At 61.6% G+C, this 48,454-nt stretch carries 35 protein-coding genes; 26 read left to right on the forward strand and 9 right to left on the reverse strand.

Annotated elements, in window-relative coordinates; all coding sequences use genetic code 11:
- Positions 1 to 44 precede the first annotated feature (44 nt).
- Positions 45 to 707, reverse strand: coding sequence for an OmpA family protein (locus F3J15_RS25065; protein WP_089475527.1), 663 nt, complete (start codon positions 705 to 707; stop codon positions 45 to 47).
- A gap of 124 nt (positions 708 to 831) precedes the next feature.
- Positions 832 to 8,940, reverse strand: a complete 8,109-nt coding sequence (locus tag F3J15_RS25070) for an ESPR-type extended signal peptide-containing protein (protein ID WP_166894731.1) — start codon at positions 8,938 to 8,940, stop codon at positions 832 to 834.
- Positions 8,941 to 9,437: 497 nt separating this feature from the next.
- Here F3J15_RS25070 and F3J15_RS25075 point away from each other — a divergent pair, with 497 nt between their 5' ends.
- Positions 9,438 to 9,809 carry a hypothetical protein gene (locus F3J15_RS25075; protein ID WP_166894684.1) on the forward strand — a complete coding sequence of 124 codons (372 nt, stop codon included), beginning with the start codon at positions 9,438 to 9,440 and terminating at the stop codon, positions 9,807 to 9,809.
- Between the two features lie 368 nt (positions 9,810 to 10,177).
- On the opposite strand, the gene F3J15_RS25080 is transcribed toward F3J15_RS25075, so the two are convergent.
- The 7 genes from F3J15_RS25080 to F3J15_RS38235 all read right to left on the reverse strand — a co-directional run bounded on the left by F3J15_RS25080 (position 10,178) and on the right by F3J15_RS38235 (position 19,864).
- On the reverse strand, positions 10,178 to 11,080 hold the full coding sequence (locus tag F3J15_RS25080) for a ferritin-like domain-containing protein (protein ID WP_166894686.1): 903 nt from the start codon (positions 11,078 to 11,080) through the stop codon (positions 10,178 to 10,180).
- A gap of 311 nt (positions 11,081 to 11,391) precedes the next feature.
- Positions 11,392 to 12,576, reverse strand: a complete 1,185-nt coding sequence (locus tag F3J15_RS25085; RefSeq protein ID WP_124664734.1) for an acetyl-CoA C-acyltransferase — start codon at positions 12,574 to 12,576, stop codon at positions 11,392 to 11,394.
- A 66-nt stretch (positions 12,577 to 12,642) separates the two neighbouring features.
- Positions 12,643 to 14,466 (reverse strand): acyl-CoA dehydrogenase, encoded by a 1,824-nt coding sequence (locus tag F3J15_RS25090; protein ID WP_166894688.1) that lies wholly within the window; start codon positions 14,464 to 14,466, stop codon positions 12,643 to 12,645.
- A 117-nt stretch (positions 14,467 to 14,583) separates the two neighbouring features.
- On the reverse strand, positions 14,584 to 15,120 hold the full coding sequence (locus F3J15_RS25095) for a MaoC family dehydratase (protein WP_124508373.1): 537 nt from the start codon (positions 15,118 to 15,120) through the stop codon (positions 14,584 to 14,586).
- Positions 15,113 to 16,045: an SDR family NAD(P)-dependent oxidoreductase gene (locus tag F3J15_RS25100; protein ID WP_166894690.1), complete on the reverse strand. Its 933-nt coding sequence runs from the start codon at positions 16,043 to 16,045 to the stop codon at positions 15,113 to 15,115. Before F3J15_RS25100 ends, F3J15_RS25095 begins: the two co-directional genes overlap by 8 nt.
- Before the next feature lie 243 nt (positions 16,046 to 16,288).
- Entirely contained in the window at positions 16,289 to 17,563 is a 1,275-nt protein-coding gene (locus F3J15_RS25105) for a TetR family transcriptional regulator (RefSeq protein ID WP_166894692.1), read from the reverse strand.
- Positions 17,564 to 18,430: 867 nt separating this feature from the next.
- Positions 18,431 to 19,864: a TetR/AcrR family transcriptional regulator gene (locus tag F3J15_RS38235; protein WP_345891565.1), complete on the reverse strand. Its 1,434-nt coding sequence runs from the start codon at positions 19,862 to 19,864 to the stop codon at positions 18,431 to 18,433.
- 499 nt (positions 19,865 to 20,363) lie between these two features.
- Here F3J15_RS38235 and F3J15_RS25115 point away from each other — a divergent pair, with 499 nt between their 5' ends.
- The 25 genes from F3J15_RS25115 to F3J15_RS25235 all read left to right on the forward strand — a co-directional run.
- The gene (locus tag F3J15_RS25115; RefSeq protein WP_107311637.1) at positions 20,364 to 20,777 is read left to right on the forward strand and encodes a RidA family protein; all 414 of its coding nucleotides are present in this window, start codon (positions 20,364 to 20,366) and stop codon (positions 20,775 to 20,777) included.
- A gap of 107 nt (positions 20,778 to 20,884) precedes the next feature.
- The gene (locus F3J15_RS25120; protein WP_185626097.1) at positions 20,885 to 22,252 is read left to right on the forward strand and encodes a DUF1329 domain-containing protein; all 1,368 of its coding nucleotides are present in this window, start codon (positions 20,885 to 20,887) and stop codon (positions 22,250 to 22,252) included.
- 74 nt (positions 22,253 to 22,326) lie between these two features.
- A complete protein-coding gene (locus F3J15_RS25125; protein ID WP_166894696.1) occupies positions 22,327 to 24,171 on the forward strand; it encodes a DUF1302 family protein in 1,845 nt (614 codons plus the stop codon).
- 63 nt (positions 24,172 to 24,234) lie between these two features.
- On the forward strand, positions 24,235 to 26,595 hold the full coding sequence (locus tag F3J15_RS25130) for an efflux RND transporter permease subunit (protein WP_166894697.1): 2,361 nt from the start codon (positions 24,235 to 24,237) through the stop codon (positions 26,593 to 26,595).
- 31 nt (positions 26,596 to 26,626) lie between these two features.
- Positions 26,627 to 26,911, forward strand: coding sequence for a hypothetical protein (locus F3J15_RS25135; RefSeq protein WP_166894699.1), 285 nt, complete (start codon positions 26,627 to 26,629; stop codon positions 26,909 to 26,911).
- Positions 26,912 to 26,942: 31 nt separating this feature from the next.
- Positions 26,943 to 27,908 carry a YCF48-related protein gene (locus F3J15_RS25140; RefSeq protein ID WP_166894701.1) on the forward strand — a complete coding sequence of 322 codons (966 nt, stop codon included), beginning with the start codon at positions 26,943 to 26,945 and terminating at the stop codon, positions 27,906 to 27,908.
- Between the two features lie 272 nt (positions 27,909 to 28,180).
- Positions 28,181 to 29,314, forward strand: a complete 1,134-nt coding sequence (locus F3J15_RS25145; protein ID WP_124483914.1) for a DUF5938 domain-containing protein — start codon at positions 28,181 to 28,183, stop codon at positions 29,312 to 29,314.
- Positions 29,315 to 29,411: 97 nt separating this feature from the next.
- On the forward strand, positions 29,412 to 30,965 hold the full coding sequence (locus F3J15_RS25150) for an AMP-binding protein (protein WP_166894703.1): 1,554 nt from the start codon (positions 29,412 to 29,414) through the stop codon (positions 30,963 to 30,965).
- A 24-nt stretch (positions 30,966 to 30,989) separates the two neighbouring features.
- Positions 30,990 to 32,231: a thiolase family protein gene (locus tag F3J15_RS25155; protein WP_166894705.1), complete on the forward strand. Its 1,242-nt coding sequence runs from the start codon at positions 30,990 to 30,992 to the stop codon at positions 32,229 to 32,231.
- A gap of 110 nt (positions 32,232 to 32,341) precedes the next feature.
- Positions 32,342 to 33,703 (forward strand): FAD-binding oxidoreductase, encoded by a 1,362-nt coding sequence (locus F3J15_RS25160; protein ID WP_240159031.1) that lies wholly within the window; start codon positions 32,342 to 32,344, stop codon positions 33,701 to 33,703.
- An 82-nt stretch (positions 33,704 to 33,785) separates the two neighbouring features.
- A complete protein-coding gene (locus tag F3J15_RS25165; RefSeq protein ID WP_166894709.1) occupies positions 33,786 to 34,448 on the forward strand; it encodes a hypothetical protein in 663 nt (220 codons plus the stop codon).
- A gap of 124 nt (positions 34,449 to 34,572) precedes the next feature.
- Positions 34,573 to 35,439, forward strand: a complete 867-nt coding sequence (locus tag F3J15_RS25170; RefSeq protein ID WP_124483903.1) for a phytanoyl-CoA dioxygenase family protein — start codon at positions 34,573 to 34,575, stop codon at positions 35,437 to 35,439.
- 130 nt (positions 35,440 to 35,569) lie between these two features.
- Positions 35,570 to 37,060, forward strand: coding sequence for an FAD-binding oxidoreductase (locus F3J15_RS25175; protein WP_166894711.1), 1,491 nt, complete (start codon positions 35,570 to 35,572; stop codon positions 37,058 to 37,060).
- 41 nt (positions 37,061 to 37,101) lie between these two features.
- The gene (locus F3J15_RS25180) at positions 37,102 to 38,391 is read left to right on the forward strand and encodes an acyl-CoA dehydrogenase family protein (protein ID WP_166894713.1); all 1,290 of its coding nucleotides are present in this window, start codon (positions 37,102 to 37,104) and stop codon (positions 38,389 to 38,391) included.
- Between the two features lie 145 nt (positions 38,392 to 38,536).
- Positions 38,537 to 38,941: a hypothetical protein gene (locus F3J15_RS25185; RefSeq protein WP_240159027.1), complete on the forward strand. Its 405-nt coding sequence runs from the start codon at positions 38,537 to 38,539 to the stop codon at positions 38,939 to 38,941.
- Positions 38,907 to 40,391, forward strand: coding sequence for an FAD-dependent oxidoreductase (locus F3J15_RS25190; protein ID WP_166894715.1), 1,485 nt, complete (start codon positions 38,907 to 38,909; stop codon positions 40,389 to 40,391). Before F3J15_RS25185 ends, F3J15_RS25190 begins: the two co-directional genes overlap by 35 nt.
- A gap of 10 nt (positions 40,392 to 40,401) precedes the next feature.
- Complete coding sequence (locus tag F3J15_RS25195) at positions 40,402 to 41,058, forward strand: c-type cytochrome (RefSeq protein WP_124483893.1); 657 nt, start codon at positions 40,402 to 40,404, stop codon at positions 41,056 to 41,058.
- Positions 41,059 to 41,148: 90 nt separating this feature from the next.
- Complete coding sequence (gene fabG / locus F3J15_RS25200) at positions 41,149 to 41,889, forward strand: 3-oxoacyl-ACP reductase FabG (RefSeq protein WP_166894717.1); 741 nt, start codon at positions 41,149 to 41,151, stop codon at positions 41,887 to 41,889.
- Positions 41,890 to 42,105: 216 nt separating this feature from the next.
- Positions 42,106 to 42,855: an electron transfer flavoprotein subunit beta/FixA family protein gene (locus tag F3J15_RS25205; protein ID WP_166894733.1), complete on the forward strand. Its 750-nt coding sequence runs from the start codon at positions 42,106 to 42,108 to the stop codon at positions 42,853 to 42,855.
- Between the two features lie 17 nt (positions 42,856 to 42,872).
- On the forward strand, positions 42,873 to 43,844 hold the full coding sequence (locus tag F3J15_RS25210) for an FAD-binding protein (RefSeq protein ID WP_166894719.1): 972 nt from the start codon (positions 42,873 to 42,875) through the stop codon (positions 43,842 to 43,844).
- A 551-nt stretch (positions 43,845 to 44,395) separates the two neighbouring features.
- Entirely contained in the window at positions 44,396 to 45,427 is a 1,032-nt protein-coding gene (locus F3J15_RS25215) for a phosphotransferase (protein ID WP_166894721.1), read from the forward strand.
- A gap of 50 nt (positions 45,428 to 45,477) precedes the next feature.
- On the forward strand, positions 45,478 to 46,242 hold the full coding sequence (locus tag F3J15_RS25220; protein ID WP_166894723.1) for an SDR family oxidoreductase: 765 nt from the start codon (positions 45,478 to 45,480) through the stop codon (positions 46,240 to 46,242).
- 200 nt (positions 46,243 to 46,442) lie between these two features.
- Positions 46,443 to 47,687: an acyl-CoA dehydrogenase family protein gene (locus F3J15_RS25225; protein WP_166894725.1), complete on the forward strand. Its 1,245-nt coding sequence runs from the start codon at positions 46,443 to 46,445 to the stop codon at positions 47,685 to 47,687.
- A gap of 211 nt (positions 47,688 to 47,898) precedes the next feature.
- Positions 47,899 to 48,210, forward strand: a complete 312-nt coding sequence (locus F3J15_RS25230) for a high-potential iron-sulfur protein (RefSeq protein WP_166894727.1) — start codon at positions 47,899 to 47,901, stop codon at positions 48,208 to 48,210.
- A gap of 120 nt (positions 48,211 to 48,330) precedes the next feature.
- Positions 48,331 to 48,454, forward strand: a 124-nt coding sequence (locus F3J15_RS25235) for a hypothetical protein (protein ID WP_166894729.1), incomplete at its 3' end; no start/stop codon positions are given.

Below are 48,454 nucleotides of genomic sequence, written 5' to 3' on the forward strand. Positions count from 1 at the left end.
TGGCGGCCGGCCGGACCGGGGCGCCGCGCGCGGCGGCGGCCCGCTCAGTGCTGCAGGCGGATTTCGACGCGGCGGTTGCTGGCGCGGCCTTCCGGCGTCGCGTTGGACGCGACCGGATCCGCCTTGCCGCGACCGGTGACCGTCAGCGAGTCGGTCTTCAGGCCGTGCGCCTTCAGGTACGCCGCGACGGATTCGGCGCGGCGCTTCGACAGCGCGAGGTTGTAGTCGTCGCTGCCCACCGAATCCGTAAAGCCGGTGACGCTCACCTGCGAGTACGTGTGGTCGGCGCGCTCGCTCAGCAACCGGTCGAGCGATTCGCGCGCGGTCGGGGCGAGCGTCGCGTGGTCGGTCGCGAACAGCGCGTCGCCCGACAGGTTCACCTGTTCGACGACGGCAGCCGCCGGCGCGGCGGCCGACGCCGCTTCGGCCGGCGCCGCGCCGCACTGGAACACGAGCGTCGCAGGATCGGATTTGTCGCGCAGCGCGCGGGCCGAGTCGACGGCGCGCACCGGCTCTTCGCCGCAAATCTTGCGGGCGGCCTTCATGCAGGTCTGCGGGCCTGACAGCAGGCCGTGGCAGTCCACCTGGAAGGTCCGCACGCCGTCGCGCGGCTGCAGTTCGGAGGCGCTGAAGGTCGGGCCGGATGCGGTCGAGCACGCGGCGAGGGCCGTTGCGGAAAGTGCGAGCGCAAGAGCGAGTTTGTTCACGGTTACATCCTCAATGCTTGGGTTGACTGAAGCCCGCCACGGGTGGCGCGGCGGGCTCGTCCGGCAGTCGGGGCCGCCGCGGGCCGTCCGGCTGGCGAGCCGGGTGGCCTGGCGGCGCGACGCGTTACTTCCACTGGTACAGCATGCCGGCGCCGATCACCTTCTGGCCGCCGCTGAAGCCGCCGTTGATCGACGCCTTCAGGTTCTCCGTGATGCGAGCCTGCATGTTGACCGCCATCGCCTTCTGGCCGAGGAAGGTCGACGTACCCACGCCCATCCCGAAGTTGGCATCGCGATCGAGCTGCGGGATCGATGCCATCGCGCCGACGGCCGCGATACCCTGCTTCGCCATCTGGTCGGTCTGCTGCAGTTGCGAACCCAGCGAGTTGATCTGCGCCTGCTGGCCCGACAGTGCCGTCGACAGCGTCGTCTGCACCTGCGTCAGCTGGTTCACGTTCACCGCGTCGGTGCCTTGCGTACCCGGCGCGACGTTCGTGATCTGGCGCTGCTGCTGGTCGCTGCCGACCGACACCACGTTCGAGCGGCCGCCGTCGTTGGAGCCCGCGCCGATCGCCACCGAGTTCGAACCGGCGGTGACGGTCGGGACGTCGGTGCCCTTGCCGTTCATGTCGGCCGCGATGCCGTTGTTGTTCACCGAACGCGTCGTGTTGTTGTTGATCGTCGTCGACAGCGAGTTCAACGTGTTGTTGATGTTGTTCACGCCGGTCGACAGCGAGGCCACGTTGCTGTTCGTCGTGCTCAGGCCGGTGGACAGCGAGCCGATGCCGGTCGAGGTCGACGTCGACAGCGAGTTGACGTTGCTGTTCGTCGTGCTCAGGCCCGTCGACAGCGAGTTGATCGCGGTCGAGGTCGAGGTCGACAGCGACGCCACGTTGCTGTTCGTCGCGCTCAGGCCGGTCGACAGCGAGTTGATGCCCGTCGACAGCGACGCGACGTTCGACGCGGTCGACGTCGACAGCGTGTTGATCGCGTTGTTGGTCGCGTTGAGCTGGCTGCCGTTGATCGCGTCCGTGCTGCTGGCCGAGATCCGGCCTGCGGCGACGTTCGTGATCTGGCGTTCCTGGCCCGGTGCGCCGACGCTCACCACGCCGACCGGCGAGCCGCCTGCGAAGGGGTACGTGACGCCGCCGATCGTGGCGCTCGACGTCGGGTTCGCGGCGCTCGTGACCGAGTTCGCGCCGAGTGCGATCGAGTTGGCGACGTTGGCCTGTGCGTTCGTGCCGAAGGCGAGTGCGTCGGCGGCGGTTGCCTTCGCTGCCGAGCCGTACGCTTGTGCGCCGGTGGCGCTTGCCGTGGCCTGGTTGCCGAGCGCGATCGTGTTGTCCGCGGTGGCCTGGTTCGAGCTGCCGAGTGCGAGCGCGCTCGCGCCGTTGGCCGTGTTCGCGTTGCCGAGCGCCACTGCGCCGTTGCCGGTCGCCGTGTCGTTCGCGCCCATCGCCACCGCGCCGGTACCCGTTGCGATGCTCGGGTCGCCGATCGCGACCGCGCCGTCGCCGGTTGCCGTGTTGCCGGAGCCGATCGATACGGCCTTGCCGCCCGTTGCCGATGCGTTCTGGCCGATGGCGACCGCGCCCGCCGTCTGCGCGTTCGAGCCGTCGCCGACCGCGACGCTGCTGGTGCCGGCCGCGCTGGCGTTCACGCCGGCTGCGAGGGCGTTGGTGCCCGTTGCGCCCGTGTTGTCGTAGTTGGCTTGCTGCACGCCGTTGTCGTTGACGCTGTAGTAGTGCGTCTTCGCGGCATTGATCGCGGTCGAGGTCGAGGTCGACAGCGAGGTGATCGAGCTGTTCGCCGAGGACAGGCCCGTCGAGGTTGAAGTCGACAGCGACGTCATCGAACTATTCGTCGAGCTGAGGCCCGTGGACAGCGAACCGATCGAGCTGTTGGCTGACGAGAGGCCGGTCGAGGTGGAAGTCGACAGCGAGGTGATCGAGCTGTTCGCCGACGAAAGGCCCGTCGAAGTCGACGTCGACAGCGACGTCACCGAACTATTCGTCGAGCTGAGGCCGGTCGACAGCGAGCCGATCGAGCTGGTGGCTGACGAGAGGCCGGTCGAGGTGGAGGTCGACAGCGAGGTGACCGAGCTGTTCGTCGAGCTCAGGCCGGTCGACAACGAGCCGATCGAGCTGGTAGCCGACGAAAGACCGGTCGACGTGGAAGTTGACAGCGAGGTGACCGAGCTATTCGTCGACGACAGGCCCGTCGAGGTCGAGGTCGACAGCGAATCGATCGAGCTGTTGGCCGACGAGAGGCCCGTCGACGTGGAAGTCGACAGCGACGTGATCGAGCTGTTGGCCGAGGACAGACCGGTCGACGTGGAAGTCGACAGCGACGTGATCGAGCTATTCGCCGAAGACAGGCCGGTCGACGTGGAAGTCGACAGCGAGGTGACCGAGCTGTTCGTCGACGACAGGCCCGTCGAGGTCGAGGTCGACAGCGAATCGATCGAGCTGTTGGCCGACGAGAGGCCCGTCGACGTGGAAGTCGACAGCGACGTGATCGAGCTGTTGGCCGAGGACAGACCGGTCGACGTGGAAGTCGACAGCGACGTGATCGAGCTGTTGGCCGAGGACAGACCGGTCGACGTGGAAGTCGACAACGACGTGATCGAGCTGTTGGCCGAGGACAGACCGGTCGAGGTCGAGGTTGAGAGCGAATCGATCGAGCTGTTGGCCGACGAGAGGCCGGTCGAAGTCGAGGTCGACAGCGAGGTGATCGAGCTATTCGCCGAGGACAGGCCGGTCGAGGTCGAAGTCGACAGTGAGGTTACCGAACTATTCGTCGAGCTGAGGCCCGTGGAAAGCGAACCGATCGAGCTGTTAGCCGAAGACAGACCGGTCGACGTCGACGTGGACAGCGACGTGATGGAGCTGTTAGCCGACGACAAACCGGTCGAGGTCGAAGTCGACAACGACGTCACCGAACTATTCGTCGAGCTGAGGCCCGTGGAAAGCGAACCGATCGAGCTGTTAGCCGAAGACAGACCGGTCGAGGTCGAAGTCGACAACGACGTCACCGAACTGTTCGTCGAGCTGAGGCCCGTGGAAAGCGAACCGATCGAGCTGTTAGCCGAAGACAAGCCGGTCGAAGTCGAGGTGGACAACGAGGTGATCGAGCTGTTTGCCGACGAGATACCGGTCGACGTCGAGGTCGACAGCGAGGTGATCGAGCTGTTAGCCGAAGACAGACCGGTCGAGGTCGAAGTCGACAGCGAGGTTACCGAACTATTCGTCGAGCTGAGGCCCGTGGAAAGCGAACCGATCGAGCTGTTTGCCGACGACAGGCCGGTCGAAGTCGAGGTGGACAACGAGGTGATCGAGCTATTCGCCGACGAAAGGCCCGTCGAAGTCGAAGTCGACAGCGAGGTCACCGAACTATTCGTCGAGCTGAGGCCCGTGGAAAGCGAACCGATCGAGCTGTTGGCCGAAGACAGGCCGGTCGAAGTCGAGGTGGACAACGACGTGATCGAGCTATTCGCCGAGGAAAGGCCGGTCGACGTCGACGTGGACAGCGACGTGATCGAGCTGTTAGCCGACGACAAGCCGGTCGAGGTCGAAGTCGACAACGACGTCACCGAACTGTTCGTCGAGCTGAGGCCCGTGGAAAGCGAACCGATCGAGCTGTTAGCCGAAGACAGGCCGGTCGAGGTGGAAGTCGACAGTGAGGTGATCGAGCTGTTGGCCGACGAGAGGCCGGTCGAAGTCGAGGTGGACAACGAGGTGATCGAGCTGTTTGCCGACGAGAGGCCGGTCGAAGTCGAGGTCGACAGCGACGTGATGGAGCTGTTAGCCGACGACAAGCCGGTCGAGGTCGAAGTCGACAGCGAGGTTACCGAACTATTCGTCGAGCTGAGGCCCGTGGAAAGCGAACCGATCGAGCTGTTAGCCGAAGACAGGCCGGTCGAGGTGGAAGTCGACAGTGAGGTGATCGAGCTGTTGGCCGACGAGAGGCCGGTCGAGGTCGAAGTCGACAGCGACGTCACCGAACTATTCGTCGAGCTGAGGCCCGTGGACAGCGAACCGATCGAACTGTTAGCCGAAGACAAGCCGGTCGAAGTCGAGGTGGACAACGAGGTGATCGAGCTGTTTGCCGACGAGATACCGGTCGAGGTCGAAGTCGACAACGACGTCACCGAACTATTCGTCGAGCTGAGGCCCGTGGAAAGCGAACCGATCGAGCTGTTAGCCGAGGATAGGCCCGTCGACGTGGAAGTCGAGAGCGAGGTGATCGAGCTGTTGGCCGACGACAGGCCGGTCGACGTGGAAGTCGACAGCGACGTGATCGAGCTATTCGCCGAAGACAGGCCGGTCGACGTGGAGGTCGACAACGACGTGATCGAGCTGTTAGCCGAGGACAGGCCCGTCGACGTGGAAGTCGACAGCGAGGTGATCGAGCTGTTGGCCGACGACAGACCGGTCGAGGTCGAGGTCGACAACGACGTGATCGAGCTGTTTGCCGACGACAGACCCGTCGACGTGGAAGTCGACAGCGAGGTTACCGAACTATTCGTCGAGCTGAGGCCCGTGGAAAGCGAACCGATCGAGCTGTTGGCCGAAGACAGACCGGTCGAAGTCGAGGTGGACAACGAGGTGATCGAGCTGTTTGCCGACGAGAGACCGGTCGAAGTCGAGGTCGACAGCGACGTGATGGAGCTGTTAGCCGACGACAAGCCGGTCGAGGTCGAAGTCGACAGCGACGTCATCGAACTATTCGTCGAGCTGAGGCCCGTGGAAAGCGAACCGATCGAGCTGTTAGCCGAAGACAGACCGGTCGACGTCGAGGTGGACAACGAGGTGATCGAGCTATTCGCCGACGACAGACCCGTCGAGGTCGACGTGGACAGCGACGTGATGGAGCTGTTAGCCGACGACAGGCCGGTCGACGTCGAAGTCGACAGCGAGGTGATCGAGCTGTTGGCCGACGAGAGGCCGGTCGACGTCGACGTGGACAGCGACGTGATGGAGCTGTTAGCCGAGGACAGGCCAGTCGACGTGGAAGTCGAGAGCGACGTGATCGAGCTGTTAGCCGACGAGAGGCCAGTCGAGGTCGAGGTCGACAGCGAGGTGATCGAGCTATTCGCCGACGAGAGACCCGTCGAGGTCGAAGTCGACAGCGAGGTGATCGAGCTGGTAGCCGACGACAGACCCGTCGACGTGGAGGTCGACAGCGACGTGATCGAGCTGTTAGCCGAGGACAGACCGGTCGACGTGGAAGTCGACAGCGAAGTCACTGAACTGTTGGTCGTGCTCAAGCCCGTCGACAGCGACGAAATGGCGCTGGTCGCGGTGTTGACCTGTTGGGCGACCGAATAGAGTTGGCTGCCGTTGATCGCGTCGGTACTGGTCGGCGTTACCTGGCCAGCGGCGACGTTGGTGATTTGGCGCTCGTTGTTGAGGCTGCCGACGCTAACGGTGCCGACCGGCGTGGTGCCTGCGAATCCGCCGAACGTGACGCCGCCGACGGTCGCGCTGCTCGTGGCAGTGGCCGTGCCGGTCTGCGAATTTGCGCCGAGCGCCACGGAGTTGCTGTTGCCGGCGGAGGCGCCGTTGCCGATGGCAATGGCATTCTTGGCGCTGGCGACGGCGCCGGTGCCGATGGCGACAGCGTCGGTGCCGGTCGCGGTGCTGTCGGCGCCGGTCGAGTTCGCGTGGAAGTACTTGATGCCCTGGCTGTTGATGTTGTTGATCGCCGAGCCGACGCTGTTGGCGGTCGACGTCGTGCCATTCGCGTTATAGGTCGTGTACGCCGGCGCGGAAACGGTCCCGGTCGTCGGGTCGTACGTGGACCCGCCGCCGAGTGCCGACGCCGTGCTGGTACCAAGGTTGTTGGTCTTGGTCGTAATCGTGCTCAGGCCGGTCGACGTGGAGGTCGACAGCGATGTGACCGAGCTATTGGTCGAGCTCAGGCCGGTCGACAACGATCCGATCGAGCTGGTAGCCGACGACAGGCCGGTCGACGTAGAAGTCGACAGCGAGGTGACCGAGCTGTTGGTCGAGCTCAGGCCGGTCGACAACGATCCGATCGAGCTGGTAGCCGACGACAGACCGATCGACGTGGAAGTCGACAGCGAGGTGACCGAGCTGTTGGTGGAGCTCAGGCCTGTCGACAGCGAGCCGATCGAGCTGGTAGCCGACGACAGACCGGTCGACGTGGAAGTCGACAGCGAGGTGACCGAGCTGTTGGTCGAGCTCAGGCCGGTCGACAGCGATCCGATCGAGCTGGTAGCCGACGACAGACCCGTCGACGTCGACGTGGACAGCGAGGTGACCGAGCTGTTGGTGGAGCTCAGGCCTGTCGACAGCGAGCCGATCGAGCTGGTAGCCGACGACAGACCGGTCGACGTGGAAGTCGACAGCGAGGTGACCGAACTGTTGGTCGAGCTCAGGCCGGTCGACAGCGATCCGATCGAGCTGGTAGCCGACGACAGACCCGTCGACGTCGACGTGGACAGCGACGTGACCGAGCTATTGGTCGACGAAAGGCCCGTCGACAACGAGCCGATCGAGCTGGTGGCCGACGACAGACCGGTCGACAGCGAGCCGATCGAGCTGGTGGCCGACGAAAGACCCGTCGACGTGGAAGTCGACAGCGACGTGACCGAGCTGTTCGTCGACGAGAGACCGGTCGAGAGTGAGCCGATCGAGCTGGTAGCCGACGAAAGACCCGTCGACGTGGAAGTCGACAGCGACGTGATCGAGCTGTTCGCCGACGACAAACCGGTCGAAGCCGAAGTCGACAGGCTCGTGATGCTCGACGTCGTCGTGCTCGCGACCGAGTAGAGCTGGCTGCCGTTGATCGCGTCGGTGCTGGTCGCCGTGACGAGGCCGGCTGCGACGTTCTGGATGCGGCGCTCGTTGCCCGCCTGCCCGACGCTAACCACGCCGCCTGCCGCGCCCGCGCCCGCGAAGTTGCCGAACGTCTGGCCGCCGATCGTGGCGTTGCTGACGGTGGTGGTGCCGCCGGACGTCGTTGTTGCCGCGCTGGTCGTCAGGGAGTTGTAGCCGAGGGCGACCGATTTGGCGACGCTTGCCGTCGAATTCGAACCGATTGCCGTCCCGTAGGTACCGGACGCCACGGCTGCGGCGCCTACGGCGACCGCACCGGCGGCGCCGCTGGCCGTCGAGCCGTTGCCGAGTGCGAGCGCGTCCGTGCCGCTCGCGATCGAGGTGGCGGCGAAGCTGCCGGAGTTGCCGAGCGAGATCGCGCCGGTGCCGGTTGCTGTCGATGAATTGCCGACGGCGATCGAGCCGTTGGTGCCAGTTGCCACCGCCGAACTGCCGAGCGCCACGGAGCTATTGGTTGCCGTGCTGGTGTTACCGAGTGCAACCGAGCCCGTACCGCTTGCCGAGTTGCCGTTACCGATGGCAACCGCGCCGTCGCCACTGACCGTCTGCGAACGACCGATCGCCACGGCACCGCCGGTCGCGGAACCGCTGTTGGCCGTCGTGCCGGACGAGCCGATTGCGACGTTCTGGCCCGTCGCGCCGGAGATGACGCCGTCACCTTGTGCGATGCCATACGCCCCATTGACGGTCGCGCCGCGGCCGAGTGCGATACCGGACGTGGCGGTCGATGCGACGGACGACTGTCCGCCGATCGCGATGCCGTCCGAGGCGGCCGACTGCGCCCCCTTCGTTGCGTTGCTGCCGATTGCGATCGAGCCCGCGCCCGACGCGAGCGTCGAGTTTGCCTGCGAGAGCGGCGTCGTGCCGTTGCCGCCCGCGCCGCCGATCGCGACCGAGTTCAGCGCGCTCGCCGTCGAGCCGAAGCCGAGTGCGGTTGCACCGGCGCCGCTGGCGGTGGTTTCGAGGCCGGCCGCGACGCCCCACAAGCCGGCCGACGACTGCATCCCGGTGGCGACGGCGCCGTTGCCGGTCGCCTGTGCGAATGAGCCATATACCGTGACACCGGTCCAGCCGTTGCCGTTGGAGTTACACCCGGCCACGACCGAATACGTACCGGAGCCGTCGCCGGCCTGGTTTTGCGTGCCGCCCGGGTTCACGCGGCCGACCGCGCCGTTGCTGCCCGTAAAGCAGGTCTGCTGTGTGTTGAGCGTATTGGCCTCGGCGAGCCCCGGCAGGCTGATCGCCAGCGCTGCGACAGCAGCGACCACGACAGCCGACTTGTTCGGCTTGCCCCGTGCCGAATCGTGTTCCGATGCCGCGACCCAGGCGCCAAGTGCTTCGTTCCAGATCGAGCGGTATGTGCGGTTCATGTCCTGCTACCTCCAAATATGCACGCCACACACCGGTCTCTTTTGTTAGAGGAATACTCCGTGCGCTCGCGCGAATCTCAAAATTGATGGGCGGAGTTTATTGGAGGAGGATTTTTTGGATTGATAAAAAGTGACAAATAGAGTGTTTTGAAAGTTAAAGGATGGTTAATAAGTCGTGTTTTGATGTATCCGCTCAGAATGTATTTGAAAGTTGCAAGAATGTTTGGTGCAGGGTTTGAAACTTCCGCGCGCCTCGTGATTTTTATTATAAAAATCATGGAGTTGCGTTGGTTTTGTGCGATGGATACACAACGGCGATGCTCAATCGTAAGACGAATGAAATAGCAAACGTTTGCGAGAGGAGTATTTCTTTCATTGATGTAATGTTTGTTGAGATGCCGACGGATAATATGATTGATATCTTGTTAATTTGTTAATTAAAGATTTGATGGCTGATTTTATATTGATTTTATCGGTTATCTTTAAATCGATTTAATTTGAAATATCGAGCATCGGACTATGCTGATCTGCGCATCTGGTCCGCTGCGATGGCCCGCGAGACGGGCGTTTCGGGCCGGTTGGCTCGTCGAATTTGTAAAAAAGTGCTACAACGAGGTGGACCGGACCGCCATCATTCATCTTTCGAATTTGTCCTATTGACTATTTCGGTGATGGTGACAATCGAACGGGTTTGGCGACGGGGGCGAATCGGTCAGGCAGGCGTGATCTGCGTCGACGGTGCGCCTGGCGGCGACAGGTTGCTAAAGAGGCTGTCCGGCATCGGTGGCGACGTCCCCGAATCGTCAAATCCCGGGTGTGACAATTTGTCCGCGCGCGCCGAAGCACTGAAGAAAAAAGGGCGGGAGTGAATGTGTCCGGTGCGCCACATCCGGCACGTCGATGCAGGTCGGTGAGGCTCACACCGCACGCGAAGGGTCGGCCTCGAGCGAGCGGCGGGCAGGATAGCCCTAGTGATGCGGCTCGTCATGGAAGTGCAACGAACGCGTAGCGAAGTTCGAACGTGACCCGGGTGCGGGCCGCCGAACGGGACGGATGCGTCGAACGTCGTGTATCGCTTGCGGTGCGGCCGGATGCTGGCGATGCCGTCGCAGACACGCGGATCCCGGTGGAATTCAGCGGCCCGAGGTTTCGAGCGTCGAGGAAGGCGTTGCCCGGTTGCCCGATCGGACAACCGAGGCAACCGGGGGCAACCGGACTTCTACCCGGCGCGGCAGCCTTACTTCTTGAGAAACCGCAGCGCGAACCGCGCCATGAGCGGCACGAACATCGGGCGCAGCAGGCGCTTGTCGTAGCCGGCCATCCGCCGGTCGTTCTCCGCGAGACACAATTCGATCAGCTCGCGCGGGTTGAGCGCGTCGCCGATATCGGCGGTGCCGGTTGCCGGGAAGTTCGCGTCACGTGCGACGCCGTCGGAATCGATGCCGCGCGCGATGCCGATGCGCTCCCGGATCAAATGCACCCACACGGCCGCGACCCGCGCGAAGAACCACGGCCGGCGCCACCACGGGAGCGAGCGCCAGTACCACGCGTACCAGTTCACGAAGAACAGGATATGGCGGCCTTCTTCCTGGATCACGGGCTCGAAGGTGTCGACGAGTTCGGGCGGGAAATAGCCGGAGCGCTGGGCGGAACGGAACAGGCCGAACGCGAAGAAGCTGTCGATGCATTCGCTGAAGCCCGTGACGATCCACCACCACTCGGGATCTTTCGGCGCCGGGTAGGCGGGCTCGGGGGCGAGCCGGATGCCGTATGCCGCGACGAGCTTCGACAGTACGACCTTGTGGCGCGCTTCCTCGCCGCCGTCCATCTCGAGCGCGCGGCGCAGCAGCGGATCGCCGATCGTCGCCGCATAGGTGGCCACGCGGATCGATGCGCGGCCTTCGGTCTGCACCGCGATGTCCCAGATCGGCAGCGACGTGAGCCGCTTGAGCTCGGCGGGTGTGAGCGCCGGCCAGTCGATCACTGCCGGCTTGTACGGATTGTGTGTGTCGAGCAGCATGCGGCAGAACATCTGCATATGCGCATCGGAACCGATCCGGACCGGACCTTGCCTGTCGAAGGTCCAGTTGCGCATTGCGTGATCTGCTGCTGCATGCGCTTCCTGCAGCGTGTCACTCATGGCTGTTGTTATGCGATTACGGGTCGAAAGATTCTTGCATAGCTTCCGTAAACGCGTATTTTCGAGCGGCCATGTGCACGTGTCGTTGGTCGTTTAAACCGAGCGGATTGACATCTAAGGCGAGCGAGGGAGAGGTCGGCCCGAGGGGGAACTGGAGGCCTCCCCAAACACACACCTGGATCATGGGATGAACCCAATAGCGGCCCCAAGAAGGACGCGCTTAACATTGCTCAATACACGTCCGATAGTTCGCTGCACGCGTGGGCAGGTTGGCAAAACCCAAAAGGCCACGCGTGCTACGAATAGACGCGTCAGGCCACTTCGAACAATCCGGCAGCCCCCATGCCGCCGCCGACACACATCGACACGACTACATAACGCGCGCCGCGTCGTTTGCCTTCAATCAGCGCGTGGCCGACCAGCCGGGCCCCCGTCATGCCGTACGGGTGCCCAATCGCTATGCTGCCGCCGTTCACGTTGTACAGCATCGGATCGATGCCGAGCTTGTCGCGGCAGTACAGCACTTGGCAAGCGAACGCTTCGTTGAGCTCCCACAGGCCGATATCCTGCACCGTCAGTCCGTGCAGCTTCAGCAGCTTGGGAATCGCGTACACGGGACCGATGCCCATTTCTTCCGGCGCGTTACCGACAACGGTCATTCCTCGATAAACGCCTAGCGGTTCGAGGCCGAGCTGTTGCGCCGTTTTGCCGTTCATCAACACGCAGGCACTGGCGCCGTCTGACAGTTGGCTGGCATTGCCGGCAGTGACGACGCCGCCCTGCATAACGGGCGCCAGCTCGCCGAGCGAGGCGAGCGTCGTACCGGGACGATTGCCTTCGTCGCGTGCGAGCGTGATCTCCTTGAGCGACGTCTGCCCGGTGACCTTGTCGATGACCGACATCTGCGTAGTGATCGGCACGATCTCGTCCGCAAAGCGGCCTTCTGCCTGGGCCTCGGCGGTGCGCTGTTGCGACTCGAGCGCGTACTGGTCCTGTGCGTCTCGCGAGATACCGTACTTGCGCGCGACGAACTCGGCGGTTTCCAGCATCGGCATATAGGCCGCCGGCTGCGCGGACACCACGTTGGGGTCCCGCTCTGCGCTCACCCACTCGAAGTAGCGGGCCTGCACTGCCGAGATGTTTTCCTGCCCGCCCGCGACGACAACCTGCATGCCGTCGCAGACGATCTGCTTGGCAGCGGTGGCAATTGCCATCAGGCCGGACGCGCATTGCCGGTCGAGTGTCTGCGCCCCCACCGAAGCGGGAAGCCCGGCTGCCAACACGCCATGCCGGGCGAGATTACCGCCGGCCGTGCCGGCGTTGAGCACGGAGCCGATCACGGCATCCTCGATACGGTCGGGCTCGATGCCGGCACGCAATACCGCGTGCCGGATCGCGTGCCCCAGCAGCGTGGGCGAGCGCGTGGCGTTGAATGCGCCGCGATAAGCTTTGCCGATCGGCGTGCGGGCGGTGGAAACGATGACTGCGTCGATCATGATGCGTCCTTGGTCGAATGGAAAACGGCGAACCTGGCCATGCGGATAACAGTGCGGCGGCGCCGCTCAGAGCCATTCCACGGGCGTGTTCAGCGGGGTCGTCTCGACGGGGTCCAGCACCGCGAGCCATGCGGAAACTTTGGGCATCTCCCAACCGAAAAAATAATCGCAGGCGGCGAGCTTGCCGCGATGGAAGTCGCTTGCTTGCACATCGGACGCCAGCGCGTTTACGGCAACCGCCTGGTCGAGCCACAGCCAGCCGACTACGACGTGGCCGAATGCTTCGAGGTAGGGCGCAGCATTGGCGAGCTGCAGTTCGCTGTTGTCGATGGCGTGCAGCGCGCCCGTCACCATGCGGATTCGAGACCACGCAGCTTCGAGCGTGAGGGCGTGCCGCTGCAGTGACCTACTCGCCTGCGCCCGCGTTACGGTATGCGCAATCCTCTCGCCAAGCAGTGCCATGGCCGCCCCACCGTTTTGGCGGGTCTTTCGGCCAAGCAGGTCGAGTGCCTGGATGCCGAAGGTGCCTTCGTGAATCGGGTTCAGCCGATTGTCCCGATAGAACTGCTCGACGTTGTATTCACGCGTGTAACCGTATCCACCATGCACTTGGATCGCCAGATCATTGGCCGCGAGCCCCCATTGGGAAGACCAGCTTTTCACGATCGGCGTGAGCAGGTCGAGTAGGTCTTGCGCATTCGCGCAGGCGCGGGTGTCGTCCAGTGAATGAAGATCGTCGCTGAGGCGAGCCGCGTACAGGCACAACGCCAGTGCTCCCGATGCATACGCCTTCTGGGCAAGCAGCATGCGACGCACATCGGCGTGACGAACGATCGGCACTTGGGCTGTCGTGGGATCGCGCTCGATGCGTGGGCGCCCCTGCAGCCGCGTCTTCGCATAGTCACGCGCATGCAGATAGCCGGTATAGCCGAGCGCGGCTGCGCCGAGGCCGACGGAGATGCGCGCCTCATTCATCATGTGGAACATGTAGGCGAGCCCCTTGCCGGGTTCGCCCACGAGTTCGCCAAGCGCACCGGCTTCACCTTCTGGATGGAAACGGCCTTCGCCGAAATTCAGCACGCAGTTGACGGTGCCGCGATAGCCCATCTTGTGATTGATGCCCGCCAAGGCAATATCGTTGCGCTCCCCGGCTGCCCCGTCGCTGCCGACGAGCCTGCGAGGGACAGTGAACAGTGAGATGCCCTGCACGCCAGCGGGCAACTGGCCGTTCTCGTCCGGGATCTTTGCAAGCACCAGGTGGACGATATTCTCGGTAATCTCGTGATCGCCTCCCGAGATCCACATCTTGTTGCCGAACATTCGGTAGCGGCCGTCACCGGTTGGCACTGCGCGGGTTCGGATGTCCGCGAGACTCGAGCCGGCTTGCGGTTCCGACAGGCACATTGTGCCGAAGCAGCGACCTTCCGACATCGCTTCGACGTAATGGGACACCAGTTCGTGCTCGCCGTGTGCAATCAGGAGGTTCGCGTTGGCAATGGTTAAAAATGCGTAGCCGGCCGTGCCAGGATTCGCTGCTAGCAGGTACGCCATGCCTGCCCGCTCGACGGTAGCGGGCAGGCTCATGCCGTTCCATTCCGCGGGAAACGACGCGCTGATCAGGCCGGCATCGGCAAACGCACGCAATGCGATACCGACTTCCGGGTTGACGGTCACGCGCTCTCCATCGAACGTGGGTTCTTGACTGTCGTTCTTCTTGTTGTGGGGCGCGAATAAGTCAGCTGCAAGGAGTTCGTAGACGTCGAGCACCGACGCATAGTCGAACCGGTCCTGGCTGGCAAAGCGCGGGCGGACGGTGAGCGATTCGACCTGCAACCAGTCAAACAGAATGAAGTCCAGGTCGTGGCGACAGAGGATGAGCTCGCTGGTCATGGCATTGATCTGTGAATGTGCCCGGTTCTTGATCGAAGCCTCGACCATCACCGTATAAGTAAAAAGGAATGCTTAATAAAATGAAGATAAAGCAGGACGTCTGGATGTCCATTGCTGTCAGGTGTTGACGAGCATCACCCACTCGGCTACCAGCGCGGGCTTGGGCTGGTGCTCGATTTCCACCGTGACGCCCACGGTCAACTGATAGCTGCCCGGGCTTCGCTCTACGACTTCTTTCAATTTGAATCGTCCACGCACACGCTCGCCGCTGCGGACGGGCGTCAGGAAGCGCAGACTGTTCAGGCCGTAATTGATGCTTGTGCGTTGGCCTTCGAGTACGGGAACGACGTCGTACGCCATTGCCGAGAGCAGCGAAAGGGTGAGGAACCCATGAGCGATGGTGCTGCCGAACGGACCCGTGCGTGCTATTTCTTCGTTGACATGGATGGGCTGCCAGTCATGCGTGACATCGGCAAAGGCGTTGATCGAGGCCTGGTCGACGCATAACGATTTGGAAACGCCCAACTCCTCGCCGACGAGGGCCGACAATTGCGCCGGCGATAGCGATGCACGACCGTGATGCTGCGCATCAGGCGCGTGGCGCTCCTGGTCGATGCCGGTTACGTCGGCAATCGGACGGATCGTGTCACGCATGCTCATGCTCGCTGGTTTTCGGTTCAACAAAGCCGGCCTTGCGCAGCTCGATATTGATCTGTGCTGCACCTGACGCAGGAACGGATTCACCGCTGCCGGCGGCTACCTCGTCGAGCCGCTGAGCGAGCGTGTGCGGCACATTTTCGCCGGTCCCAAGGTAGATCCCCGGCGTGAGCGTAATGTGTGCAGCCTCGAAGCTGCCTGCGCCCGCGCAAAGCACCATGCGGGTAGGCGCATCGTCGCTGGCGAGCACGGCTACGGCCGGGCTGACGGCACGGGGTGAGAGGGCATTGAAAGCGTCGGCAGAAACGAGACCTTCCAGCATTCGAGTGCCAGCAGAAGGCGCGAGACAGTTGACGCGGATGTTATGTCGTTCCCCCTCGATCGCCAGCGTTTGCATCAGGCCGACCAAGGCCATTTTCGCCGCACCATAGTTGGACTGCCCGAAATTGCCGTACAGGCCCGACGACGACGTCGTCATCACAATGCGGCCGTATTTCTGCTCTCGCATGACGTCCCACACGGCCTTCGTGCAATTCACCGAGCCCATCAGATGGACTTCGACGACTGCGCGAAAGTCGTCGAGCGTCATCTTGCTGAAGGTCTTGTCACGCAGGATGCCTGCGTTGTTCACGAGAATATCGACGCGGCCCCAGCGCGACAGCGTCTGGTCAATCATCTGCTGTACTTGGTCGACATCAGTAACCGAAGCGCCATTCGCGATCGCCTCGCCACCGGCAGCCACGATCTCGTCGACAACGTTCTGGGCGGCGGTACCGGATCCGCCGCGGCCATTCAGATCGCTGCCGAGATCGTTCACAACGACTTTCGCGCCCAATCGCGCGAGCAGCAGGGCATGTTCTCGTCCGAGGCCCGCTCCGGCCCCCGTGACAATGGCAACTCGGTTGGTCAGATTGATCGTCATGGCTTGCTTTCCTTGAAATGAACTCCCGGATGGCCTGTAGATGCGCCAATGCTGGTTGCGGGCGCGACCGGTTGCTACGCTTTCTGAAGACTATCGCCGACGAGGTCGAGTCGGCGGATCATGTCCAGTGAAAGTCGAAACAATCTAGTTGTACAGATACCGTGAACCAGCCAAATAGGCGGATAGGCGCGTATTTCGGCGGTGTAATGAGTTCATGCTAGGTGGTCGGCTAGCTCGCGTCAATCATTTTTTGAATGTTTGTACAGATTTATGCGGGGAAGGTGGTTTTGGGTGGTTCATTGCTTCAAGGGCGCCCAGAAACTCGAGTCGCAGGTCGCTCAACGCCGCGATCTCGGCGCCGGTCGCCAGCAGGCGGACCTGCATGCCCGTGAAGAGACCGCACATGAGCAGCCCAACTGCCGCGGGTGCCGTGCTGTCGAAGCCGGCAAGGAGCCGATGCCAGGCTCGGCTTCGGTCGCTGAACCATCGGCCCACCATTGGTCTTAGCGCTGGCTGTCTCGCTGCCTCCACTTCAATCGCGAGGGTGGCGAGGTTGAAGTCGCTGAACTGTGTGACTTCGCGGACCAATACGGCGGTGGTCAGATCAACGATCTGGTCTACCGTTGCGACCGTGAGGTCGATCCCGGTCACGCTTTCGCGATAACGCGCCTTCGCTGCTTCATAGAGTTGTTCGCGCGCTGCGTCGATCAGTGTGCCGACCGGCTTGAAATAGTAGGATGGCAGAGCCGGGGTGACGCCGGCCTCGGCGGCAACCGCATGTCCTGTCACTGCGCCGGCACCGCGGGCCGCCATCAGCCGAATGGCGGCATCGAGCAATTGCTTGCGGGTTTCGAGCCCTTTGCCGCGCTTGGATATGCGCTCCAAAGCGGGCGCCGGGACATCAGACAGAGGCTCTGGCATGACACAGTCCAGGCCGCTGGTAAAGCAGGCCGCGGCCTCGTCAGGTGTGAGGCCGAGCGCCGTGACGATGAACAGTAGGCCAATGGTCCGGTCGATCGCAGCCTGGACGTGGAGTGGTTCGGAGCTTGCGCCGAGGAGCGACGCAATATCTGTCCAGACCTCGCGCAGGCGCGCGTACCAGTTTTTTGCGAGCGCACGGGTATCGGAGTTTCGTGCGGCGATGAGCATGATCTCGCACCAGGCGATTGTGCGCAGCCGGTCCCGTCCGGCGGCATTGCGCAATAAGCGGACGAGGAATTGCTCAAACGTGGGGCGATCCGACGTGCGGGCCGCCTGACGGGACGCAAAATTGCGAAATCGTGCCGCGTAGTCTTCGAGGATGACGGAAGACGCATGAGCGATGAGATCGAATTTCGACGCATAGTGGTAAGTCGTGGCCGCCAGGGAAACCTCCGCGCACTTCGCGACGTCGCGATGCGTCAGGCCGGCTTCACCGATTTCACCCAGCAGGTGTATGGTTGCCTGCGCAATCCGGTTTTGAGTCGCTTGCGATCGTTGCTGCTTGGGTTGCCGCGCGGGCGCCGCTTTCGGGAGCATGTCGAGAGATTTCCAATTTCATCAGCGCTATTTTGCCTACACCCATAGTGTGACACGGTGCGACGGCGTGCTGTCTGGCGGAACCTCCGTGTCGAAGCGGTGGCGCACGTCGAGGGAGCCGATGTGGGGGCAAGCTGTGCCGCGATCTGGGTTATGAACTCAGGCGGCAGGTGGTGAATGGGTGCTACAGCTGATGCGACTGTCCTTGAGTGGTTGCGAATGGCGGTTCACTGTATCGCCGGAATCCGGCTTGTCACGCCAGCCCGATTGCCAATCAGGCCAGTAGGCGAACGCGCTCGATCTCATCATCGGCAGCGTGCCATTGTCTCCGAGCTCGCGCGCGGCGAAGCGGGGAGGTCGGCTTGTCGAGCCGTCGCGGGATCCCGTACCGTCTGATCGCGTCGATTGAGGCAGGGCGCTGGCAGCCTTTGCCATCGGCCCAGTCTGCCGCGCGGCTGATCGCACCGGCTCGCGTCGGTATCGGTCCCGACATCGGTTGATGGTGAACCTTTACGGGGCCAGGATAGGAGATGAGCGGGCATTCGTGGTCGGTGGGACGTCAGGCGCCTTGGATGCCCGTTGAGCGATGCGGATTGCCCAGAATCGGCCAGAGAGCGACGTTCGCCGTCTTTGAGACTGTGTTGTCCAGACGGCCGCGTCGCTCCGAAGGTAGTGTCCTCCGGCAGTTTTCGCTTGCCTGCTTGCCTGCCTTTGCCGACCTTGAGGCGAGCTGGGTTCTACATCAGCAATAGGCGGATTGCGGGCAGCGCCTGCATCGTGCAGCCGGATGTCAGCTTAGCCGGAGCCTGGAATCCATGACAGTGACCAAGTCGACCGTATCGATTCGGAAGTCTCTCGCTGCCCCAACTAGGCCGTCGATCTCCGCTGGCCACTCTCTGTCGCTCTCTTGGTGCCAACGTTGCCTTGCGCGACGCGTATCGTGACGGCTTTCATCAACTCGAAAATGCGATTCGCCTCTAACGGTTGCTTCTTTGAACCGAAAAACAAAATTGGTGCTCCCTCTGTCTGAGCTGCGATGAGCGTCGCGCGCGCGTGGCATTCGCGGGCGGTGGCAGAAGCGTCAAGCTCGCGTACTAAATCCACATAGAGTGCCCGATAGGCCGAGTAGAGCGTTTTCGTCAGTTCCAGCGTAATGTCCGAGTGCTGGGCCAGCGCAAGTATTTCGAACAAGAATCGGCACACTCTTGAATCGCGAGCCTCTTCAAAAGCATCAACCGTGATCTCGCACAGTCGCTCCAACGCAGGCTTGTCGCTTGGCTTGCCCATTTCCGCATACCGGTCCTGATAAACGTTCATGAGCGCGCTCGTGGTCGATCGCAGCAGATCATCATGTGTTGGAAAGTAGTTCCGGAGCGCGGATTCCGGGATGCCCAGTTCCCTGGCTACTCCCGCGAGGGTAAAGTTCCCGTATCCTTCCGTCGCCAATAGGTTCGCGGCCGTGGAGACGATTTCGTTGATCTTTACCTTTCGTCGCTTCCCTTGAACTGTTGGTCGGTAATAAGGCGAATCCTGGCCGGTCTGTCGCGCGCTCAACTCGAACAGGTCCTGGCCATCCTTGTCAGAATTGAAGATGGCGCCGTGCGCACTGTTCGTGCCGTGAGTCTCGAGATTGGGCAAACCGCGAAGCGTTACGTCGTTCTCGAGCACTTCTGGCGAAAGGTCAACGATCATTTTTACCGACTGCTTTGTCACGCGAACGCAGTCGGCATAGTCCTTATCCGAATCTTCGCCGTTGTAGGCGAATATCATGATCCCTGCCATCTGCACGACAATCACAGATGCACGGGCAAGACACTCTTCGTGAGTCAAAGTCGGGTGGATCTCGGATAACAACTTCGCGAAGGTGCTTCGATGCTCGGCATACATGTCATCAACGAGCTCGGCAGCGTAGGGGTCTTGCTGGGCGAATGCCCATATTTCAAACAAGAACTTCGGTAGATCGGTTTCGTTGATATCGAAAAAAATGCGTTCTACCAGCGCTGAGCAACGCCGCTGAGCACTCATGCCCGGCTGGTTTGCGATGGTGGTGTAGTCGTTAATCTTCTGAGACACGTATGCCATCAGCGCCGCGCTCAGCAACTCCCCTTTCGTTCGAAAGTAGTATTGAAGGTTTCCTAACGTGATCCCTACGCGCGCAGCTACGCTGCGTGCAGCAAACGCGGCATAGCCATCCTCGCGAAACGTTTGCTGCGCCGCAAGAATGATCTGTGCAAGGCGCCGTTCCCGATTTCCCTGCGCAGTCGATCCCGTCGCTGATCTTGCCTCGGCAAGGTCACTCACGGCTGCTCGCCTTACCGCCTTTTGTTGCACGTTGACTCCCCCTCAAGAAAAGAGATTCACTTCGATCTATCGCAAGTTATAGGTCGCAACCTAGTAAGAGGATACACCATCGTGTAGCCAGGCAAGCGGTGCGCTGCTGCAGTCATATCGCGATTGGAAGCCCGTGCCGGCTCAACCTCGCAGTCCGCAGGCGGGCCGCCGCCTCGTGTCTATACCCCTTGAAATCAAGGATCTTTCCGGGCGACCCGACACTCAAGTCAGTGTTTTCCCTATTTTTGTTTACCTTGTTGTTAGGTCAGTGGCGCGCTACTCTTAGGTTGTGGGCGCGTTAATTTTAGGTCGCATGCGCGTATATGATCGGTCGAATGCGCAGTGCCTTGAGTATCGAAGGGTGCGGGCTGCGAGGCGGAAGGCAAAAGAGAGCCTCGACGTGCACCGCGCCGATCCATTCCGCGCACCATAGGGCCCATCAACTCGTTTAATCGAAGGTATATGCACCATGGCATCTGGTACTCAACGGCAATCGATCGTTCCTCCCGAGTTTCTGGCTTGGCACGATACCTACCACTTCACGCCGGCGACCCGTGTGGGCGACACGATCTGGGTGTCTGGCCAAGTTGGAGTCGACGCACAGATGAAAGTTGGCGAGGACGTGCAGGCACAGACCCGAATCGCATTCGAGTCCCTGAAGACGATTCTTGCGGCGGCCGGGGCGACCCTGTCCGACGTCGTCGAACTGACGACGTTCCACACGAATCTGCAAGCCGACATTGAGCTGTTCTCAGCCGTCAAAGACGAATATTTTCCGAACCGCTTTCCCGCATGGACGGCGGTCGGCGTGACGCAACTCGGTCTTCCCGAGCTTTGCGTTGAAATTCGGGCAATGGCAGTTGCGGGATCCGGCGAGATGTGAATCATCAGGAAGCAGGTAAGCCGGATCGTCAGTGATCGTATTGTAAGGAATGCTGATCGTTAGACAGTGGCGTGATCGGCGAATGAATGTGGAATCGGAAGGAGGCGATGATGAAGAAGCATCAAATTGGAGCTGCGTCTGCTATTGCAGCCGTCTTGTTACTTTCGGCAGGCGGCGCTGTCGCAGCGGAAGACCTCACCTCGGAAGGTGCTGAACACGCTGCGAGCAAGGACGGTGCGGTGGCGGCCTACGTCGGCAAGCAATCGCCCGATGCTGGCTGGGAGTGGGGCAAGGTTCGCGGCGATTTCTGGAAGCACAAGAACGAGAAGCTGCTGTACTCGATCGACGCGTCGAACATCGACCAGTACGCAGACAAGCTGACACCTGGGCAGATCGCGCTGGTCAAACAGAAGAAAGGCTACCGGATGGACGTGTATCCGTCGCATCGCGAATGCCAAGTGCCGGACTTTGTCGCGCAGAACTCGAAGGCCAACTTCGCGGCGGCAAAGCTCGATTCGACGGGCGAGCAGTTGCAGACTGCGAATCTTCCGGGGGTCGCATTTCCGCAACCGAAGAACGGCGCCGAAGCAATTCTGAACTATCTCATGCGGTACCGGGGCGAAGCCATTGAATGGCCGTCGGTGGTGACGACGGTTTCCCCGCGTCCGGGGGGCAGCGAATGGATCGATGCAATCAGCACGGCAATTCAATATTTCCCGCCGAGCAAGTCGGGCAAACACACGCCTCAGGACGTCGACCAGTTCAGCAGCGGCACCTTCTTCCAGATGCAATCGCCGCCGGCGCTGGCCGGGCAGGCCTTTGTTCAGCGCCAATTCTTCAACAAGGATCCGGAAACTTTCTACTACTTCCCCGGACAGAGGCGCGTGCGCCGCATGCCGGCCTATACGCACGATGCGCCGGTCATCGGTTTCGAAAACCAGTACCTGATCGACGAAGCCAATATGTTCTTTGGCTCCCTCGATCGGTTCAACTGGAAGCTCGTCGGCAAGAAGGAAATGATCGTGCCGTACAACGTCTTCGGCATGTACAAATTCAATGAGAAGTTGCACGACGTGATCAGGCCTGATGGTGTCGCCGCCGCTAACCGGCGCTATGAGATGCACCGCGTCTGGGTTGTGGAGGCGACGCTCAAGACCACAGCGCGCCACGTTGCATCGAAGAAGGTCTTCTATCTGGATGAGGATAGCTGGTTGGCGCTCGCCGGCGAGGACTACGACGCCCAAGGCAAGCTGTGGAGAGTGCGCGAGAGTTACCCGATCCCGGTGTGGGAGCTGGGCGGTACCTGCGATAACGAGCCATTCGCGCAATATGACTTGATCAATGGGCGTTATGTAACCGATTCATCGTCGATCGGTCAAGGCAAAGACCTCCGCTGGTATCAGCAAGCCAATGATCCACGCTTCAAGGCGGACTTCTTTACAGCAGAAACGCTGCGGTCGGTCAGCGAACGCTGACACGCGACGAGAAGATAGAAACTGAGCCGTCGTGCATGAATGCGTCGCCGGCATCCGGTTTGGAGGTGGGGGATATGAAAGCGAAAAATATAGTTAGTCGTACTGCCGTTTCTATTTCCATGCTGGGTGTCGCGACATCGACCGCTTATGCGTACGATTTCACGATGGGTGATGGCGCCGTGCAGGGGTCGTTGGTCAGCAATATCACGGCAGGAGCCGGCATTCGGACCAAGAGCCCGAGTTGCTCGCTCACCGGCGACCCGAACGCGAACGGTTGCGGTGCGGCGGCCAATGCCAACCAATGGGGCTTCGGCGACAACGGTGACCTGAACTACCGCAAGGGGCAGCCGTTCAGCACCTACATCAGCGCGACCAGCGAGCTGCTGCTGAAGATGCCGAGCGCGGGGCTGAAGTTCATGGTGCGCGGTACCGGCATGTACGACTTCATGGCGAAGAACACCGAGCGAACGCCGTTGTCGAGCACCGCGGCGGCGCAGGTGGTGTACAACGCGCAACTGCTCGACCTGTGGGGCGAGAAGGATTTCACGATCAACGGGCGGCCCGCGCATGTGCGGATCGGGAACCAGGTGATCAACTGGGGCGAGAGCATATTCGCGCAGAACGGTATCAATGCGACCAACTCGCTCGATATCCAGAAGCTGCTGATTCCGGGCACGCAACTCAAGCAAGGTCTGCTCCCTGCGCCGATGGTGAGCTTCGCCGCGGATCTCTCGCACGGGATCAGTACCGAGGGTTACTACCAGTTTCAGTGGAACGGCAACCGCTATCCGCCCGTTGGAACATTCTGGTCGACCACGAACGGCTTTGGCCGTGGTGCGGAACCGTTCACGCTCAACACGACCAACCTGAACGTGGCCGGGCCGAGCGCGGGCACGATCGCGAACGCGATCGGCGGGCCGGGCGCGGCAGGCAATCAGGATACGCTCAACGCGATCAAGAACGGTCTCGTCAACGGCGCGTTCGCGGGGCCGCCGTTCAACGACATCGGTTTTCCGACCACGACAAACCTACCGGCGAAATACCGGCCGCAATTCGGTGTGAAATTCGGCTTTGCGCCCGCTTCCCTCGGTGCGAACTTCGCGCTGTATTACGTCAACTATATCGACAAGGCGCCGGTGCTGACGTCGACGGCGAATGGGGTTGCGCAATGGTCGTATCTCGGCAACCGCCAGCTCTTCGGCGCCAGTACCAACTTCGCGCTCGGCGACTGGGCGATCGGCGCCGAGCTGTCGTATCGCCCGCGAGACGCGGTGGCGCTGTCGAGCTGCTTCGGCGCCGGAGGTCCGCTCGACATGAATACGAACGGCGTGTCGGGCATCGACTGCCAGCAGTGGGCCGACAAGAAGAAATTCCAGCTCGACATCAACGGCCTGCTTGCGCTCACGCGCAGCGGGTATCCGTTCCTGAAGCTGCTCGGCGCGGATTCGGCCACGTTGACGTGGGAACTGACGTGGATCCATTACCCGGGCCTGAATGCCAACGGCGTCACGCGCACGATCAACGGACAGACGGTCACGCAGGTACCTGCCGCCGGCTATCTGGCGTGGCTGAACAACAACTCGGGGCTCGGCTATCCGATCGTGGCAGCGCAGGGCACGGCGAGTTCGGTCGGCGCGACGATCGATTTCAACTGGACCTATGACGGCACGCTGATCCACGGCTGGCAGGTGACGCCCGGGGTGACCTTCTCCACCGGACTCTACGGCTATACACCGACGTTCACCGGCAACTACCTGCAGGGCGCGAAGTCGGTGAACGTCTATGTGTTGTTCAACCAGAATCCGACCGTCTGGCAGGCGGGCATCAACTTTTCGGCATTCTTCGGCGGGCACAACACGGTGGGGCAGCCATACGCGGATCGCAATTTCGTCGGGATGTTCGTCACCCGGAATTTCTGACGCATGAACCGGTGAGAGACGGCGCGCTTCGGGCGCCGCCGGAATACTTGAAGGGGTAACGTTGTGCTCAATCGTCTTGTCAGCAGGCTGGAAAAGGCCTTCTTCGCCCATCGCGCGATCGTGCTTATGGTGATCGGCCTGTTTACCGTCGGGATGGCGGTATTCGCCGTGCAACTCCGGATGGATGCCGGCTTCGAGAAGCAGATGCCGATTGGCCATGAATACATCCGGACATTCCAGAAGTACCGGTCCAATTTGCTCGGCGCGAACCGGATCACGGTGGTGGTGCGCGCCAGGAAGGGTTCCATCTGGACGCCGGAAGGGCTGACGCGCCTGTACAAGGTGACCCAGGCGGTCACGTATCTGCCGAACGTGGACCGGATCGGTGTGCGCTCGCTGTGGACGCCGAACGCGTTCGTCAACGAGATCACCGACGAAGGGTTTCGCGCCGAGCCGATCATCTCGGGCAGCATCACACCGGATCAACTGACGCCCGAGGTCGTTGCGAACATTCGTCGCGCGACGACGTTGGGGGGCTACGTCGGTACGCTCGTCTCGCACAACGAAGACAGCGCGATGATCACCGCCGAGCTGAACGAACGGGATAGCGCCGGCAAGGTGCTCGACTACGTGGCGTTCAACCATACGCTCGAAGACAAGATCCGCAAACCGTTCGAAGACGCCGGCTATGAAGTCCAGATCATCGGCTTCGCCAAGCAGATCGGCGACATTGCCGATGGCGCCACGGCCGTGCTGGGCTTCTGCGCGATCGCGCTGCTGCTGACCGCGCTGGCGGTGTATTGGTACTGCCATTCGGTGCGCTTCACGGTGCTGTTGATCGTCTGCTCGCTGACGTCGCTGGTCTGGCAGTTCGGCACGTTGAGGCTGCTGGGCTTCGGCCTGGATCCGCTCGCGGTGCTGGTGCCGTTCCTGGTGTTCGCCATTGGCGTGTCGCACGGCGTGCAGCAAGTCAACTTCATCGTGCGGGAGATCGCTCGCGGGAACAGCTCGTACGATGCCGCGCGCCACAGCTTCAGTGGCCTGCTGATCCCGGGTGTGCTGGCACTCGTCACCGCGTTCGTGTCGTTCGTCACGCTGCTGCTGATTCCGATTCCGATGGTGCGCGAGCTGGCGATCACCGCATCGCTGGGCGTGGCCTACAAGATCGTCACCAACCTGATCCTGCTGCCGGTTGCCGCATCGTGCTTCAACTTCAGCCAGGCATACGCCGAGCGCGCGCTCAAGCGAAGCGCCTGGCGCTCGGCGTTCCTGCGTCCGTTGTCGCGGGTGGCTCAGCCGAAGTTCGCAGGCGTCACGCTTTTGATCACGTTGATGGTCTTCGGACTTGCCGTCTGGCAGAGCCGCGACCGCGTGATCGGCACGCTGCAGCCGGGCGCCCCGGAGTTGCGTGAAGAATCGCGGTTCAACCGGGATGCGACGTCGATCGCGGGCAACTACGACATGGGCCTCGACTGGCTCTCGGTGGCCATCGAGTCGAACGGCAAGGCGTGCGACAACCCGGCCGTCGGGTTGTACGAGAACGAATTCACCTCCGCCATGCGTACCGAACCGGGTGTGGTGTCCGTACAGTCCTACTCGGCGATGCTGCGCACCTACAACGCGGGCTACAACGAAGACTATCCCAAGATGAACGTCGTCCCGATCGACCCCGAGAACTACGGCGCGGTATCGGTCGATGTGTCGCGCCTGAAGGGCTTCATGACGGCCGATTGCAGCATGACTGCCGTCCACCTGTACCTGACCGATCACAAGGCGACGACGATCAACCGGGTTCTCAACGATATCAAGCAGTACCGTGCGTCGCATCCGTTCCCCGGTATCAACATCCGCCTCGCGGCGGGCAATGCAGGGGTACTGGCAGCCACCAATGAAGAGGTGGAGAGGAGCGAGTTGCCGATGATGTTGTACGTGTACGCGGCCATCGTGACCCTCGTGTTCCTCGCGTACCGCGACTGGCGCGCGATGCTGGCCTGCTGCGTGCCGCTGGCGGTGGCTACCTTCATCGGCTACTGGTTCATGAAGGAACTCAAGATCGGCCTGACGGTGGCGACTTTGCCGGTGATGGTGCTGGCGGTTGGCATTGGCGTGGACTACGCGCTGTACATCTACAACCGGCTGCAGCGACACCTGGCCGAGGGCGATCCGATCCTCAAGGCGATGGAGCGTGCGCTCGAGTTCGAATGCGTGGCGACGATCTTTACGGCGATCACACTGGCAATCGGCGTGGCGACGTGGAGCTTCTCGGCGCTCAAGTTCCAGGCGGACATGGGCAAGCTGCTCGCGTTCATGTTCATCGTCAACCTGGTGATGGCGATGACGGCGCTGCCGGCGCTGGCCTCGGTGCTGGAGCGCTGGTTCCCGCGTCGCAAGCCGGCGCGTGCGCCGGGCTTGCTCAGCCACTGACGCTCGCGCACCGCCCGACGGAGATTTCACCATGATCAAGACATTCGTTACTTGTACCGTACTTTGCGCAGCCGTAGCGGCGTTGGTCCGATTCCATGGGCCGATCGTGAACGGGGCCGGGCCGAACCAGACGACCCTGACCGCTGCAAAACTCACGGGTGCACGCGCGGTTGCCGTCGACGAATCGAACATCGCACAGTCGTTGAACGACGACAGATTCACACGGCAGGTCTCGGCTGCGGGGACATCGACCGAGTCGTCGACCGTCGCAATCGGCGAGGCAAAGGCAGGTTGGGCCGACCTGTTCAACCACTGACGTCCGTGCAAACCACAACAGAGATGCAACCATGATCAAGATTCTCGTTGCCTGTACCGCGCTCTGCGCAGCTGCGATCGCGCTCGCACAAACACCAGGAACCGTGGCTGACTGGGCCGCGGTGCCGGCACATGCGTGGGCCGCGCCGACTCACATGATGCTGATGGATGCGACGCGCGCTGGAAAGCGCATCGTCGCCGTGGGTGAGCACGGCCTTGTCCTGCTGTCGGACGACGACGGTAAGTCGTTCCGGCAAGCCCATGCCGTGCCGAACTCGGCAACGCTGTCGGCCGTCAGGTTTACCGATGAGCACCATGGCTGGGCGGTCGGTCAATGGGGCACGATTCTCGCGACCAGCGACGGTGGGGAAACCTGGCAGAAGCAGCGCATGGACACGTCGGTCGACCAGCCGCTGTTCTCCGTCATTTTCACGAGCCCGCAGGACGGGATCGCAGTCGGCCTGTGGTCGCTGATGCTGGTGACGCACGACGGCGGCAAGACGTGGAGCAAGCAGACGCTGCCTAAGCCGCCGGGTGGCGGGAAGGCGGACCGGAACCTGTACCACATCTTCTCGGACGGGAAGCACGCGCTGTACATCGTGTCGGAGCAAGGGACGGTGCTGAAGTCGACCGACGGCGGTGCGAACTGGACGTATGGCGCGACGGGCGGCAAGGGCACGCTGTGGACAGGCGTGGTGCTGCCGGACGGGAAGGTGGTCGTGGCCGGATTGCTGGGAAGCATGTTCCAGAGCACGGACGGAGGGGGGAGCTGGACGCCGGTGAGTTCAGGCACGAAAAGCTCGATCACCGAACTGTTCGTCAATGACGGTCGCCTGGCCGGCGTCGGGCTCGACGGTCTGGTGCTGCAGCAGAAGGCGGACGGCGCGTCGTTCGATGTTACGCAGCGCGAGGATCGCGCGACGATGACTGCATCTCTGACGAACGCGGCAGGAAAAACGATCTTGTTTGCGCGTGAGGGGGTGCTGGCAGAGCATTGAGCGCCCCTTGGTTCAAGTCTCACCAGCACATCAATACTCGCGGAGACAGCTAGCGGAAGCGGCAGAGTACGCCATCGAAAACTCAGTCGATTACTGCGCCATTAATTTTTCATCATGACGAAAGTTTTATTCGGTGTCCTTCATGAATTGAGATCTTCGTGCTCTCGAAACACGGTGGACACGCTTCGGAAGTGACGTGCGAAGTGGATCCCTGTACCAAATCGCGATGAATTGAATCAACTCTCAACAACCGAATTATCAGGAGACAAATCATGGCAAAGCACCCCGTCGTCGTCTATGGCGCAAGCGGATACACCGGCATGCTGATCATGGACTGGCTGATCGACCAGAACATTCCCTTCACCGCGGTGGCACGCAACGCTGCCCGCGCGAAGGAAATGATGGCACAGCGCGTCGTGCGCCTTGAGTCGGCGAACTACGAAATCATCGAGGCGGAACATAACGTCGACGCGCTCGTGAACGCATTCCGTGGCGCCAAAGTCGTGTGTGCCACCGTCGGGCCGTTCTTCGATTTCGGGCTGGTTGCGGTGGAGGCGGCACTCAAGGCTGGCTGCCACTACCTCGACACTACCGGCGAGCAGCACTACATGCGCCAGGTGCGCGAGCAGTTCGGCGAACTGTACCGGCAGGCCGGCTTGCTGGTGTCGCCGTCGAATGCGTACATGTACTCGTTCGCAGAAATCGCCGCCGAGCTGGCGCTCGAGACACCGGGCGTCGATGCGCTGGAGACAGCTACATTGGCGCGCGGCCCACGTGGCGCTGGCGCCGGTGTGAGCGTGGGCTCCACTGCAACCATCTTCGGGGGCTACCGCCAGGAAGCGTGCTACCTGTGGGAAAAGAAGCTGGTGCCGCATGAGAAGCACGCTTCGTTCAACGTCTCCTCCCCGGATTTCCTGCAGCCAGTGTTTGCGCTGCCGTGGGGCGGTACGTCGCTGCCGGTGTACTTCGAGCAGGACGCGCGCGTGCGCAGCTGCATCTCGTGCGTGGGCTTCTACGACAACAACGCGATGCAGATGGTGCATGCGCTCGGACAGAAGTGGGATGCCGAGTACGCGCACTTGCCGCGCGAGCAACAGGAAGCGGTGCTCAAGCAGCTCGTCGATTCGACCACGCCGGCCATGCCACCGCGCGAGCGCACGTCGCTGCATCGCACCGTCGACTTCGCAATCGGCCGCGGCCAGCTCGCAGCGGTGCGTGCAACCCTGCACGGCATCACGCCGTATATCGCCACCGGAGCGCTTCATGCCGCCGGCGCCATCAAGCTCCTCGATGGCGATACCGACAAGGTCGGTTTTGCATCTGGCTCGAAGGCGTTCGGCCACCGGTACCTGCTCGGCTTCCTCGAGCAACGCGGTCTGGCGCGCGCAACGATCTCGCAGCTGTAACCGTACACGCAAGGGCACTGCGGGGCTGGTTCAACCCGTACACGGAAGCATCGATCACCCCGTCATCGACCTGGCATGGATTCAAAGGAATACGTAAATGGCAATCATTGATTTTTTCGACCGTGGGTGGCGCATCAACCCCAACGGCATCGCTTATGTCCAGGATGAGCGAAGCTTCTCGTTCCGGGAGATCGGTGAGCTTTCTTGCCGTATTGCGAACGGGCTGCTTGCCAGCGGGTTCGAGAAGGAAGCGAAGGCTGCAGTATGGGCGGACAACGACGTGATCGGTTGGGGCTGCACGCTCGGCATGTGGCGCGCGGGCATGGTGTACATCCCCGTCAACGGGCGCAACGCACCTGCCGAGAACCAGTACGTGCTCGACGCGTTCGACTGCGAGGCGCTGTTCTTCACCCAAGCCTTCGCGTCGATCATCGGAGAGCTGCGCGCTAGCTTGCCAAAGGTGAAACTCTGGGTGTGCATCGATGCCGAGCTACCATGGGCTCCGTCGCTTGCAACGTGGAGCGCAAGCCAGCTGACGACGATGCCGCGTGTCGATTACGACATGGACGACATCGTCACGCTGTCGGCCACCGGTGGCACGACCGGCGCACCGAAGGGCGTGATGAACTCGCACCGCGCGTTCCAGACGTACTTCGCCCAGTTCATGATCGCGTTCCCGTATGGCACGCAGCGTCCGGTGAACCTTGCCGCGGCGCCGATGACGCATACCGCGGGTATGTTGTCTCTGCCCTGTACCGCACGCGGTGGCACGGTGGTCGTACTGACCAAACCGGATCCCGTGCTGCTGCTGGCCGCCATTGCCAAGCATCGAGTCACCGAATTCTTCCTGCCGCCGACAGTCATCTACCGCCTGCTCGATATCCCGGGCATCGAGCAGCAGGATTTCTCATCGCTCAAGTACTTCCTCTACGGCGCCGCGCCGATGTCGGTGGAGAAGCTCAAGCGCGCGATCGAGGTATTCGGCCCCGTCATGGCCGGCGGTTACGGGCAGACGGAGGCCGCAGCGTCGATTTCGTACTTGACGCCAACCGAGCATTTCGTCGACGGAAAGATTGCATCGGACGAGCGGCTGTCTTCGGTCGGCCGTCCGAACCCGCTGATCCGCGTCGAGATCCTGAACGATCGGGGCGAGCTGCTGCCGCAAGGCGAGACCGGTGAAATCTGCGTGCGCGGCGATCTCATCATGAAGGGCTATTTCAAGGCACCGGACAAGACTGCGGAGACCATCGTCGACGGCTGGCTGCACACCGGCGACATCGGCCACCTGGATGCCGAGGGCTACCTGCACATCACGGACCGCAAGAAAGACATGATCATCAGCGGCGGCTTCAACGTGTACCCGAGCGAAGTCGAACAGGTCATCTGGGCGCACCCGGCGGTGCAGGACTGCGCGGTGATCGGCGTGCCCGACGACAAGTGGGGCGAGGCGGTGAAGGCGATCGTCGAGCTTAACGTCGGCCAAAACGTGAGCGCCGAGGAACTCGTTGCGCTGTGCAAGGACAAGCTCGGTTCGGTCAAGGCGCCGAAGAGTGTGGACTTTGTCGCGGCGCTGCCGCGCAGCACCGTCGGCAAGGTGCTGAAGAAAGATCTGCGCGAGCAGTACTGGCAAGGCCAGCAACGCAAGATCTAACAGGCCTTCTACGAGCGACACACCATGAACAACATCTACATTGTCGGTATCGCCATGACCGTGTTCGGTCGGCACATCGAGCGCAGCATCGACGATCTGGCCGGCGAGGCGTTGCGCGGCGCTTTGCATGACGCAGGCTGCAATACCGACGCGATCGGCGCGGCGTATTACTCGGGCGTTACCAATGGACACCTGCAGGGGCAAATATCGATCCCGGGCCAGGTTGTGTTCAGCAAGATCGGGCTCGAGGGCATTCCGGTGTTCAACGTCGAGAATGCCTGCGCATCGGGCAGCACCGCTGTGCATTTGGCGGTGCAGAGCCTGAAAGCCGGCACATGCGACGTGGCATTGGCGATCGGCGCGGAGAAGATGAACGTTCCGGACAAGGCGAAGTCGTTCGCGCTGTTCGAGGGCGGGTGGGATGTGTCGCGCGTCGACGAAAACTTCGCGAACCTGGTGAAGCTAGGCGAGGGCGTCGAGCCGCCTAGCGGCTCCGAGTCCGACCGGCCCTACAGCCGCTTCATGTCGATCTATGCCGCGCTGTGCCGGTATCACATGAAGACATACGGCACGACGCAGCGCCAGATCGCAGCCGTCTCGGCAAAGAACCACGGGCATTCGGTACACAACCCGCTGTCGCAGTTCCGTAAGCCCTTCACCATTGACGAGGTGCTTGCGGCGCCGCCGATCACCTATCCGATCACGCTGCCGATGTGTGCGCCGGTTACGGACGGTGCGGCTGCAGCGATCCTCTGTACCGAAGAGGGACTGCGGCGCATTGGTGCCGATCGCAACCGTTGCATCAAAGTCGCCGCAAGCGTGATTCGCAGCTTCACGCATCGGGGCATCGACGAGCCGGAAAAGAACATCGGCCGCCTGGCCGCTCTGCAAGCCTATGAGCAGGCCGGCCTGAGCCCTGAGGACATGGATGTGGCCGAGGTGCACGACGCATCGGCAATGGGCGAGATCATCCAGGCGGAAAACCTCGGGCTGGCGAAGCTCGGTCAGGGCGGTTTGGCTGCTGAACGCGGCGATTTCACGATCGGTGGGCGCATCCCCATCAATACCTCTGGCGGCCTCGAATCGAAAGGGCACCCGCTGGGCGCGACGGGCATCGGCCAGCTCCATGAACTGGTGACGCAATTGCGTGGAGAGGCGGGAGCACGCCAAGTGTGGGGTGCCCGCCATGCGATTCAGGAAAACGGCGGCGGGCTGCAAGGCATCGAAGAGGCCGCGCTCGCCGTGCACATCTTGAGCAAGCCTTGACGGAGGCAGCGATGATTGAAGCGAATGCAAAGCAGACCTGGGCGGAGGAATTCACCGGAGTGACTTCGCGCCCCTTTGACAATGGCGCAGAAGCGCCGTCCGACAGTCCGATGGCACAGGCGAGAGTCACCGCTGCGCTGAGGAAGTATCGCCCGATCGGCATGTGGGTGGAAAAGCCGGTTGATCTTCAAGCCCCGCTGGAGGGCGATGTCAACGCTGACGTGATCGTTGTTGGCGCTGGCTTCGCCGGTTTGTCCACCGCGTTGGAGCTTGCCGCGCACGGGGCGAAAGTGATCGTCCTCGAGCGTGAGTTCGCCGGCTTCGGTGCAAGCGGTCGAAACGCTGGCTACCTCGCGGGTGGCCAGGGACTTGAATACGACCTGTTCCTGAAACGCGTGGGTCTCGAGCGGGCGAAGGCGATTGTCGGGTTCTACGACGAAGGTGTGAGGTACGTCGAACGAAAGCTGCTCGAATACGACATCGACTGCGACTACAACGCATCCGGATTGATCCGGGCAGGCGTCCATCCGTCACAGGAGAAGCATGTCCGCAAGACCATGCAACTGGGTATCGAACTCGGCTCTCCTGCGGTATTTCTGGACGAAGCCGGCATGCGCGCGCGTGGAATCCCGCCTGCGTTTCTATTTGGGTACCACGTCCCAACAGGAGGCACGCTGGACCCAGGAAAGTATGTGATGGGGTTGCGGCGTGCCGCGCTTAAGGCCGGTGTGAGGATTTACGAAGATACGGCGCTTTTGTCCTACGACCAGGGTCCGATTGTTAAGGTAAGAACGGCACGCGGCAGCGCGAGCGCTCCATTCCTGGTGCTCGCCACCAACGCGTACACACCGCAGCTTGGCCTGCTCGGAGACAAAGTGATTCCGCTGCGCGTGTCGGCGATCGAGACCGAGCCTCTGTCCGCGCCACAGCTTGCAGCCTTGGGTTGGCCGCGGCGCGAAGGCGTGGTGACAGCCCATTGGACGATGGAAAGTCATCGCTTGACGGCACGCAACACGCTCGTGCTCACGACAAAGCGCCTCCGCTACGTCTACGGTTCGCGAACACCCAATGTGCCGGATAACACGGCCTATCGCGAACTGGTGAAGGCACTGCACGACCGGTTCCCGACGTTGAGAGATCTCGCTGTCCGGACGTGCTGGAGCGGCTACGTCAGCTTCGCCAATGATGCGCTACCCGTGGTGGGTGAAACCGGGGCTCAGCAGAACATCTTCTATTCCGCAGGATGTTCCGGGCACGGCCTCGGCACGCAATCCTTGATGGGGCATCTGCTCGCGGAGCGGATTCGCGGAACTGAGCCTCCTCTGCTTTCGGCGCTACGCCACGAGACCCCATCGACGCTGCCCGAGCCGGTCAGGTGGTGCTTCGTCAACGGCGCATTGAGCATGGCGAACCTTCTGGACGATCGGGTGAACAGCAAGGCGCGGTCCATCGCTGACCGAACGGAGCAGTGAACTGATATGACGAAAACCGACACTCGGTTTGCCAGAACGCGTCGCTTCAAACCGGAATTCTGATACTCGCCGGAGATTGATCATGAATCTTAGACTTTATTGCATTTTGTTTTCCTGTTCGGTATTTGCGTTGGCCTCGCTAATTTATGGCGTGAAGTTTATGAAAAAGCGCAACTATCTTGTTGGGCTGGAATGGCTTGCGCTGGGTATTTCTGGCTTGAATGTTATCGTATTTTTGCTGACGAACTCGCACGTTTCGTATGAGGTCATGCATTTCCTGGATGCGTTTTCCAGGGGATTCGGTTTGCCGGTTGTCGCAGTTGCTGGTTTGATGGATGTCACTCGGAAGCGCAAGCTGTCGGTGGGTCAAGACATCCTGCTGGTCGCAGGTGCAATTCTTGGAGGGATTGTATTGGTGACGGCTGATTTCATGGTCGGGATTCTTCCTTACTTCTATGTGGTGATGTGGATTTGGTTATCGGGGCATCTCGTCTATTTCATCGTCAAGTTGATGGAAATCGGCGAGTCATTGCAGGCTTTGAGCACGTTTGTGGCGCTGGTGACTTCTTTGGTGATTGCTTGCATCTACGATTTTTACAAAATACCAGGGGATGAAACCAATTTGGTATTGAACTTCCCATTTCTCGCGTTGCTCACGTGGGGATATTTCTCGACTTCAATCTATCACGCCTATTGCGCATTGGAGCGAGGCGATTCGCGGCGTGGAGGTTTGGCGCGTGCGTAAATTGCACGAAGATTCAGGTTCTGGATGTGAACGGTTTTTGAAGGTAGGTTTTGTCCCAATTATTTTTTTGTAAATCGTTATCTGTTTGTATCGTCAGCGATACCAATCTTTGGAGGAATGAAAAATGAGCAACGTGGCGAAGTCTGTTATTAAAACGGTGCCGAGTACGTCGTCGGTTGAAGAAATTCACGCAATTTTTCAGGAAGACGGGTGTGTCATCCTCAAGAATTATCTGACTGAGGCACAGGTTAGATCGTTTAACGACGATATCGAAGCCGAGATGCAAAAGCTCTCGCCGGGCTGCAAGAATGACGAATATGAAATCATGACCGAATTTCATGGCGTGAATACCAAGCGACTGACTGCTTTGGCCAAGATAAGCAGGACATTCCGCGAGGAAATCCTGGATATTGACGTCTTTCACGCCATGGGGGATGCAATTTTCCGGGAAGAGTCCGGTACCTGCTGGCTGACGACCGCCCAGGTGATCGAGATTGGCCCGGACAGCCGAGCGCAACCGCTGCACCGTGACCTCGAGGGCTGGACCCACTTCCTCAAGATGGGCGCTCAAGCGCCGGAGGTCGTTATCAATTTCCTGGTGGCCCTGACCGACTTCACCGACGAGAACGGTGCGACGCGAGTGATTCCGGGCAGTCACAAATGGCCCGACTACGCTGACCGTGGCACGCAGGAGATGACGATCCCTGTGGAGATGAAGGCCGGCGACGCTGTCTTGTACACAGGCAAGTTGGTACATGGTGGTGGAGCGAATCGCACCAAGGACTTCTATCGCCGCGGCGTGACCATTCCTCTGATCCCGGGTTTTCTCACCCCGGAAGAAGCTGTTCCGCTCCTCGTTGATATTGAGACGGTACGCGGGTTGCCCGAACGTGTGCAGCGCGTACTCGGTTTCCGCTCGCAGTACCCCGTCGGTTCAATCGGTTTGTGGCAAGCGAACGTTGGCGACGTCGGGACGTACCTCGGACTCTGATGGACCCTCAGGCCGGCGCACGCCAGGGGTACGCGCCGGTCATGCGATTCAGGAAAACGGCGGTGGTAGCAACGCATCGAAGAGGCCGCGTTTGCTGTTCATGTTTTGAAAAGGATTGAGGGAGGCAGAAATGAGCAAGGGTCTCGATACCAAGCCGGACGGGCAGACCGGCCATTCAGGGATCACCCGACGCAATTTCGTGAAGGGTGCAGCCGCCGCGGCCGTCGTTGTACCAGCTGCGGCGGCAATGCAAAGTGCGCGCACGGAGCCTGCTGCGGACGGTAGAGAGGCAGCCGACCTGGAAAAGTATCGGGCGCTTGGCGGATGGGTGGAAAAGCCCGAAGACATGCAGCCGGCGCTCGAGGGCGACGTCAGCGCCGATGTCGTGATTGTCGGCGCCGGCTTCGCTGGCCTTTCCGCCGCACTCGAGCTCGCCAAGCAGGGCGCGAAAGTGATCGTCCTGGAGCGTGAATTTGCCGGCTTCGGGGCAAGCGGCCGCAATGCCGGCTACATGGGCGGCGGTGTAGCGCTCGAATACGACCTGTTCCTCAAGGACGTCGGCAAGGAGCGTGCGAAAGAGATCGTCCGCTACTACGAAGACGCCGTCCCCTTTGTTGAAGGCAAGCTCAAGGAACACGGGATTGACTGCGACTACAACCCCTCCGGGTTGATTCGCGCAGGGATTCATCCGTCGCAGGAAGAGAAGGTGCGCGAGGGCGTACGCGCCAGCGCGGAATTTGGCGCCAAGTCAGAATTTTGGGGCGAGGCCCAGATGCGTGCGCGGGGCATTCCGCCGGCATTTCTGTTTGGTGAATACACCCCGCGTGGCGGCACGCTTAATCCAGGCAAGTACGTGATGGGTCTGCGGCGTGCCGCGCTTCGCGCAGGCGTCAAGATTTGTGAAAACACGCCGCTGCTGTCTTACACCGAAGGTCCCGTGATCAAGGTGAAGACGCCACGGGGTAGCGCGAGCGCTCCGGTGCTGATGTTCGCCACGAACGGCTATACCCCCCAGCTTGGTCTTCTCGCGGACAAGGTGGTCCCCTTGCGGGTGTCGGCCATCGAGACCGAACCGCTTTCCCCCGCGCAACTGAAGTCGCTGGGCTGGCCCGGGCGTGAAGGCATCGTGACGGCACACTGGACAATGGAAAGCCATCGCTTGACGGCGAACAACACGCTCCTGGTGACCACCAAGCGACTTCACTATCCGTACGGATCAAAGACGCCGAACGTGCCTGACTACGATCAGTATCGCGAGTTGAGGATCGCTCTGCGCGACCGCTTCCCGACCTTGAAAAACATCGCAGTGCGGGCGTGTTGGAGCGGCTATATCAGCTTTGCCGGCGATGCGCTTCCGGTGGTCGGCACCACCGGGGCGAATCAGAACATTTACTACGCCGCTGGGTGCTCCGGGCATGGCGTGGCCTCCCAGTCCATGGTCGGCCACCTGATTGCCCAACGGATTCGCGGAACCGAGCCCCCGCTGCTCGCGGCGGTGCGCCACGAGACGCCCTCGACATTACCCGAACCGTTCCGATGGTGCGTCCTTAATGGGGCACTGGGTGGCGCAGCCGCGATGGACGATTGGTTGAACCGTAAGGTGCGCGACGCTGCAGCCTGAAGGCGGGCGCATTAACTGAGAATGGAATGGAGGAGCACAACATGATTCGCCTGAAGAAAAACGTGGAGTTGCCGTCGGTCGGACTGACCGGTTTCGAGACGCCGTTGAGCGAAGAGGAAAGCGCGATCCAGAGCACAGTCCATCGCTTTGCGCGCGATGTACTGCGCCCGATTGGCCGGGAGCTCGATCGCATGACGCCGGAGGAAGCGATCGCCCCAGGGTCTCCGTACTGGACGGCGATTGTTGAGGCTGCCAAGCTCGGGCTCGATCCGCAACTGATCGCGCAGTTCCCGCCCGAAGTCGCGATTCGCATCGAGTCGATCATTGGCGAGGAACTCGGTTGGGGCGATGCGGGCTTCGCCATTTCGATTGGCGCCGCGAGCATGCCGATGATGATGGCCCAGACGGTCGGTAACCAGGAACTGATCGAAATGTGTGCCGGCAAGGTTGGCTGCTGGATGAATACGCAGCCCGACCGCGGCTCCGATGCTGCAATTCTGTATCGCCAGGAACTCAGCGCTGGCGGAAAGCAGCCAGTCGGCAACGTCACCGCGAAGGTCGGCACCGATGAAATCATCGTCAACGGCCAGAGTTCGGCGTGGGTGTCGAACGGGGCGGTGGCACAGGTCGCGCTCGCCTACATGGCGGCCGACTATGGCGACGGGTTTTACGGTACTGGCGAGCACAGCACGTTCACCAATGGCATCGGGATCATCATTCCACTCGATCTGCCGGGGGTCTCGCGAGGTAAGCCGCTCGACAAGATCGGCCAGCGTTCGTTGCCACAAGGGGAGATCTATTTCGACAACGTCAAGGTGCCGAAGCGCTTCGCCATTGCGCTGAAGGATGACTATCTCGGCAACCTGGCGTCGACGTGGTCGTATGCCGGCACGCACATGTGCCAGACCTTTGTCGGCGTGGCGCGTTCGGCGTTTGAGCTGGCGCTCGACTACTGCCACCAACGCAAACAAGGCGGCGCGCTGCTAATGGATCACCAGATGACGCACTTGCGCATCGGCGAGATGCTGCGCCGGCTGGAGATGGCGCGTGCGATCGCACGCCGCAGCCTCGCGTATTCGCGTATGTCGCCGGTGAGCCACCCTTATGCGACCGCACAGGCCAAGGTCAGCGTCACAGAAGAGGCGATGAAGATCACCCACGAGGCGTTTCAGCTCTTCGGCGGCAACGGCACGACGCGCGAATTCCCGATCGAGAAAATCTTCCGTGATGTGCGCTCCGCGCTGATCGAGGACGGTGAGAACTACATCCTCACGTCGCGCCTGGGTGTGCTTGCCGGAGAGCTTTATCGGAACGGCTGGACCAAGGAGTAAGCGCCGGGGGTGGGTACAGGCTGCAGCTTCAATCAAGAAGCTACCGAGCCGTGACGGACACAGTCTTCGCATGGGAGACGTTGTCATGACGACATGTTCCGGCACTACGGCTGCGACTTGGGGGCGGCAGCCTACCGCAAAGGAAATGCTCAGCTTCATCCGTGCGTCAGTGGAGAGCATTCGCAAGGATGCGGCCAGCGATCGGCTGGCAGATGGCGCTGTCATTGAGCGGTGTCTGTCCAGCTTGTTGCGACACGCCCTGATGACGCGTTCGCCGTATGAGATTGCCTTAGTGCAGGGCAGCGCGGCTGAGCTGATGTTGTTTCCGGAGAACGATGTGCTGGAACGGTGCACGGCCGCTGTGCAGAGGCTGATCAGCAGATGTTGCGCGACCTGGTCTGGGCTGTCAGGCAGCACCGAAGCATCCGTAGCGGCCGGCATGTCCGCAGGTTCGGGATCGAAGTGCAACGAGGCACTCGAAGCATCAACACATTCATCGCAGTTACGTAAATACCATGTCAGAGAAATCTCACCCCGACACACCAGCTAACCTGCCGCGCAGGCAATGGCTGAAATACGCTGGCGTTACTGCGGCCGCAGGCGGTCTGGCTCTGGGCGCCCGGCAAGCCGATGCTGGTACCGCCAAGGCTGGACAGACACCGGACGGCGTGCTTGATGTCGCCATCATCGGCGCTGGGCTGGCGGGCTTGACGGCCGCGCGCGACCTGCAGCTGGCGGGTTGCAACTCCTTCGTAGTCCTGGAGGCGCGAGACCGAGTAGGCGGTCGCACGCTCAACTACAACATCGAAGGCGGCTACGTTTCCGAGGTCGGCGGCCAGTGGATCGGGCCCGGTCAGACTGCCGTGGCGGATCTCGCCCGCGAACTGGAGGTCGACACGTTTCCGAGCTACTACGAGGGCAAGACCGTCATTCTGGGCGGCGATGGCCTAGTGGCGGTCGATCTGAAGGGGACGTTCGGTACCGATGAGGCGGTCAGCGCAAAGCTCAGCCAGCTGTCGCGCGATGTGCCTTCGGGCGCCCCTTGGAAATCCCCGAGAGTCCGTGAGCTGGACAAGCTCTCGGTTGGTGACTGGCTCGGAAAGCAGAACATCAAGCCCGAAGACCAAGTCGGTTGGAACGCAAGCATCACCCTTTCCGGCGGCACGGCCCCGGCCAAGATGGGGCTCCTGCATTTTCTGTCGATGATCAATTCGGCGGATCGCGACTACTCGCAGCTCGACAGCATCAAGCACAGCGCGCAGGAAACCCGCTTCGTCGGCGGTTCGCAAATTCTCAGTATCAAGATCGCGAAGCAATTGGGCGACAGGATGCGCCTGTCGACGCCGGTGCGCCAGATTTCCGGTTGGGACAGCGATGTCGTCACGCTGCATACCGACCACGGCGAAGTGCGCGCTCGCAAAGTCATCATGGCCATCCATCCGGCCCTGTGTAACCAGGTGCAGTTTGACCCACCACTGCCGGAGAAGCGCGCCGCGTTGCAACGCGCATGGCCTGCGCACTCACCCGCACGCAAGGTGGCCATGGTCTACCGCCGTCCGTTCTGGCGTGAGAAAGGTCTGAATGGTCACATCATCCAGATCAACGGGCCAGTGATCTGGGCCTTCGACAACTCGCCCCCGGGCGGTGAAATCGGAGTCATCAACGCCTTCGTCGCAAATGCGCAGCTTCCGTCGGAGCCGGACGCCGCAAAGTCAATCCTGACCGAACTCTATGCCCGGGCATGGGGCCGTGAAGCCCTGTCGCCGGTGGCCTATCACGATCATGACTGGGGCCGGGGCGATCCCTGGACGATCACCTGCATCTCAGCCATTCCGCCCGGCTTCTGGAGCGCCCACGGTGAAGCACTGCGCCCACCGTGCGGCAACCTGATCTGGTCAGGCACTGAGACGGCGGAGATCTGGGCCGGCTACATGGATGGCGCGGTGCGCTCCGGTCACCAAGCGGCGCTGCAGGTGCTCAATGCACTGCGTCGGGCGTGAGGGGAACGACATGAAGAAACTCATTGTGATTAGCGTTGCCGCCATTGCCGCTGCTGTGGCGCTTGTCGTCTTTGGCCCAGGTCTGCTCGATCTCCATCGTCTGGATCGCTATATCGACACATCAGCCAAGGCGTATGAGGCTGACGGAGGCCCGTGGCCGCACGTGAACGATGCCTGCTCCATGTGCCATGGCGTCAAAGGCAATTCACTCCATCAGGGCTATCCGAGCCTGGCGGGGCAGCCTGCCGCCTATTTGGAGACGCAGCTCCACAATTTTGCGAGCGGCGCGCGACGCAGTCCGAACATGGGACCGTTGTCGATGACCATGGACAACGCGCAAATCAAGGACCTGGCGAACTATTTCTCCAAGGTTTCGCCCATCGCAAACCGCTACTTCAAGCCTGATGCGCAATTGCGCGAAAAGGGGCAGCAATTGGTGACGAGTGGGAATTGCGCGGCATGTCACGGGGCGCAACTGATGGGGCACGACCAGTTTCCGCGCTTGGCCGGCCAAGGCTACGACTACATCCTGGCACAGTTCGACGCGTTTGCTTCCGGCACCCGTAGCGAACCGACCGGCATGATGAAGCGCCTTGCGGACGGCGCCTCGGCGGAAGACCGCAAGGCAATCGCCAGCTACCTCGCGAGCCTTGAACCCAAACATTGACGGTTTGTGAACGGGTGGATAAGGGCCTGTCGGGCCCAGCTTGTACCCGCTGGACAATGCGTCCGGCAATTTCTTAGGAATGTTGAAGTCATGAAGCTGAAAGACAAGGTGGCCGTCATCACGGGCGCGGCCGCGGGTATTGGGCAGGCGACTGCGCGCAAGTTCGCAAGCGAAGGCGCTACGGTGATTCTTTGCGACCGCGCGGCCGAGGCTGTGGAGCAAGAAGCCAGCAGCCTGAGGGCAGAGGGCTATAAGGCCGCAGGCTATTCGTTGGACGTTACCGACCGCGCGGGTATCGAGGCCTTGGCCGCGGATGTCGTGGAAAAGTTTGGCCGTATCGACATCCTGGTCAACAACGCGGGCATCGCGCTAGACGCGAAGGTCACGCGCATGACCGAAGAGCAGTTTGACCGGGTGATCGATGTCAACCTCAAGGGGGTGTTCAACTGCACGCAGGCGGTGATCGGTGTAATGCTCGAGCAGCAGTCCGGGGTCATCCTGAACGCGTCGAGCGTGGTTGGTATCTACGGCAATTTCGGGCAGACGAACTATGCGGCAAGCAAGTTCGGTGTAGTCGGATTTACGAAAACCTGGGCGCGAGAACTCGGGCCGAAAGGGATCCGCGTGAATGCCGTCTGCCCGGGCTTTATCGAGACGGACATTCTGAAAACGATGCCCGAGAAGGTCCTTGACGGATTTCGTTCCAACTGCTGGCAGCGACGCCTGGGCTCGCCAAAAGAGATCGCAAACGTCTATGCATTCCTTGCGTCCGACGAGGCGAGCTTTGTCAACGGGGAAGCGATCGAAGTTTCGGGAGGGCTTTCGATCTAGATCTGGTGCACAAACGAGACCGGAGTGGCGAATGTCTACTGAGCAACGCGGCAGCAGGAATCAGCGCACATCGAGTGCGGCGGCCGCACGCGTATGCAACACGACCTATGTTTGGCAACACTTGAAATTGATGCGTCCGGCGGACAAAGCGGCAATCCGGTTGGCATGCCTTCGTGTCCGAATGGACACGGTGATGAGATTGAATGTGGAGGGGCAATGAAGGTGTTGGTAGCGGTGAAGCGTGTAGTGGATGCCAATGTGAAAGTTCGCGTCAAGACAGACTGCTCGGGTGTCAATGTCGCGAACATCAAGATGAGCATCAATCCCTTCGACGAGATCGCGGTCGAGGAGGCGGTACGGTTGAAGGAAGCGGGCGTGGTGAGCGAAGTGATCGCTGTCTCCGCCGGCGTGGCGCAGGCGCAGGAGACGCTGCGCACGGCGCTGGCGATCGGCGCGGACCGCGCGATCCTGGTCGAGTCCGACGAGGAACTGCAGCCGCTGGCGGTGGCCAAGCTCTTGAAGGCAATCGTCGACAAGGAGCAGCCGCAACTGGTGATCCTCGGCAAGCAGGCGATCGACGACGATTCGAACCAGACGGGACAGATGCTCGCCGCGCTCGCGAAGCTGCCGCAGGCGACGTTCGCTTCGAAGCTGGCGGTGGCCGATGGCCGCACACAGGTCACGCGCGAAGTCGACGGCGGCCTGGAGACGGTTTCGCTGACGCTGCCGGCGGTGGTGACGACCGACCTGCGCCTCAATGAGCCGCGCTACGTGACGCTGCCCGACATCATGAAGGCGAAGAAGAAGCCGCTGGAGACGGTGGGGCCGGCGGACCTGGGCGTCGACGTGAGCCCGCGCCTGAAGACGCTGAAGGTGGTCGAGCCGCCGAAGCGTGCGGCCGGCGTGAAGGTGCCGGACGTGGCGACGCTGGTCGAGAAGTTGAAGAACGAAGTGAAGGTCTTGTGAGAGGGAGGAGAGACGACATGAGCATTCTGGTCATTGCAGAACCTGACGCCCCGAAGGAAGCCCCCTTGGGAGGCAATCAATCGATCAAGGCAGCGACGCTGAATACCGTCACGGCGGCACTCCAGTGTGGCGGCGACGTGCACGTGTTGGTCGCGGGCGCCAACGCCGGTGCGGCAGCGCAGCAAGCGGCGCAAATCGTCGGCGTGACAAAGGTGCTGCACGCCGATGCGGTGCACCTGGGTGACGGCCTGGCGGAGAACGTGGCGGCGCAGGTGGTGGCACTGGTTGTAACGGCGGGCGAGGGCTACACGCACATCCTGGCGCCGGCGACTGCCTATGGCAAAAACATCGCACCGCGCGTGGCTGCGCTGTTGGACGTGGCGCAGGTCTCGGACATCACCAGGGTGGTCAGCCCCGACACGTTCGAGCGTCCGATCTACGCGGGTAATGCAATTGCGACGGTGCAGTCGAGCGACCCGATCAAGGTGATCACCGTGCGTTCGACGGGCTTCGATCCGGTGGCGGCCGAAGGCGGCAGCGCAGCGATCGAGCAGATCGAAGCGGCAGCGGATGCGGGTGTCTCGCAATTCGTGAGCCGTGAAGTGACGAAGCTGGACCGTCCTGAACTGACGAGCGCGCACATCATCGTGTCGGGCGGCCGTGGTCTGGGCAGCGGCGAAAACTACCAGAAGGTACTGGAGCCGCTGGCAGACAAACTGCAAGCTGCACTGGGTGCATCGCGTGCCGCGGTCGACGCCGGCTACGTGCCGAACGACTATCAAGTCGGCCAGACAGGCAAGATCGTTGCGCCGCAACTGTACATCGCAGTCGGTATCTCGGGTGCGATCCAGCACCTGGCCGGCATGAAGGATTCGAAGGTGATCGTTGCGATCAACAAGGATCCGGAAGCACCGATCTTCAGCGTCGCCGATTACGGCCTCGTCGGCGATCTGTTCACCGTCGTACCGGAACTGACGTGTGCGATTTGAGCGAAAGCTCACCCAGCCGGGAGGTGTGGTATCCACTGCGCATTGGCCAGCCTCATCAAGGAGTTTGAGGCTTCTCCGATCACTTATTCGATGATACAAGCCATCGATGCTGGCGGACCTCCTGTTATTTTTCCCGGTGAGGAGACGAACGTCGTCTTCGATTTTCCTTTTCCTGGCTCTTCTTGCGTGGTCGTGTTTCGCAGCCGAACTGTACCACTCCTACTACGCACTGGAGCGCGCCGAAAGCGCCGGCAGAATTGCGGTAGCGAGGAAAACACAGGAGCAAGATGAAGTTACGCGACCCAACAATCTTGATTTGACCGCGTAGGATTTGCTTCATGAATGCCGTGAGATTCATAAAATAAATTTCATAAACATAAGCTCGATCGATATGATCAGTATTACTTAGAAGTAGTGAATTAAATGGCCAAACTCAGTCTGGTGAGGAGCAGCCCGACGTCTTTCGGCATGGAGTGTTGCGATGGGAACGCCGTTCTCGGCGAGCACGATTCGGAACTATGGTTGACTCACAATACTGAATGATCGGAACAATGACGAACACGGCACAGCAACTCGATATCAACAGGCTGGTGCGCTACCTGGAAGACCATGTTCCAGGTTTCGAAGGTCCCGTTGAAGCGAACAAGTTCGCCGGCGGCCAGTCGAACCCGACCTTCCGACTGACCGCGCGCAGCGGCCACTACGTGCTGCGCTGCCAGCCGCCGGGTGAACTGCTGAAGTCCGCACACGCGGTGGATCGTGAGTTTCGTGTGTTGAGCTCGCTGTGGGGCACCGAAGTGCCGGTCGCGCATCCGTATCACCTCTGCGTTGACCGCGACGTGATCGGCAGCATGTTCTACGTGATGAGCTTCGAAGACGGTCGGATTTTCTGGGATCCCGCGCTGCCGGATCTGCCGAAGCACGATCGTGCGATCTGCTACGACGTGGTGCTGCAGACGATGGCTGCGCTGCATGACGTTGACGTCGACGCGGTCGGTCTCGCCGACTACGGTCGCCCGGGCAGCTACTTCGAGCGCCAGATCGGTGTGTGGACGAAGCAATACCGGGCGGCAGAGACGGAGCGCCTCGATGCGATGGAGACGCTGATCGATTGGCTGCCGAAGGCATGCCCTGACGACACGGGCCGGCCGGCACTGGTCCATGGCGACTTCCGGATCGACAACCTGATGTTCGCGAGAGACGGCTATCGCGTGAGGGCCGTGCTCGACTGGGAACTGTCGACGCTCGGCAATCCGCTCGCGGATCTCGCCTACTTTTGCATGTGCCTACGATTGCCGTCCGACGGCTTGGTTCCCGGACTGACCGGGCACGACTGCGCCGAACTTGGCATTCCTGACGAAGCGGCGATCGTCGCGCGTTATTGCGAGCTGCGCGGAATCGAACCGATCCGAGATTGGAATTTCTATCTGGCATTCAGCTTTTTCCGGTTTGCGGCGATCGCGCAGGGAGTGAAAGCTCGCGCCCTCCAGGGCAACGCATCGAATTCAAAGGCACTGCAGGTCGGCGACATGACCAGGTCGCTGGCTGACGAGGCCGTGCGAGTGATCGACACGCAGCGCTGAAACAAACCGAAGCGGCACGCGCCGCATGTATATCAATGGAGGAGTGAAACATGGCAACGAATCTGTTCGACCTGACCGGCAAGATCGCACTGGTGACGGGTGCGAGCCGCGGCATCGGCGAGGAAATCGCGAAGCTGCTCGCGGAGCAGGGCGCGCACGTGATCGTGTCGAGCCGCAAGCTCGACGACTGCCAGGCTGTGGCCGACGAGATCGTCGCGGCAGGCGGCCGCGCCGAGGCGCTGGCCTGCCACGTCGGGCGGCTCGAGGACATCGCCGCGACGTTCGAGTACATCCGCGGCAAGCACGGCCGCCTCGACATCCTCGTGAACAACGCGGCCGCGAACCCGTATTTCGGGCACATCCTCGATACCGACCTCGCCGCGTACGAGAAGACGGTCGACGTGAACATCCGTGGCTACTTCTTCATGTCGGTCGAGGCCGGCAAGCTGATGAAGACGCACGGCGGCGGCGCGATCGTCAACACGGCGTCGGTGAACGCGCTGCAGCCGGGCGACCGGCAGGGCATCTACTCGATCACGAAGGCAGCGGTCGTCAACATGACGAAGGCGTTCGCGAAGGAGTGCGGGTCGTTCGGCATTCGCGTGAACGCGCTGCTGCCGGGGCTCACGAACACGAAATTCGCTGGTGCGTTGTTTGAGGACAAGGATATCTATGGAGGCTGGCTCGCGAAGATCCCACTGGGCCGCCATGCGGAGCCGCGCGAGATGGCAGGCACTGTACTTTACCTCGTGTCAGATGCGGCGAGCTATACGAGTGGCGAATGCATCGTCGTCGACGGCGGCCTGACGATCTGATGCCGCAATGAAAGCAGAGGTCGAAGCTCGCGAGTCGTGACGATGTCTCTTGTGCGGGGCTCGCTGCTCAGGTGCTTCGGCTGGCTGGAGGACGTTGTCGCGGCGATGTCGGTATCTCGTCCGTGAATGTGCTTATTTGACCGGGCTGGCCGCCGCTGTCGACGGTGGTGCCTCGGTTTTCTGACCGAACGGAGTCGATCATGGATTTTGGCTATACCCCGAAAGTAGAGGAATTGCGCGGCCGTTTGGGCGCGTTCATGGACGAACACATCGTGCCGCGCATCCGCCAGTGGCACGAAGAGGTGCACGCGGGCCGCTACCCGGTGTCGTTCATGGAGGAACTGAAGGCGCGCGCGAAAGCGGAAGGGCTGTGGAACCTGTTTCTGCCGCACCTGAAGGCCGGCGAGCCTGGCATGGGGCTGACGAACCTCGAATATGCGCCGCTCGCCGAGATCATGGGGCGCGTGAGCTGGGCATCGGAAGTGTTCAACTGCAACGCGCCGGACACCGGCAACATGGAGCTGTTGCACATGTTCGCGACGCCCGAGCAGCGTGAACAGTGGCTGCTACCGCTGCTGCGCGGCGAGATCCGTTCGGCATTCGCGATGACGGAGCCGGACGTCGCGTCGTCGGACGCGACGAACATCACGACGCGCATCGAGCGCGACGGCGGCGACTATGTGATCAATGGCCGCAAGTGGTTCATCACGAACGCCGCACATCCGAACTGCAAAATCTTCATCGTGATGGGCAAGACCGATCCCGAGGCCACGTCGCACGAGCAGCAGAGCATGATCCTCGTGCCGCGCGACACGCCGGGCGTGACGATCGTGCGCAACATCACGGTGATCAATCACTACGCACCTGAAGGGCACTGCGAGATCACGTTTGACAACGTGCGTGTGCCGGCGCGCAACCTGCTCGGCGAGGAAGGCAGCGGCTTCGCGCTCGCGCAGGCGCGCCTCGGGCCTGGCCGGATCCATCACTGCATGCGCTCGATCGGGGCGGCGGAGTTGGCGCTGGAACTGATGATCGATCGCGCGCAGTCGCGCGTCGCGTTCGGCAAGCCGCTGAACAAGCACGGCACGGTCGGCGAATGGATCGCGCGATCGCGCATCGAGATCGATCAGGCGCGCCTGCTCGTGCTGAAGACTGCGTGGATGATCGACAAGGTCGGCGCGAAGGCTGCGCGCAAGGAAATCTCGATGATCAAGGCACTCGTGCCGACTGTGCATACGGCGGTGTGCGATCGCGCGATGCAGGTGTTCGGCGCGATGGGAATCAGCCCCGACACTCCGCTCGCCGACAGCTGGACCTTGGGTCGCACGCTGCGCTTTGCGGACGGCCCGGACGAGGTACATCTCCAGGCGATCGCGCGCATGGAGATCAAGGACGCGAGGCCCGGGTCGAGCGCGCCGTACCTGACCGTACCGCCGCGGGCCTGATCGCGGCACGCGCTGTCCACGAGGCGGCGCGTACGGGCCGCGGCAAAGAGGTCTCGCCGCACGATGAAGCAATCCGTCTCGACGTTTTTTATGGAAGCGTCTTATCTAGGATTAGATGGCGAAGATTGCGTAACGCCTTCATTTCTATAACTGATACCCAGAAGTTTCTCGGTTTGTCGACAATTAATTTCTCTAAACGATGAGAATTTGCATGAAGAAATCTCGCCGCACTTTTATGATCACGACCGCCGGTGTCGCTTCGAGTCTGGTACTTGCGCGTCTCGCATTCGCCGATTCCCCGAAGGTATCCGACAGTGACGCCACGGCCCAGGCACTCGGCTACAGGGCCGACGCGACCAAGGTCGACAAGGCGAAGTACGCGAAGTACGCCGCTGGACAGATCTGCAGCAATTGCACGCTCTATCAAGGCAAGCCGAGCGACACGTTCGCGCCTTGCCCGATGTTCGGGGGCAAGCAGGTCGCGGGCAAGGGCTGGTGCAATGCCTATAGTAGGAAAGCCTGACGTATTGAGTGGCGGTCCACCAACTGTACCTGGCGAGGTCGGCTTGAGTGACTTTTGAGTGTAGCAACTTGAACTACTGGCCCGAATTCCTTGCGACGGCCACTACGGGTAATTCACGATATGACATTACTGATTGGGGTCCCTCTGGAGACGGCCCACGAGGAGCGGCGCGTAGCGACCGTTCCCGACGTGGTCGAAAAGCTGATCAAGCTCGGGTTCTCGGTGGCCGTGCAAAGCGGTGCCG

Source organism: Burkholderia sp. Ap-955, assembly GCF_011753045.1.
Classification (GTDB): Bacteria; Pseudomonadota; Gammaproteobacteria; order Burkholderiales; family Burkholderiaceae; genus Burkholderia; species Burkholderia lata_D.

Bases quoted from the DNA above. Each gene is read 5' to 3' on its own strand.
- F3J15_RS25070 (WP_166894731.1), bottom strand. From the start codon at position 8,940: ATGAACCGCACATACCGCTCGATCTGGAACGAAGCACTTGGCGCCTGG.
- F3J15_RS25080 (WP_166894686.1), bottom strand. From the start codon at position 11,080: ATGAGTGACACGCTGCAGGAAGCGCATGCAGCAGCAGATCACGCAATG.
- F3J15_RS25085 (WP_124664734.1), bottom strand. From the start codon at position 12,576: ATGATCGACGCAGTCATCGTTTCCACCGCCCGCACGCCGATCGGCAAA.
- F3J15_RS25090 (WP_166894688.1), bottom strand. From the start codon at position 14,466: ATGACCAGCGAGCTCATCCTCTGTCGCCACGACCTGGACTTCATTCTG.
- F3J15_RS25095 (WP_124508373.1), bottom strand. From the start codon at position 15,120: ATGCGTGACACGATCCGTCCGATTGCCGACGTAACCGGCATCGACCAG.
- F3J15_RS25100 (WP_166894690.1), bottom strand. From the start codon at position 16,045: ATGACGATCAATCTGACCAACCGAGTTGCCATTGTCACGGGGGCCGGA.
- F3J15_RS25105 (WP_166894692.1), bottom strand. From the start codon at position 17,563: ATGCTCCCGAAAGCGGCGCCCGCGCGGCAACCCAAGCAGCAACGATCG.
- F3J15_RS25115 (WP_107311637.1), top strand. From the start codon at position 20,364: ATGGCATCTGGTACTCAACGGCAATCGATCGTTCCTCCCGAGTTTCTG.
- F3J15_RS25120 (WP_185626097.1), top strand. From the start codon at position 20,885: ATGATGAAGAAGCATCAAATTGGAGCTGCGTCTGCTATTGCAGCCGTC.
- F3J15_RS25125 (WP_166894696.1), top strand. From the start codon at position 22,327: ATGAAAGCGAAAAATATAGTTAGTCGTACTGCCGTTTCTATTTCCATG.
- F3J15_RS25135 (WP_166894699.1), top strand. From the start codon at position 26,627: ATGATCAAGACATTCGTTACTTGTACCGTACTTTGCGCAGCCGTAGCG.
- F3J15_RS25140 (WP_166894701.1), top strand. From the start codon at position 26,943: ATGATCAAGATTCTCGTTGCCTGTACCGCGCTCTGCGCAGCTGCGATC.
- F3J15_RS25145 (WP_124483914.1), top strand. From the start codon at position 28,181: ATGGCAAAGCACCCCGTCGTCGTCTATGGCGCAAGCGGATACACCGGC.
- F3J15_RS25150 (WP_166894703.1), top strand. From the start codon at position 29,412: ATGGCAATCATTGATTTTTTCGACCGTGGGTGGCGCATCAACCCCAAC.
- F3J15_RS25155 (WP_166894705.1), top strand. From the start codon at position 30,990: ATGAACAACATCTACATTGTCGGTATCGCCATGACCGTGTTCGGTCGG.
- F3J15_RS25160 (WP_240159031.1), top strand. From the start codon at position 32,342: ATGGCACAGGCGAGAGTCACCGCTGCGCTGAGGAAGTATCGCCCGATC.
- F3J15_RS25165 (WP_166894709.1), top strand. From the start codon at position 33,786: ATGAATCTTAGACTTTATTGCATTTTGTTTTCCTGTTCGGTATTTGCG.
- F3J15_RS25170 (WP_124483903.1), top strand. From the start codon at position 34,573: ATGAGCAACGTGGCGAAGTCTGTTATTAAAACGGTGCCGAGTACGTCG.
- F3J15_RS25175 (WP_166894711.1), top strand. From the start codon at position 35,570: ATGAGCAAGGGTCTCGATACCAAGCCGGACGGGCAGACCGGCCATTCA.
- F3J15_RS25180 (WP_166894713.1), top strand. From the start codon at position 37,102: ATGATTCGCCTGAAGAAAAACGTGGAGTTGCCGTCGGTCGGACTGACC.
- F3J15_RS25185 (WP_240159027.1), top strand. From the start codon at position 38,537: ATGCTCAGCTTCATCCGTGCGTCAGTGGAGAGCATTCGCAAGGATGCG.
- F3J15_RS25190 (WP_166894715.1), top strand. From the start codon at position 38,907: ATGTCAGAGAAATCTCACCCCGACACACCAGCTAACCTGCCGCGCAGG.
- F3J15_RS25195 (WP_124483893.1), top strand. From the start codon at position 40,402: ATGAAGAAACTCATTGTGATTAGCGTTGCCGCCATTGCCGCTGCTGTG.
- fabG (WP_166894717.1), top strand. From the start codon at position 41,149: ATGAAGCTGAAAGACAAGGTGGCCGTCATCACGGGCGCGGCCGCGGGT.
- F3J15_RS25205 (WP_166894733.1), top strand. From the start codon at position 42,106: ATGAAGGTGTTGGTAGCGGTGAAGCGTGTAGTGGATGCCAATGTGAAA.
- F3J15_RS25210 (WP_166894719.1), top strand. From the start codon at position 42,873: ATGAGCATTCTGGTCATTGCAGAACCTGACGCCCCGAAGGAAGCCCCC.
- F3J15_RS25215 (WP_166894721.1), top strand. From the start codon at position 44,396: ATGACGAACACGGCACAGCAACTCGATATCAACAGGCTGGTGCGCTAC.
- F3J15_RS25220 (WP_166894723.1), top strand. From the start codon at position 45,478: ATGGCAACGAATCTGTTCGACCTGACCGGCAAGATCGCACTGGTGACG.
- F3J15_RS25225 (WP_166894725.1), top strand. From the start codon at position 46,443: ATGGATTTTGGCTATACCCCGAAAGTAGAGGAATTGCGCGGCCGTTTG.
- F3J15_RS25230 (WP_166894727.1), top strand. From the start codon at position 47,899: ATGAAGAAATCTCGCCGCACTTTTATGATCACGACCGCCGGTGTCGCT.